The following is a 51,833-nucleotide window of genomic DNA, read 5'->3' as shown; positions in this document are numbered from 1 at the left end:
ATGGGGTTGATAGGACTGGTGTTCACCTCTTCCCATCTCGAACAGAGAAGTTAAGCCCAGTTCCGTTGATGATACTGCAATCATATGCGGGAAAGTAAATAAACCCCAAAAATATTAAATGAAAAGAGCTACCTTAATGGGTAGCTCTTTTGCATTATACACAAATCAAAAAACAAAGCACCAAACCTCCATTATTAATACTTATCGAATATTTAAAATATCTTTGTACAAAAGAATTATTTAATATTCTTTTGCAGTCTAATATTAAATAAGCAAATTTCTACTTTATGTAGAATGAATTAACCAAGTATCCTGATGGAAAACTTCTTTTTAGAAATTCATAAATATAGGTACTTGCCAAAACGAAGTCAAAATATGAGTCGTATTATGCCGTATTATGTTTGTGAAAACAAGTACGCTAAGTGTAAGATGATTATGTTTGCTGTTTTATTCCTATCATTAATTACTTCTTTTAGTTTGCCTGCCGCCGAATATCATGCCAATGAAGGCGTTTTAGATTTAAGAAAACATAATTTCAAAAATGATAATGCTGATTTAAAAGGTCCTTGGGCTTTTTATTGGAATCAATTATTAAATCCAAGTGAAATTACCTCAAAAAAGACCCCAAATTATTATTCAGATTTAACCAAAGTATGGAATAAACATGAGGAATTAGATATTCCTTATAAGGCTTTTGGTGTTGCTACTTATACATTAGATTTAATTATTGACCATAAAAAAAATCCGTCACTGGCTTTTTTCCTTCCTGCTACTTACTGCACTTTTAATTTTTGGGTGAATGATGAGCTATTTGCCAAAAATGGTGTCGTTTCAAAGAATAAAGATGAGTATAAACCTCAATGGTTACCTATTCTTCGAGATTATAATGCTAATTCTGATACTTTAAAGCTAGTACTTCAGATTGCAAATTTTGAACATTACAAAGGTGGAATTTCTCAAATGATTGTTTTGGGTGACGACGAAGTCATGAAGGAACAAAGAGAAAGAGAAATTGCTTCGGATTTATTACTAACTGGAGTATTGTTTATGGGAAGTTTGTTCTTCTTCGGACTTTACTTTATGGGACAACGTGACCGAGAAATTCTGTATTTCGCACTCTTCTGTCTATTTTTTATCTATAGAATAATAGGAGTTGATAAGCAATACTATTTGCATCATCTTTTCCCAAATTTGAATTGGTATCTTACCATTTACATTGAATACTTTGCTATATTTTTCTGCATTTTTATCTTCACTTTGTTTTTGAAAGATTTATATCCTGATGAAACTCGTGATTGGTTTATTAAGTTTGTGAGTATTTCAAGTCTATTTTATATTGGGCTTTTAGTCTTTACCCCGATTTCTTTTTTCACACTTGCCTCTCAATTATTCTTGATTGTCGTCTTACTCTTTATTGTTTATAGTTTTTATGTCGCAATTCGAGCTTTGATGAACAAAAGAGTAGGGTCGAAATACGCTTTTTTGAGTTTTTTGTCATTAGGTATTGCTATCGGTTTGCCAATCCTGAGCTACCTAAAAGTATTAGATGCTTCTCCTTTTTACTTTATTTTTGGTTTTTTGGGTTTTATATTTTTTCAAAACCTGATTTTATCTTACCGATTTGCTTCTTCTTTGCGAAGAGCAAAAGAACAAGCCGAACAGGGTGGAAGAGCGAAATCTGAATTTTTGGCAAATATGAGTCATGAAATTCGTACTCCATTGAATGGTGTGATTGGTTTTGTAGATTTATTAATGAAAACCAAACTAGACAATACGCAAAAACAGTATATGTCAACTGTTTTTCAATCTGCCAATTCACTTTTAGATATTATTAATGATATTTTAGATTTCTCGAAAATTGAAGCTGGAAAATTAGAACTGTCGATTGAACAATACGATTTGTACAAACTTGGAGAACAAGTAATGGATATTGTTACTTATCAGGCAAATGAAAAAGGACTTGAGATTTTATTAAATATACAATCTGATATTCCTCGATTTATTTGGGTTGATTCTGTTCGTTTGCGTCAGGTTTTAGTAAATCTTTTAGGAAATGCTGTAAAGTTTACAAATTCAGGAGAGATTGAGTTGAAAATTTTCATTCTTAAAACAGATCTTGATAAAAATGTAAGATTCAGATTTCAAGTGAGAGATACTGGAGTTGGGATAGACCCAAGTAATCAGCAAAAAATATTTACTGCATTCTCGCAAGAAGATGCTTCTACGACTAGAAAATTTGGCGGTACAGGCTTGGGATTAACTATTTCTAATAAACTTTTGGGCTTGATGGGCAGTCAACTACAAGTAGAAAGTGAAATGGGAGAAGGAAGTACTTTTTTCTTTGATATTACTTTGAAAACCTTGGAAGGTGAAGCCGTAGAATGGAATAATGATTTAGATAAAGTTGAGAATATTTTAATTGTTGATGACAATGCCAATAATCGTGTGATTTTGAAGGAAATGTTGGCATTAAAATCTATTCATTCTGAGCAAGTAAGTAATGGGAAAGCTGCCATTGATTTGCTTCGTTCAGGAAAACGTTATGATGCCATTTTGCTAGATTATAAAATGCCTGAAATGAATGGTATTGAAACGGCAAGAAGTATTAGAGAAGACTTGAAATTATCTGTCGATACACAGCCTATCATGCTTTTATATAGTTCTTCGGATGATTATGAAATTACAAAAGCTTGTGAAGAATTGGGGATTAAACAACGTTTAGTAAAGCCAATTAAAATTCAGCAATTATATACTGCTCTTCATGAATTAATCAATAAAATAGAACCTGTTGAAAATGTTTATGTTGAAGAAAAACCTCTTGTATTAAAAGCAGAATGCAAATTTGGTAAGATTAAAATTCTTATTGCTGAGGATAACCCAATCAACATGATGTTGGCAAGAACAATTTTTAGTAAGCTATTTCCTGAGGCAAAGGTTATTGAAGCTGAGAATGGAAAAATAGCCGTAGAAAAATTTAAAGAGAATAATCCAGACATTATCTTTATGGACGTTCAAATGCCTGAAATTGGTGGCTATGATGCTACCAAAATTATCAGAGCACTTGAAAAAGAAGGAAAGAGAGTACCGATTATAGCTTTGACGGCAGAAACAATTGTTGGTGAAAAAGAGAGATGTATGGAAGCTGGAATGGATGATTATGTAACGAAGCCTGTTTTGAAAGCAACTATTGAAAAAACAGTGATAAAATGGCTGTTGAAAGATTAGAAAGATTCTAAATAATTAAGTCCTGATTGTTGGAATAAAAGACGTTTTTCCATAATTTTGGAAAAATAACACATTTAGCCTTTGATTCATCAATATGAAATACTTTTTCCTCCCCTTTTTAATAATTCCCTCCCTTATATTTGGTCAAAAAACGACAGTAGATTCTAACAAAGTTAAACAACTTGATGAAGTAGAAATCAAAGCCTATAGGCAGGATGAAAATAATCTAGGAGATGTTCATAATAGCTATATTTTTTCTGGGAAAAAATATGAAGTAATTGCTGTAAGTAACCTTAATGCGAATATTTCAGAGAAAACTGGCAGACAAATTTTTGCTAAAGTAGCGGGAGCTTTTGTGTATGATATGGATGGCTCTGGAAACCAAATGAATATTTCTACTCGTGGACTCGACCCACACCGTAGCTGGGAATATAATGTTCGCCAAAACGGAATTATGACAAATAGTGATATTTATGGCTATCCAGCCAGTCATTATAGTCCTCCGATGGAATCTATTCAAAAAATTGAATTGGTGCGTGGTACTGCATCTCTGCAATATGGAGCGCAGTTTGGTGGCATGATTAATTATATCACAAAACAAGCTGATTCAACAAAGAAAATCTCTTTTGAAAGTATTAGTTCAATGGGTTCGTATGGACTTTTTAGTACTTACAATGCCATTGGTGGAAAGATTGGAAAACTGAAATATTATGGATATTTCCAGAAAAGAGTTTCGGATGGTTATCGAAAAAATGCTAAATCAGATGCTGAGGCTCAGTTTTTAACCTTAGAATATGATTTTTCTTCTACATTGAAAGCGAAAGCTGAAATCGGAAGAAGTACTTACGTTTACCAAATTCCTGGACCATTGACGGACGAAATGTTTAACCAAAATCCAAGGCAGTCAACTAGAAGTAGAAATTACTTTAGTCCAGATATTATCGTTCCGTCGCTTTCTTTTGATTGGAAAATTAATGAAAGTACACAGTTAAATTGGATAAATTCTGCTGTTTTAGGGACAAGAAGTAGTGTACAAATTGTAGCTTTAGCAACTGTGCCAGATGTGATTGACCCAGCAACAGACCAATACAAAAATCGTCAGGTGGATATTGATAATTTTAATAGTTACTCTTCTGAATTACGTTTGACGAAGCATTATTCCATCGGAAACTTTAAAAATACTTTAGTTGGTGGCATTCGATACATCAATAATGATTTGCATCGCCAACAATTGGGAAAAGGAACAACAGGTACAGATTATGAATTAACTTTAGTTGACCCAGCTTGGGGAAGAGATTTACATTATAAAACACAAAATGTAGCTGTTTTTGTAGAAAATATCTTTTATGTTACACCACAATTTAATATTTCGCCAGCCTTTCGTATAGAAAATGGCGTTACCAAAATGTCGGGTTATATTAAGTATTTAGCTTCCGAAAAAGTGCTGAACGAGATTAAACACTCTTTCCCACTTTTTGGTGTGAATACTCAATATAAGTTGAACAATCATTTGAAAATTTATGGAGGTTGGTCGCAGGCATATCGTCCCGTAATTTTCTCGGATATTATTCCGCCAACGGCTTTGGATGTTACTGACCAAAACCTTAAGGATGCGTCTGGACACAATATTGAAGTTGGTATCAGAGGAAATCATAAACAAAAGTTGAATTTTGATATTACGTATTTCCAGATTGAGTACAATAACCGAATTGGAAGTTTGATTTTACCAGATGCCAACGGAAATAATTTTGTCTATAAAACCAATGTAGGAAGTAGTGTCACGAAAGGCTTAGAAGTATTTGTGGAAGCCAAACCGATTAAAACGAAAAACACTGAACTTTCTATTTTTACTGCAACTTCGTATTTTGATGCCAGTTATGTGAAAGGTTCGGTTACTTTGAATGGAGAAAACAAAAGTATTGTAGGCAATCGTTTAGAAACTGTACCGAAATGGATTAGCAGAAATGGAGTAACGCTTACACACAAAACATTGAGTGCTACTTTGCAGTATAGTTATGTGGCAGATAGTTATTCAGATGCCCTAAATACAGAAAAACCAAGTGTTGATGGTGCTAAAGGTTTGGTACCAGCATACAGCATTTTTGATTTTAATGCTTCCTTGAAAATTGCTCAGAATTATACATTTAAATTGGGAGTGAATAATTTTACTAATACACAATACTTTACCAAACGTCCAACGGGTTATCCTGGTGTTGGTGTTTGGAGTTCTGATGGAAGAAGTATTGTGGCTACTTTACAGTTTAAAATTTAAGTAAGTAGCATGAGTTTCCAACTCGTTTAAATAAACAACGAGTTGGAAACTCGTTCTACTTATCTGAATTTTCCACGTTCATATTGTACTGGCCATTGTACATCTTTTTGTCCTAATTCGGCGGCAGCTCTTAAAGGGAAATATGGGTCACGGAGTAATTCTCTTGCTAAAAAGATTAAATCGGCTTGTCCAGTTACAAGAATCGACTCTATTTGTGCTGAAGAAGTCAATAATCCCACAGCACCCGTTAAAATTCCTGTTTCTTTTTTGATATTTTGAGCAAATGATACTTGATAAGACGGAGCAATTGGAATTTTGGCAGTATGAATATTTCCACCCGTCGAACTATCAATCAAATCAACTCCAATACTTTTTAGAATATGAGCTAATTTGATAGAATCAGCTTCATTCCAACCGCCTTCTGCCCATTCTGTGGCTGAAATTCTGACAAATAATGGTAATGCTTCTGGCCAAACGGTTTTTACTTCTTCAATAATTTCTAATAAAAAACGAATTCTGTTTTCAAAAGAGCCACCGTATTCATCAGTTCGTTGATTACTTAAAGGAGACAAAAACTGATGAACCAAATAACCATGTGCTGCGTGAATTTCTACGACAGAAAAACCCGCTTCCAAGCTTCTTTCCGCAGCAAGTTTAAAATCATTAATAATCGTTTTAATTTCTGAATGGCTTAGAGCTTTTGGCAAAGCATAAGTATCATTAAATGGAATTTCGCTCGGAGCTACTACTTGCCAACCACCATCTGCTTCGCTTACTAATTTGCCTCCTTTCCACTGTGAAGAAACACTGGCTTTTCTGCCTGCGTGGGCTAATTGAATTCCAGCTTCTGCTCCGTTGGCTTTGATAAAATTGGTGATTTTTTGTAAGCCTTCAATGTGTTCATCTTTCCATAAACCTAAATCATCAGGTGAAATTCTACCTTCTGGAGAAATTGCGGCTGCTTCGGTAATGACTAATGCTGCTCCGCCAACGGCTCTGCTTCCTAAATGTACAAAATGCCAATCGTTAGCAAAACCATCAATGGATGAATATTGACACATCGGAGAAACAACAATACGATTCTTTAAAACAAGGTCTTTGATTTTTATCGGACTAAATAATTGTGACATATTAAGAGTTATGAATTGTGAGTGATGAATCTAAAATATCAATGGAACGATTTAGCGTGTTGTGAATGAATACTTTGTCTTATTTCTTACACGGAAATATCCATTTTTAAATTATAATGTAGAATTATCCATCATAGTTCAATTTTGAACGTTTGTATATTTGATGAGTAAAATCAAAATGGAGTTATAAAATCCAGATTTTTTGCTTATACTTATTTTAATATTCTATCAATTAACTAAACTTACAAAAAACACATGGGACGATTTTCAGGAAAAGTGGCTTTAATAACAGGAAGTAGTAAAGGTATTGGTCGTGCAATAGCTGTTCGTTTTGCCCAAGAAGGAGCAAACGTAGTAATAAACAGTAGAAATAATGATGAACACGTTGCCGAAACTATCAGACAAGTAGAAGAAACAGGAGCGAAGGTTCATTTTATTAAAAGTGATATTTCGAAAGTTGAAGTTGTGTACGCAATGGTCAAAGAAAGCGTAGAAGTATTTGGTAAATTAGATATTCTGGTGAATAATGCTGGCGTAGAAATTAATGCTCCTTTCTGGGAAGTAACGGAAAAAGATTATGATACAGTGATGAATATTAATTTGAAAGGAATGTTTTTCTTGACTCAGGCTTTTGTACGCTACATGATGGAAAATAAGGTTGTCGGAGTAATTGTGAATAATAGTTCTGTACATGAAGAACTACCTTTCCCGAATTTTACAGCATATTGTGCAAGTAAAGGTGCTATGCAAATGGTGATGCGAAATTTAGCGGTAGAATTGGGACCAATGAATATAAGGATTAATAATGTGGCACCGGGGGCAATCAAAACGCCAATCAATGCTGATTTATTAAGTAAACCTGAATTGTTAGGAACACTTCAAAATAACATTTCGCTTCGTCGTTTAGGTGAGCCTGAAGATGTAGCGGGTGTTGTAGCTTTTTTAGCTTCGGATGATGCAAAATATGTAACGGGTTCAACTTATTATGTAGATGGCGGATTGACTTTTCATTATACTGAGCAATAAAGATTCTTTATCTAATCTTACAGAGATTTAATCTCTTGATGCTTTAAACATCATAAAAAGAGCTACTTTTGCCATAACGTAATTAACATACACAGATAAATTAAATAGGATTGATACAAATGATTCGAGAGAAAATAGCTATAATATTAGAACAAGCTAAATCAAACAAGCTTGAGCATAAAACAATTTGGTGGATTATATTTAGCTCTTTCCTATTTATTTGGACGATACAAGAAAACCCACCAACCAATAAAAATGATTTGCATTATGGTTTGTGGAGTGTGATGTTGATGCAAGCAAAAGATTTGACAAATAACGAATTTTTGCAAAACATACCTTATGGTTATAACAGAGCCTTACGGCTGACAGTACCCGTTATTATCAAAATATTTTCGATTACTAGTCAGAAACAACTTTACATTATTCAGTTATTAGTGAGTTTTGTTTTTCAGTTACTTTTGGTAAAATTGGTTTATAGAATCAATAAAGGACATATTATCAATACTGTTTTGTTTTGCTTGGCATGTACTTATTGTTATTTTAGCAATACTGCTACGGGAGATTTATTTGGTCATGCGGATACTTTTGGCTTCTTTTTTATCCTACTTGCCATTTATACCAACAATCCATTTGTAGTATTTGTGAGTATGCTGGCTGCTATTTTTACGAATGAGCGTACTTTAATTATTGCTGTTCCTCCTGTGTGGTTTTGGTGGATTTTAAGTGAATCACCAAAGAAGAAAATGATGGTATTTGGAGCGATGCCACTTGCAGTACTTGGTTACTTTGTTGGTAAATATTATATGCTGAGTTTCCCAAATTTCAAGATGAGTCTTCCAAATGACTTTAGTCTTTTGTACTTAATCAGCCAGCATTCATTTTTCAGCATGTATGTTTTTTCGTTTAAAGGCTTGTGGGTTTTTGTTTTTTATCTTGTTTATCAATTTAAAAAATTGCCTTTATACTTGTTGCTAAGCTTATTTTTTTCGACAGCAGCCTTTGTCGTTGCTGACCAAACAAGAGGGATTTCATTTCTTTTTCCGCTATTTATATTGGTTTTGAGTCAGCTCAATAAAGTTGAAACTACGGAAACCATCAAGAAATTATCCATTTACTGTTTGATAGCGTCGATTGTTATTCCGAATATTGTATTTTATGGAGATCATCAATTAAGACCTTCTTTGCTCTACATTGCACTTGAGAAATTAGTGTTTACTCCTGTAGAAGCAATTGTGTCAAGTCTTATTCATCATTAATATTTCACGCTTTTCTTCCGAGGCTGGTCTTCTGACCAGCCTTGATAGAAAACTCAAATCGTTTGCAACCACATCGGCTGAGTTTTTAGTATTTCTTGATGAATAATACAGTTTTCGTCATGAGCGCCTAATAAATAGCCAGTACTCATCAAGAACTCATTCACAATTTCTCCGCCGGTGAACTTGAAAGTCTTTTTAAATAATTTTATCCACTCTTCTTTGGTTTTAGGATGATGAAAATTCAACCATTGTTTAAATGAACCATATTCTTTTTGAAGGACTAAAATAGTTTTGGCATTTTCTATAGCTGCATTTACTTTTAAACGATTGCGGATAATTCCTGCATCCGCCAAAAGTCTTTCTCTATCCGCTTCGGTATAAGCGGCGACAATTTCTATATTAAAATTATCATAAGCTTTTCTGAAAGATACTTCTTTCTTCAAAACTGTTTCCCAGCTTAAACCTGCCTGATTGATCTCAAGAACGAGCCTACAAAACAATTCGTTATCGTCGTCTATAGGAAAACCATACAGTTTGTCGTGATAGGCTTTATGCAAAGCTCTTCTTTCATCCGACATATATGTTATTGCGGTACAATATGACATGACAGTTTGTTTGGTGATAGTGTTTGAATGATTAGCAATATTAAATGATAATGGAAAATAACTTTCTTAAAAAACTGACACAACATTGGGCTTTTCGAAAGAGATAAAGTGTTATTGTTCCATTTTGAAACAATCTTGAAATTTTATTCAATATAAAATAAAATCATTTTTATCTAATCAAAAATAAAGACTATTGGGTTATTTCCTATCTTTCAAATTTCGTCAAATACTTTTAATTTTTTTTATCTGTTTATGTTTCTAAGAAAAATTGGATAATTTTAGCTTATTATTGAAGTATTTATAAGGTATTTATGATTAAAGTAGATAGAATTCCAAATAATGAAGCTGAATTAGCTCAGTTGTGGATCCGTTTTAGAAGTGGAGACGGAGAAGCCTTTGACAGAATTGCAGCTTTACGTTACCGAGAATTATACAACTATGCTACTCGTTTTACAAAAGATACTGAATTAGTAAAAGATTGCATCCAAGACCTCTTTCTTGAATTATGGTCTAGAAGAGAAAATCTGGTAGAAAACCCCTATGTTACTGTTTATTTGATAAAGTCGCTTCGAAATAATTTATTCAGAAAGTTAAAAATCCAAAAACGTTTAGGCGATTCCGTTGATATACAGGATGATGCTTATGCTTTTACGGATGGATTAACCGTTGAAAGTGAATGGATTGCTGAAGAGTTTTTACACGAAAGTGAGCAAACAATCCGTCAAGCAATTGCACAATTGCCTAAACGTCAGCAAGAAGTAATTTTCTTGAAATATTATGAAGGCTTATCAAATGAAGAAATTGCTTCAATTATGGATATTGAAAAGCAAACCGTTGCTAATTTCCTTTATCGTTCTTTAACACAATTAAAGAAACATTTACCTTCTATCATCAAATTGCTTCCAATGCCTCTTTTTAAATTACTTTGCCAGTTACAATAATTTTTTTTGAAAATAATTCATAGAAAAGGAGTATTGACAAATCATAACGTACTGTTTCAGTATATAAGGATTGTAAAATACAATTTTATCTATGCAAGATTATACTAATTACACTATAAAAGACTTCATTTTAGATGATTCTTTTTGCCGTTGGGTACTCAGAAATGCTTCTGAAGATGCAGTTTTTTGGGAAAACTGGATTCATGAGCATCCTCAACATGCTGAGGTTGTCGCAGATGCTTGTGACTTAATTAAAAAAGTACGTGATGCACAAGATAATTTATCTGAAAATGAATTGCGGGAAGAATTAAAGCGCTTGACAAAAAGCAGAAAAGAAATGGATGCGAGTCAAGTTGCTGTTAAAACAACACCAAAATTGTCATTGGCTTGGTTATGGAAAGTGGCGGCAATACTTGTTGTAAGTATTGCTGGACTTGTTTTTTATCTATCAAAAAATACCTCTTTACCTTTTGGAAATTATTCAGCGTATCAACAGCGTGTTGAAAGTAAGAAAGATTTATTTCAAGAAGTACTCAATGATGATAAAACACCTAAAGTCGTGACACTTCCAGATGGAAGTAAAATAATTTTAAAAATGGGTAGCCGTGTGAGTTTCCTTAAAGTTTTTTCAGAGAAACATCGTGATGTTTATTTGAGTGGAGAGGCTTTTTTTGATGTTGTGAAAGACCCAACAAAACCTTTTGTTGTTTATGCAAATGAACTCGCTACCAAGGTTCTAGGTACAAGTTTTACGATTAGTTCTTACGAAAAAGATAAAGAAGTAAAGGTAATTGTTAAAACGGGACGAGTATCGGTATTTTCATTGAATAAAGAACAAGAACCAGCCGAACAATTACTGACAGAAGAAGCACAATTGATACTTACGCCTAATCAGCAAGTGGTATTTAATCGTGATGAAAACCGCTTGAAGCGTTCTCTAGTAGCTATTCCTGAACCAATAAAACCGATTTCATCTGTTCATAAATCCTTAATTTTCGACCGTACACCTATTAGTCAAGTATTTGATTCACTCGAAGAAATTTATGGTATTTCGATGACTTACGACAATGAATTATTACTAAAATGCCAGCTTACAGCGGAGCTAGAAAAAGGAACACTCTTTGAAAAGTTAGACCTAATCTGTAAAGCTATTGAAGCCCGATATGAGCTAATTGACGGTCAGGTAGTAGTTTATGGAAAAAGATGTAATTAGTAAAGAACTCAATTAAAACAACCAAAACTTAATTAACTATGAAATAAAACAATCTACGATTATCAACCCCAAAAAAGCCGAAGATGCTCCAACATCTCCGGCTTGTATTTCCCCAATTTATTGCTGACAACAACTCCCAACTTTATAAAAGTTGGGCTGAGGGGATTTTTTGCTAAAATTTTAACAAAAGACCATTCAATTTATGAAAATTTTCACAGAATCAATCAAGATTTTTCTAAAAATCATGCGCTTTTCCTTTTACCAGGTTTTATTGATAGTTATGTGCAGTACGCTAGCGATTGCACATGAAAACCGTGGACAAGAATTTCTCAATCAAAAGATTACCTTGAAATTAGAAAATAAAGTACTGGAATCTGCCCTTCGTCAAATCAAGAAGGCTACTTCTGTAAGCTTTATTTACAGTCCACAGATGATTGGGGTTGATAGAACAATCTCAATTAATGTTCAAAATGAATCATTGAAAGAGGTTTTATCAAAATTATTGACACCGCTAGAAATTTCTTATGAAGTTTCGGGTTCAACGATTTTACTTAGGCATATACCCAAATCAAGTTTAATGTCATCTCATACGCTTAATTTTTTATCTATTACTTCACAGCTTGAAAAAACAGTAACAGGAACAATTGTCGATGAGAAAAACCAGCCAATGCCAGGCGTAAATATTGCTATTAAGGGAACGACAAGAGGAGTAACCTCGCAACCTAATGGCAAGTATTCAATCCAAGTTCCTAATGGAAATAATACTCTGATTTTTTCATTTGTGGGTTATCTGACACAAGAAATCACCATCAATAATAGAGCGCAAATTGATGTAGCGATGAATCTTGACATGAAAGCCTTGGATGAGGTTATAGTAGTAGGTTATGGCGAACAAAAGAAAGAAAGTGTAGTGGGTGCCATCACTACAGTAAAAGTAAATGATTTGAAATCTGCGGCGCCACGTTCGTTGAATAATGTTTTAGCAGGTAAAGTAGCAGGTGTAATTGCTGTTCAAAGAAGTGGTGAGCCGGGTTATGATGATGCTCAGTTTTGGATTCGAGGAATCAGTACATTTGGAGCAGGAGCTTCTCCGCTTGTACTTGTTGACGGTGTTGAAAGACCCATCAATAATATCGAGCCAGAAGAAATTGAAACTTTTTCAGTATTAAAAGATGCTTCTGCAACGGCAGTATATGGAATTAGAGGTGCAAACGGTGTAATATTAGTTACTACGAGGCGTGGCTCAAACGATAAACCTACTATTAATTTCAAATATGAAACAGGTGTAAACTCTGCAACGAGTAAACCAAAATTTGTGGATGCACCAACTTATCTTGAATTATACAACGAAGCTCAATTGGCTTCAAACCCTAATTATGTAACGCCTTATACGCCAGCTGTCATTGAAAAATATAGGTCAGGAGCAGACCCATATTTATATCCAAATGTTGATTGGTTGGGTTTAATGCTTAAACCTAATTCAAAAACAAGGAGAGCAAATTTAAACATTAATGGAGGTTCGGCTTCTGCGAAATACTTTATTTCTGCTACTTATTACGATGAGTCTGGTATCTGGAATGGCGATAACTTGAATACTTATAATACCAATGCAGGTTTGAAAAGATATAATTTCAGAGCAAATACCGATGTTAAATTAAGCAAAAACACCGAATTGAAATTAGGTCTTGGCGGTATTTTGATTACTTCTAATTATCCCGGTGGTGGAAGTTCAGCAAGTATTTGGAACGACATTATGTTCAACACTCCCGTTGGTTATTCGCCAACTTATCCACTGGCAGATAGTAAGTCAGGCTTTGTTTATGGTGGTGTAAACGGAATTGCAAATCCATATACTTCTTTAACAGGAAAAGGCTTTGCTACAGAATGGCGAAATAATATTCAGTCTGATATTACAATCAATCATGATTTATCAAACTTGGTTAAAGGCTTGAAAGTTTCAGCAAAGTTTGCATTTGATGGTTATAATTTCCATAATATTCAAAGAACCAGAGCTAATGTTGATACTTATATCGCTACTGGAAGAGCCGCTGATAGTACATTGATTCTCAATAAATTCGTAACAGGGAATGCAGATTTAGGCTTTGCTAAATCATCAGGAGGTAATAGAAGAATTTATATGCAAGCAAATCTTAACTATGATAAAACGATTGGCAATCATTCAATTAGTGGACTTGTTTTGTATAACCAACAAGATTATCAAAGTGCAGATGCTAACGATGCCATCAGTGCTTTACCTTCAAGGCTACAAGGTTTGGTGGGACGTATCTCATATAGTTATAAATCAAAATATTTCTTTGAATACAATGCTGGTTATAATGGTTCTGAAAACTTTGAGAAAGGAAAACGCTTTGGCTACTTTCCTGCTTATGCAGTCGGTTGGATTATCTCGCAAGAACCTTTCTTCCGTAATAATTTATGGCTACAATATTTGAAAGTAAGAGGTTCTTATGGCAATAAAGGAAATGACCAAATCGGTGGACGTAGGTTTGCTTATTTGACGACAGTAGGAGGAGGAAATGGAGGATATAATTTCGGGATTGATGCTAATAACAGCTTTGGAGGAAGAGGTGAAGACCAATGGGGTGCTGACCTTACTTGGGAAAAAGAAGTAGAAACAAACATTGGATTAGAAGTACGCTTTTTAAGAGGATTCTATTTACAAGCTGATGTTTTCAAAAGACATCGTACTGGAATTTTTATGCAAAGAAATTCACTTCCAGCCATTATGGGGCTTCAGAATAATCCTTGGGGAAATATCGGAGAGTTTGAAAACAAAGGGGTTGATGGGAGTTTAGAGTATAATAAAAAAGTTGGAAATGTAAGCCTTACTTTAAGAGGAAATGTAACATACACTAAGAACAAATTATTGAATGATGATGCTCCAGATTGGAAATACACTTATCAAAATAGAAGAGGAAAACGTTATCAACAACCTTTTGGATTAATTGCTGAAGGACTGTTTACAAGTCAAGAAGAGATTAAAAACTCACCAACTCAAACATTTGGTGCTGTGCGTGTTGGAGATATTAAATACAAGGATTTTAACGGAGATGGTGTCGTAGATTCATTTGATGAAGTGGCTATTGGTAACCCTTCTACTCCGGGTACAATATATGGTTTTGGTTTTACGGTTGGCTATAAAGGTTTTGATGTTTCTGCTTTCTTCCAAGGAGCACAAACGATGGACTTTATGCTTGGTGGAACGGGATGGTTCCCTTTTGTTGAGGGTGGAATTCGTGGAAATGTAAACGTCAATGCTACAAACCGTTGGACGCCCGAAAACCCAAGCCAAGATGTAATTTTTCCAAGACTTTCCTTTGGTCCTAATAATAACAATTATCGCTCTTCAACGTGGTGGCAACGAGATGCTAGTTATCTACGTTTGAAATCGGCAGAAATCGGTTATACACTTCCTAAAAAATTCACTAAAAAGTTAAATGTGAACACTTTTAGAGTGTATGCTTCAGGATTTAACTTACATACGTGGAGTGGCTTTACTTTCTGGGATCCAGAATTGGGTGATGGAAGAGGTTCTGTATATCCTATTCAAAAGAACTTTAATGTAGGAGTAAATATCAATTTGTAGAACTAGTTAAATAGTAAAAATAAAAGAAATACTATCTGTTGAAATTTTAAGAAAACAGATAATTCCTTCTAATAAGAATAAGATTATGAAAAGACTATCTATATTATCTTTTGCTGTATTGAGTGTTTTTTGTTTCTCTTGCAGTGACTATCTGGACAAACAACCAGATGATATGTTGACGATTAATGATGTTTTTACAAAAAGACTAGAAACAGAGAAATACTTGGCAAGTATTTATAGCTTTTTGCCTGACGAAGCAGGGCCTTATGATAACCTATCGCCCATTTCTGATGAAGCGGATTTTGTTTGGACAGGCATTGGAGCAAATAATATCAATACAGGAAACTGGTCGCCAACCTCTATTCCCTATAATCCATATACCAATTATTATAAAGCTATTCGGTCGGCATCAGTATATATCAATCAAGTAGATAAATGCCTTGAATGCGAAACGGTAACACCCGGAATTAATATAAGAACCAAAGCGGAGGCTCGTGCTTTAAGAGCATACTATTATTTCTTATTGATTCGCCAGTATGGTCCAGTAGTCATTTTACCTCAAATTATTCCTGTTGATGCTTCCAATACTGATACGCAACTACCAAGAAATTCTTATGAAGAATGTGTGAAGTATATTACTACTGAATTGGATTTAGCAGCGAAAGAACTTCCTACTGTTCAAACCAATGTTAGAGAGTATGGGCGAATGGACCAACGAGTAGTAATGGCGATAAAAGCAAGAGTCTTGTTGTATGCTGCAAGTCCGTTATTTAATGGTAATAACCAAGATTTCGAAGATTTTAAGAATGCCAAAGATGGTAAAAAGTTAATTACCAATACCTACGATGCCAACAAATGGAAATTAGCAGCAGAAGCCGCCAAAGCTGTAATTGATATGATGCCAACTGGTTTGTATAAAAAAATGGATGCGAATGGGCAATTAAATCCTCTGACTTCCTATCGTGATTTATTTGTTGACCGTTGGAATAGCGAAGTAATTTGGGCTAGACCAAGTACTCGTACCAATGAGTTTACACAACATGCAGCACCTCGCCAAATGAAAGGTTGGAATGGTTTAGGAATTACCCAACAAATGGTTGATGCCTATCACATGGACAATGGAAAGCTTATCGTCGAAGCTGGTTCTGGTTATGTTGAGTCTGGTTTTTCTACGGCTAATACAAAATATACTAAAGTAGGCGATTGGAATATGTATCTCAACCGAGAGCCACGTTTTTATGTATCTGTATTGTATAATCATGACGAATGGCCTTTTAGTGGGAGTTCTTCATACACGCCAATTCAATTGTATGCAACAGGACTTTCTGGAAGAAATGGCTCGCATGATCATACCGAAACGGGTTATCTTTTAACCAAATTTGTCAGTGCCGATAGCGATGTTCCCAATGGTCGTTATACGCAACAAGCATGGATATTTTTCAGATTGGGCGAAATGTACTTAAACTATGCCGAAGCCTTGAATGAGTATAGTGCTGGAAATGCAGATATAGCAAAGTATGTAAATCTAATTCGTGAAAGAGCTGGACTTCCTGAATTGCCTACTGGTCTATCTCAAGCTGAAATGCGAAAAAGAATTCAACATGAAAGAAGAATAGAATTAGCTTTTGAAGGACATAGAGTATTTGATGTTCGTAGATGGAGAATTGCTGATGATACTCAAGGCGGACCTATGTATGGAATGAATGTTAACAAAGGAACAAATTTTAATGATGCTGATTTCTACCAAAGAGTGGTATTTGAAACTCGGGTTTTCCAGAAAAAACATTACTTCTGGCCAATTCAACAATCAGAAATTGATAGAAATAGGCAAATGCTACAAAACCCAGGCTGGTAAAAATATTAACCTAAATAACTATGAATAAAACAAGATGAGTAGGTGCAAAAGCACAATTTGTTTTGTAATGAATGATTGATTTAGCCCAAACGATTTATAATTGTTTGGGCTTTTGTATTAGATCTGTCACCAATTTTCTTTGCTATTTAGTGACGAAGTAATCACAAGCTAATTTTGAAATATCTGCAATTATTTTCTCATTGCTTTCTGTATTTTCTTTAGAATTGGTTACAAATACACTGATGGCAAAATGTTTGCCATTGGGTAAAACAACGATTCCAATGTCATTTACGGCTGAAGTAATACCTTCTTCATTTGTATCAGAAGTTCCTGTTTTATGAGCAACTACAGAGCCTTTAGGTACTTGTGATTGGATTCTCTTTTTTCCCGTTGGCGAATTTGTCATTACTTCCCACAGAAAATCAAAATTGGCTTTGGAAGTAATTTTTTTACTGTAAAATATTTTTAACAATTCCGTAGCCGCCATCGGTTTAGTCCAATTTCCAAACTGAACATCCCACGCTTTGTGCATGTCTTCTTCACTGGCTACGATTGCTACTTCTTTAATGCCTATTTTGTGGATATAATCGTTTACTGTTTTGGGGCCACCAATCAATCTTAATAAAATATCACAACCATTATTATCACTTTCACCAACAGTATATCGGATGATTTCGGCAATGCTTAATGAAACATTCGCATTTGGATATTTTTCTCTAATCGGACTCCAAGTATTAGGAAGTAAATCACTCGGTTTAATAAAAATCTTTTGATTGAGTTTGAACTTACCTTTATCCACTTGGTTTAACACTGCCAAAGCAATATGAAACTTAAAAACACTTTGTAAAGGATATTGCAATTCATTATTCACTGTAATACTTTCTTTACTTTCAAGTCCATAAATTGCCACACCGACGGTAGCTTTTTTAGTGTTAATGATTTGTTCAATATTTGCTTTTAAAACATTTTTCTGAGAGAAAACCGAAGAAGTAATCAGCGTAAAAAGTAAGGATACTGCAAAAATTAGTTTGTTCATGATTGTTGATTGAAAAGGTTTAAATGGTAAAATTGGTTATTTTTCTTCTGAAATTACATGAAGAAAAATGATATAAGATATTTATGGATTTAAAATAGCTGTTTGTCCATTTAATAATTTCCATCCATTAGTACGCTTTACGATTACTCCTGTTTCTATAAGATGAATGTTGGTTACTTTGCCTGATGTGTCTGTCATTGTAGCAATCAGTTTCCCTGTATAACTGGCAAGCTGATTGTTAAGAGGAAAAATTTGTAATGATTTGAATGAATTATCAATACTTTTAAATTGTGGAGCATTCTGTTTTAAAACGGATACAACACTATCATAAGTAATGGCATTTGAATAGCCCGGAGGAACCCAAAAGAAATCAGCAGAATTGTCTAAATAGTCCAATTCTGCTAATAATCCTTTTTGCCTGATGTCATTATAATAATTATCAAGCATTTGTTTTGCTTCCTGTTTAATCAGCTTCTTTTCGTTGTTGCTCAAGGTATTTGCTTGTTTACAAGAAGAGGTTAGCCCAAACATGAAAAATATCAATGCTGTTTTTTTCATATTCATTCTGTGTTTTCATTGGAAATATACTTTAGAACAAAAGTATTTATGGCTTAACCTTCATTGATAATGAGTGACTGAGGAAGCATTGCTAAAAATGACAATGATTTGGAATAATCCAAGCTTTGATACTCCAAGCCCAAAAGTCTTATATTTTTGTAATAAGTAGAATGTTGCAGATAATAGTTTTTTTCAGACTGGATAAGCCAAGCTTTTTCTCCTAATTTCTCTGCTAAAAACCATTTTTCAATCAATCTTGATGTCCTACCGTTTCCGTCATTAAAAGGGTGAATTTTTACGAATACTAAATGTAAAAAAGAAGCATAATAAAATACTTCTTGAACACTTAAATCGACAGATAAAAGAAATGCTAAATCTGTATAAAATTTATTCATTTCGCTCTCTACAATAAAGGGAGATGCGGCAACATATTCTATTCTACCATCATTGGTAGTAACATACATATTGCTTGTTCTTGCCTTTCCTTGTTTGTTGGTTGGCAATAAGTGCTTCGTTAAAATTTTATGGACTTCTTCAATATTCTCTTGATTGCAAGAATTAGATTTAGCAAACTGATAGGCATTGTATAAATCATCAATTTTTTGGGTATAATCAGGTAAAAACTCAATGCCAAATCGTTTGTGTTTTATATAAGAATCTAATTCAATTGACTCTCCTTCTATTTTTGAAGAAAATACAGCTGATACTGAAGTGTAAAAACTAAAATTGTCAATAGTCAACTCGCTTTCTTTCAGTAATTTGTAAGTATTTAGTGTGTTGTTATCTACTAACTTACAGTATTCAGTAAGTAGTTCGTCATTTAATATTTCCAACTTTTTATTCATCAATAAAATGTGTTTATCAATACCGCTAATATAAACTTCCTTTATTGATTTTTAGAAAAAATAATTTTAGAGAAATAAAAGCTTTAATAATCTATGTGTTTAACCTAAGAACTCAGCCTTTATTTTTTCAATTTTTGAAGCAACTTCTGCTGCGTATTCACTGTTAGTAATTCCTTCACCTTCTACAAAATTCTTGTTATAACTTGGTAAAGAAAAAGTATCCAGTACTTTTCCACCACTAAAAGGCATTCTGTTTTTAGCAATCTCCATGACACTTGCGCCACCTCTTGGACCAGGCGAAGTAGATAACAAAAACATCGGTTTATTGCCAAATACTGGGCGACCTTGAATCATAGAAACCCAATCGAAGATATTTTTGAAAGCAGTAGTATATGCTCCATTGTTTTCTGCAAATGAAATCAATAAAAAATCACAGCTATCTATTTTTTGAGCAAAATCAGTTGCCAATGAGGGAATGCCATCTTTGGCTAATTTATCTACACTAAACAAAGGCATTTCATAATCATTCAAATCCAAAATTTCGATGTCGTGTTCATTGAAAAAAGAAGCAACGTGTGTAACTAATTTTTTATTAATGGAAGCGCTACTATTACTTCCTGCGAATGCAAGTATTTTCATTGTAAGGTTGTTGTGTTAAAAATTGTTTAATTATAAGTAATATGTTATTTGAACCATTTTCTATTAGGGGGAATAACTAAAACAGCTGGTATGATTTTATTCATATCAGCTGTTTTAATTATGTCTCACACTATTATCCATGAAAGTGATTTTTATGAATTATCATCATGTTCTAGTATTTGATTACTGATTTTTTGGGCAATCAGTTCTGCATCCGATTCCAAGACTACATCAACCTCTACAAAATCAGAATTTTGATCAAGAGATTGTTTGATGAAGTCATTTAATTTTTGATGGCTATCGGATAGTGTTGCCAGAAAAGTTATATGAATCTTTTCATTACTTGTGTCCATCTCCCTTAAAATACCTGACCAGCGATATACCTTATTTTTTATTGCATCACTACTGTGGAGATTAAATGAAATGGGTTGATAGCAATGCCAAATTTCGTTTTTCCAGGATTTGTCAAATAAAAAGCTATCGTTTTTTGTACTCACTTCATGTGAAGTAAGTCGATTGGTTATCCTATATTTATCGAAATAAGATTTATATTTTTTCCTCCAAACATCTTCATCACTTAATGTATGTTCGCTCGTTTTATCTAAATATTTTTCTACTAAATCATGAAATAAATCGCTAATAGCTGTATCAATTTCAATATCAATAGCATGTCTAACTTCTGTAAGTATTAGTGCACTATCGTCTTGAGGTAGAATAGATTTTGTGATAATAGATAAATTTTCAGAAGGACGAAACAAACTTGTCAATTGGCTCGAAACTTCTTTTATTGAGCTCTCAAAATTTTTCGCAATTTTAGCAATAAACTTACCATTGGCATTTGGGAACATTGCTGTTATACGACCGTATCGTTGACTGACAGATGCCTTTAAAAATAATTCATCGGGCGAATATACCACTACGCCCAAATTTACGAACTCGCCAGTAAACTGGTCATGGACGTATCTAAGTATTTGGTATTGGTATTTTTTCATGTTAGTAATACTTTTGTAAGTTGTTCTGCAAATGTTTTTCTATGTTCTGTAATTACTTTTAAATATTCTTTTATCTCTTGTATTTGTTCCGAATACCATTCATTAGGGATGAATTTTGAAACTCTTTTCCAAAAATAGTCGTCAATCTCTAGAAAACGTTCAGTAAACTCATTAAAATCTATATTACTATTTCTAAGATATGGATAAAAATGATGCTTTTCATACATCTCTCTTTCTGCTTCACCGAGAACCCAAGGTGTTTTATTACGTAGAAATGGTAATAACATTATGAATGAAAATGCTAGTTCATGGTCATATATCATAAAATTATTCCCGTTTGTGAGAACATTTGGTTTTCCTGCCCCTCTATCAGCGTTAGAAATAAACATATCAAAGGCAAAGATTTGTTTTGCTTCTTCGAGAAGCTGACTTGACAATAATGATTTTCCATTTGGGAGTTCCATATAGCCTTCTACATAAACTGAACCATAGTTGATTCCAATGCTATTTCTGGCATTTTGATAGCCGTTTCGTCCAGCGATGGAATCAACAAATTCCTGATTAATATTCACTAAAACTGGTTCCGAAACATTCAACCCTAATTCTTTGCCAATCCAAACACCTAAAATCTCATAGCATGCAGATGAGGGACTCATTCTAGGGGCTTTCATAAATTTAACAACATATTGATTTCTTGCACCTGAATCTATATCAACACCTCTGATAAGCATTGGCTGGGTAGTACCACTAGTCAATACATGAGACCCTGATAAGGCCATAATGTTCGGTAATGAATAATTTGTGTCAGTAATTTTTAACATTTTTGATAATCAATATATTTATGTGCGTAACTATTTAAAGATAATTAATTCCTTAAGCAATATACAAATAAAGCTTTGGGAAGGTATTATTATTTATTAGACTTATTGGTTTACTTTCTACATATTTCTAACATACTAAATATCCACTTTCATCCATTCTGCCCATTGTAATGATGTTGGCAAAGCAATGTTTGAAAACTCTATGTGGATTACTCTTCTTTTCTGATTATTGGTTGTTCTACTCGAACTATGTAAAAGTAAGGGTTTCATTATCATTAATCCGCCTTGTTTAACATTACAAGTTGTTTCACTTTCTTTCGACCAATCAATGTGTTCTGGTCTGTAAATTTTTTTGGTGTGAGATTTAGGTATTACTCTTAATGCACCATTGTTTCCGTTTGTATCATCCAAATGAATTCTTATCGTTACGATATTCTCCAAGATTTCTATGGGTGGCTGAACGGCAAATTGATTTTGCTTTACTGTCCAAGGACCAAAATTTTCCATTTCTAATTTCTTATCTACCGAAATCGTTAAATCTTGATGATAAGGAACATACCAATTGGAAGTTTCGGGCTTATCGAAATAAATACTTTTCACCACAAAGAAATCCTGACCAAAAAGTTGGCTGATTAACTGTGTTAGATTTTTATTAAAGATAAGTGAATGTGTAGCAGGAACTTCTTTTAAAAACTGTCTAATAGCAAATAAATCTGCCGATTTCCTAAATGTCGCTTTAGAATTATCTATATTAACAATCAATTCTAATATCTGTGTTACTTCATCTTCGGTGTAAATGTTCTCAACTATGGTAAATCCTTGTTCTGAAAGTTGTTCTTGATGAGGCTGAAAGATGTTGTCCATTTTAATAAATAGTATCTAAATTTAAAATACTTCTTGTATGAATTATAAAGGAAAAATAGGCTTAACAAAATTTGTAAAGTACTTTTTCTATGTTTTCAAAGCTATAAATTTAATCGCCATTCTTATTATTTATGCCATTTATATCATCTATATTACACCAGAGAGCTTAGGCATTATCTCAATTACTATATTAATATTAATGTCTGGGGGGGCATTTTTAATCATTTACATCGCTGAACAACTCTTTCTATTGATAGCAAGTTATTTTGAAGATTCAAGAAAATGATAGTGGAATTAGTGTCTTTCAGACTAATTCAAAATAAACAATGTACTTATTCCTCATTCATTAAACCCCTTCCCATCAAGAATTTGTGGAATACATTTTTCTACTCTTGCTTCTCGTGTTTTGGTTTGTTTGGGTTGAGAAAAATGTAATAAGTAGGCTCTTTGTCGACCCGGAGTTAAGGCTTCGAAGGCGGTTTTTAAGGCTGATGATTCATTTAATTTCTGTTGGAATTCTTCTGGAATGATAAATTCTGTTGGCTTTTTAAACGTTACTTTCAATCCTGCTTTTTCTACTTCAATGGCTTCGTAAATATAGGCTTTCAAAATGGCTTTGTTTTCAATTATGTCTCGGACATTCGTAAAGCGAATCAAACGTGCTGATTGTGTATTTTCCCCAGGTTTCATTAAAATGCCATCGCTGTCATGCAATAAAGCTCCTTTGAAAAAACTAATGGCACAATATTCGTTAAATGCAGCGATTAAAACGGTATTGACTTTCTGAAAAGTGTAACAAGGAACTCCCCACTTTAATTCTTCCGTCAAATCACATTCAAGAACAATTTTTCTTAATTGCTCCAATTCAGCTTGCCACTTATTGACTTTACATTCGGGTGTATTTCCAAGTGGACAACGCCCACAACCTTCTGTAAAATATACATCAACCTCAGGATTCATGCTATTGCTTATTAGTTAAAGAAATGATTTTAGGAAGCTGTTTTCAATCATTCAAGCCTTTTCCATCCAGAATTTGTGGAATACATTTTTCTACTCTTGCTTCTCGTGTTTTGGCTTGTTTGGGTTGAGCGAAATGTAATAAGTATGCTCTTTGTCGTCCGGGAGTGAGGGCTTCAAAGGCTGTTTTTAAGCTTGAAGATTCATCCAATTTCTGTTGGAACTCTTCTGGAATATTGTATTCGGTCGTCTTTTTTAGCTCTACTTTCAGCCCTGCTTTTTCTACTTCGATGGCTTCATAAATATAAGCTTTCAAAATAGCTTTATTATCCACAATTTCCCGAAGATTGGTAAAGCGAATTTGTCTGGCAGCCTGCACATTTTCAGTTTGTTGAATCAATAATCCGTTGGCATTATCTAATAAAGCCCCTTTCATAAACAATAAGGCACAATATTCTTTAAAATCATGGATTAAAACGATGTTACTTTTTTGAAAAGTATAACAAGGAACACCCCATTTCAACTCTTCAGTTAGTTCACATTCAAGAACAATTTTTCTTAATTGTTCCAGTTCTTCTTGCCACTTTTCGGCTTTTGTAAAATAAAAATCAACTTTAGGATTCATGTTTATTTCATGTCAAATAGTTCGTCGTTTAAAATTAATTTTTGTTTTCGTATTTGTAGCGATTTAGACATTATTTCATTTAGTTAAACCTATAAGGATTTACATAATTATCTAATAATGAAAATTTTAAACTCAAATCCTTATAGGTTTATATTCTCAATTGATTTATTCCTGATACTTATTGATAGATTATTTCATTTTGGAACAAAAATTAAATGGCTAAAAATAATAGAATCGCCATTACATTCCCCTAAAAAACGGGTAGATTTTGTTAATCCTATATTACCTTTTGGTCCAATACGATACATATTACAATCATTTTGATTTGGGTCGGTAATTTGATAATCTCTAGCAAATAAAAAATTACCATTGGCATCTGTTTTAAAGCTCAAGGAATCTAATAGTTTAGTTGGCATAAAGACCATCGATTGGACTTTGTCAAAATACAATGAAACATTAGGAATAGGATTCCCAAGCGAATCAACGGTTCTTCCCTTAAAATAAAATGTCTGAACTTTAGGGACAAAACCATCAATACAAGAAGTAGCATACACAGCCAACAATAACGTGAAGACAATAGAGAACTTTTTCATTTTTTGAGTGTGTTTTTGGATGAGGTTAAGCTTTTGATTGGGTATTCCTGATTGTTTTTAGTTTACTTGTGGCTTGAACTTTTACTATTTCTTTTCAAAAGTAGTATTTTAGGTACATTAACGCTTTGCTTCATACTTAAACTAATTGAGATTATTATTCGCAAATTTTATCTACATCAATGTATTTTTTATCATTCATAAACATCATATTTCCTTTATTGCTTATTTCAATTTGCTTGATTTTAATATTTGACTTAAAATTTTTGGGTATTGTTGCCAAGACATAGGTATAAATAAATAGCGTATCTTTTTCTGCTTTTAAATAAATCGGAAAATATCCATCGTAAGTTATGTCTGTTGTTGTCAATGGTTCGTGAGGAACTATTGGTTTTTTATTTTTAGAAATTTTAACAGTTCTACTGTTACCGTTTAAACCCCAATAAACAGATTTTACATATAACTTTTCATTGTTGACTTGGTAAAAACAATTCGTATTGGTAGATTCTATACAAGAGAAATGAGTAAATAAGATGAAAGTTAGAATTGTTTTTTTCATTGTAGTTATCGAAGGACGAATTATTATTTTGAGATGAGCTGTTTACTTTTACAAAGTATATCTTCGCTTTATATTTGTACTATTTAGGCTTAAGTAATAAAATATTATTAGTGATTTATCGTCAATAATCATTTCTCAAACACTAATGACTGGGGAAACATTAATAAAAAAGGGATAGATTTATCATAATCCAAGGCCTCGTAAAATAAGCCTAACCTTGCTAAGTTTTTATAATAATCATTCACTTTTTGGTTGTAATATTTCTCAGACTTGATATACCATGCTCTTTGTCCTAACTTTTCTGCCAAAAACCATTTTTCTAACAAGCGAGAGATTCTGCCATTGCCGTCTGAAAATAGATGAATATTTACAAATGCCAAATGAATAAAGGAAGCATAATAAAATACTTCCTCAAAAGTCATCTCTTGCTTTATCAATTCCTCTATTTCGGTCCACAAAGTATCATACAATTCATTGACCATCGAGGCAGGTGCTGCTTCATATTGTATTCTGCCTGTTTTATGTTCCATTACAAGCATTTGCGTTTTCCTAATCTTTCCTTGCTGATTTTTAGGTAGTAAATTAGTCGAAATTAATTGATGTGCCTTAATGAAATTAGGTTGATTAAGGCTATTTTCATTAGCAAAAAGATAAGCTTGATACAAATCATTAGGCTTTTGAGTAAGCTCAGGCAAGTACTCAATGTTTAACATTTTGTGTTTTACATAGCTATCCACTTCCAATATTTCACCTTCTATTTTAGATGATGACATTACAGAAACAGAAGTATAAAAAGTAAAACTATGCGGTGCTAAATCTATCTGTTCAATCGCTCTAAATTCGGCTTGAATGTCCATATCCAGCATAGATTTCCAAATGCTAAAATACTCCGACTTTATTAGCTGATGATTCATCTTTGTTAATGGTTTTGTTGAATTTGAAGCTATGTTTTACTTTGTTGCACAACTGGTTCAAGCCTGTGGCTTGGACTTTTTTCTATTTCTTTTCAAAAGAAATGTTTTAGGTACATTAACGCTTTGGTTAATACTTGCACCAGTTGGGGGAAAGAAATGGTACAAACCTTTAATTTTATTGGCTACTATCATCTAGTGTTTTAATAGCATTTTCAATAGATTTTATAATCTGAAACTCTATAATATTTCCACTTATTTTTCCCTTGCGTTTATCTTTCTCTATGTTCATTAGTTTTACAATATCTTTTAGCCAAACAATTTCTTCCTTAAGCTCTTTGTTGTAGTCTTCAAATCTATACCTTTTCTCAAATAGGCGGCTTAGTTTATCTTTTTCTTTATTGTGTATTTCCAGAAAGACTTTCATGAATTTATTAGTATCCATGAATTTTAATATGGGTGTATTAAAATATAAATTCTCTTTACTGTTTGAAATGATTAAAGTTTCAACAAAATCATCAACAGAACGTCGTAAAATTTCTAATAACTGAGTGGCAATTTCAGGATAGCTTTCTTGTTCTGAAATAATTACTTGCTCAGAAATATAATCCAAAAATTGTTGCATTTCTTGAATTTTTGTGCCTTGGTAGCCTAAATTTTTATATCCTGTCGAAGGGAAATCTTCATTCTTATCTTTTCTTAAGTAGTTGGACTTTTTAAGTATTTCTACATTGTGTTTAGCTATTTCTAAAATAGTTTGTACGTCGTAAGCTATAAGCTTCATACTGGAAAAATTTATAAATAATCCAGTAACGTGAATGAGTTCATATTGGTCTACAATTTGAAAGTGTTCAAATTTTTCATACATTCTTTTAAATGTTTCCTCAAAATCTACATCACTCATTTCAACATACCTCCAAAGCCTCATCCAGTCTGGACTATTCTCTTCTGTAAAGTAATAGCTATTATAAATAGATTCCTTCAAGTGATTTTTATCAGTTGTCCCATTTTTAAAGAAATCTATCCAAAGATTGTATTCTATTGGTGTTGCAAACCTATCAAATAAAGGTTTGTATTTATTTCTTATTGCATCTATTCTTTTTTCTTCTTCACTTTGTTGTTCTTTACTTAGAAAAAAAGGTCTAAAAACTTCTTTTATATTTTCTTCAATTAAATCTCCCTTTTTTATTTCAAATGAAAGCGAAAAAAACAAACTGATAATTTTGTTGACTAAATCTACTTTTTTACTGGGAATTTTTGGCAAAAAGCCATAAAACCTTTCAAAATCAAGTATTGCTAATCGGAGATGTCTTAAATTGTTATAGTTAGCTGTAATGAAAATATCTTTGATTAAAGGAGTTTTATCCTCTAATAATATTTTTGCATCTGAATTAGGAAGTTGCTCTATGAAAAAACTAAGTGCAGAATCAAAATCTGACACTATATCAAAACTTCTACCAATAAGCTTCTCTTTAATCTTCAAATATGCCTTTGCATCGTCTTTATGTTTATCATGCTTGATGATTTCTTCTTCGTTTGCTATAATAATAACTTTTAATTCATTGTTTTCAACGAATTGGTTTATATAACCTAAGATATTATATATCTCTATTGAACACCTTTCAAGGTCATCAAAAATTAAGGTCTTTTTATCAATATTTTTAATATAGTCAGGGATATTAATATCAGGAATTCCAGAAGAAATACTTCCATCATCTTTCTTATCTCCATCAAAATCTACTTTAATAGTCGTTTTAATTAATCCTTTTAATACTTTACTTGCAATTTTCATCCCTTTTGATGCAAGAAAAGGGTGAATTTGTTCAAATAAAATCTCTTCTATCTCAGTATATGAAGTAACTCCGTATAGGCTAACATATAAAAAGCTATTTTCAGCTTTACTTTTAATATATTCATGAATAAACCATGATTTTCCAGAACCCCAATTGCCTCTTAATAATACAGCATATTTGGGAGGTTTCGCCAAATCTAAATAATAATCTAAATAGTCTATAATATGATTATTTTTATTCATAATTTTTTATTGTTTGGAATCTTTGAAGAGAGTAAATGTTTAATTTTTTCCCACACCATCATCGTGTAAGTATTTATGCCTTTAAGAAACATAAGAAATATAGATAGTGAATGACTAAAACTTGCAACTCCCAATTTCCCAATCCAATCAAACAATCAAAATTCATTCTTAAAATCTTTGTGCTTTTTTATTAAACGTTACTGTGTCTAACTGCATTGCTACTATTAGCTCCTGCGCTTATGGTACGATCAACTGCATTGCTACTATTAGCTCCTGCGCTTATGGTACGATCAACTGCATTGATACTATTGCCTCCCGCACTGACGGGATAAGCAACTGCATTTATACTATTGCCTCCTGCACTGATGGGATAAGCAACTGCATTGATACTATTAGCTCCTGCACTGACGGGATAAGCGACTGCATTTATACTATTAGCTCCTGCACTGACGGGATAGGTGACTGCATTTATACTATTGGTTCCTGCACTGACGGGATGAGCAACTGCATTGATACTATTAGCTCCTACACTGACGGGATAAGTAATCGCATAGACGGGAGAAGCAATCGCACTAACGGGATAAGGCATCGCATGGACGGAATAAGTAATCGCACGGATGATATAAGTAATCGCAAGAACGGAATAAGCTATCGCATTGTCGGGATAGCTTATCGCATTGGTAATTTTGGGCTTTGTTTAGAAACTATATTTAAGGCGGAGGGAGATATTTCTGCCTAAATCGTCGGTAAAGTATCTAAATCTGTTAAGATATTCTCGGTAGGCTACATTAAAGATATTGCTAACGCTGAGTCCGACGTTTACTTTTTTAATGCTAATGCCTGCATCTGCTTTCCAAATACTATATGCGGGCGGAGGTGCTAGAAAATCGCTATTTGCTTCTACACGAGTTTGTTTTGCTACTAATGAATTGCTGATACTGATAAATGCACCACGCTTTTTGAAGTCGTATTTTAAAGTACTTTCTAGTCGGTCGCTAGGAATGTTCACCATGTATTGATTATTCAGCACATCTTTTGCCCTAACCATTGAGTATTTCTCTGTAATCGCTATTTTTTCGGTAATTTTATAGCTTGCAGAGAGGTCAAGCCCAGCAAATCTGGCATTAACCTGAGTATAATCAAAAGCAGGGAATGCTCCACGTACAGTAAGCACGGTTTGCAAAACACCATTCTCTGAACGAGGTTTCAGATAGATAAAATCATCAATAAAATTTAGATAAGGACTAACTTCAAGATTGAATTTATCGCTAGTATAGTTTGCCGTAAAGTTTAGATTATGGGCTACTTCTGGTTGGAGATTGATATTTCCTTTCTCATAAGCTGCCGCTCCGTGGTGAATCCCGTCTGAAAACAATTCATTCATATTAGGCGCACGCCAAGCCAACGCTGCATTGAATTTAAAGTCGAAATGTTCGTTTAAAGTATAAGTCGTTCCCGCTGTAGCCGAGAAATTATTGAAGTCAAACGAATTATTATAGGCTTGATTATTAAAGGTAAGTCCGTAAGCCTGTGCATTTCTGAAATCATAGCGTAATCCTGTTTCAAATTCCCAACGGTTTTTCAAATAACGCTCAATGATAAACAAACCACCCGTACTTACTTGGTAATTAGGAATTAGTACGGTGTTGACCAAAGGCTTTTTGAGTTCGTAAGAAGAAGAAAGGTTTTCTTGATACATCCCGCTGATACCAATAGAGCCTGCAATTTTGTTGAAAAGCGGTTTATGTTCCAACATTAACTCGCTTGTATAAGTAGTTAATTTAAAATTAAGGGTATTAAGGTTACGATTTCCTCTAGGAACGTCATACTCTAAACGCCAATCATATTGACGGGCCAGCGTAAGCGTGAATTTCCCCAAGTTATCCACAATCGCAAAACTTTTAAGCTTCAATAAATGATGGGCAAGGTCTTGATTAGGGCGATTAATAGTATAACTAGGTTCGGTTGGGGTATAAGCTTCGTTAGGTTGGGGGTTATTGATAGCGTTTTGTAAGTCTGTTGTGTTACCAATATGCGAACCAGCGAAAATACCCAGTTGTGTATCAAAATAACTAAAGAACATTTCTGTACCATAATGTACTTTATTGTAACCAAGCGCTACCGAAAAGTTTCTTTCTTGTACGCCAGTGTTCGCCATGTAATAATTAGCGGTCTTTAAGTCTCCACCACGTTTATAAGTACCTTGTACTCGCCAAGAAAAACCTTTGATGGCAGACAAACCACCTTCTGCAATGCCAGAAACCACGCCCATTCTTCCGTTAAGGAATCCAGCAGTATTGATTTCTCCATGAATATTCACAGAATCGGGGAGAGGAGCGGGCTCAACCATGATTACTCCCGCAATAGCATCAGAACCATAACGCACACCTGCTGCACCTTTAATAACAGTCAGCTTTTTAGCGACAAATGGGTCAATCTCAGGAGCGTGTTCGCTTCCCCATTGTTGTCCTTCCTGACGAATACCATTATTAAGAATCAATACACGGTTAGAGTGCATTCCATGAATAATAGGTTTTGAAATAGAACTTCCCGTTTGTAAAGTTGTTACGCCAGTAATGCCTTTCAAGGATTCGCCAAGATTTTGTCCACGAGTTTGGTCAAGTGCTTCACCTTCTAAAATACCTTTTGCTTGGGTAACATTCTCTATTTTTTTGCCACTTACTACTACTTCTTGCAAATGTTCGTCTTTGTCTTCCAAAGAAAAATCTTCTTCATGTTCATTACTCAGGTTCACAGGGATTTCAACCTTCTGAAAACCGACAGCTTGACAAATCAATATGTATTTTCCTTGACAAAGATTCTTGAAAGCGTATTTCCCTTTGGCATCAGCAAAAGTAGAAATGTTTGTGCCTTTGATATAAATAACTGCACCCGGTACAACTTGATGAATATCCTTTTCGTGAACAACACCTTTAAGAGAACAATTGCAATTTGAAGATTGTGCATTGGCTGAAAACCAAGTAAATACTAATAACGTAAATATGTGATAAATGCTTTTCATGAATGATGATGAAGATTGAGGACGCAATTTACTGATAATTTGTAAATGGATTTCAATAATTGCAACATTATTGCATTAAAAAGAAAGAGTGTTTTTAATAATAGGAAAATGAATGTTAAATAACATCTTGTTAAACATTCAACAAAAGGCTTATTTTGTTTATATTATTTTTTAATAAGTTAAACAAAATGTTTGAATTGCTAAAAACCTCTTTAAATAGCCTACAAAGCATTTTTTAATATTATTTAAACCTTTTTGTTAATGTTTTTATCAATAAATATTGAAAATAAATAAATTTAATTGATAAAACATTTGCTTTTTTGTTTAACTAATATATATATTTGTTAAACAAAATCAACAAATAGAAACTATGACAGCCCTAGAATTCACATATCATATCGGAAAAGTATCTAAATCACTTAAACCATTTGCCATGAAGCTCACTAGAGACTATGAAGAAGCGAATGATTTACTTCAAGATACTTTGTTGAAAGCATTTACAAACAGAGATAAATACACAGAAGGAACTAACCTAAAAGCATGGTTATATACTATCATGAAAAATACTTTCATCACCAATTATCAGAGAATGGTGAGAAAAAATACTTTCATTGATACTTCAGATAACTTACATTATATCAATTCAATGGAAAGTAGCACGGATAATTTAGCCATCAGTGCATTTGCCATGAATGATATTAATCGTGCAGTTTCAGCTTTAGAAGATGCTTACAAAACACCTTTTATGATGTATTTCAGGGGTTTTAAATATCATGAAATTGCAGAGAAACTAGATATACCCATTGGTACAGTGAAGAATAGAATTCACATTGCTCGTAAAGAGTTGAAAGACAAATTACACATGTATGCGAATTAGTTTTTAGTTGATTGCTTGAGTTACGCTTCATCATTGCAAAAAAGAACTCTAATCAACTAAATCAATATTGTGTTTTCGATAGATTATGAAGACGCAATTGATTAGTTTTTTGGTTAACAGAAGAATGTCACAAAAGGTCGAGCAATTGTTCGACTTTTTTGTTAGCCACATTTCATCTTAAAAAAAGCTCAATTCAAAACCAATCAAACAAATCAGGATTATCTTTGTTAGAGTTAGAAGTTAAGATAGTATTTGAGTTTTTATAATACACAATAATATTGTGGCGTAAGCATTTAATGAAATTCCACTGTTTGAGCGGAGCGAGTTTGGAATTTCTTGATTTTCTTTTGCGGTCCGCCGCTGCGGTTACTTTTCTTTCATCAAGGAAAGAAAAGTAAGGTCTAAGACAAGTAGAAGTAGCCTTTCTGTATAATTGTTTTAACATGTTCTAAATAAGGAAACGTATAAATAAATATCCTTCGGGGAAATTTTTCAATGAAAGTAATAGTAATAGGTTCAGGCTTTTCGGGATTATCAGTAGCAACAAGCTTAGCAGACAAAGGATACGAAGTAACTATTTTAGAGAAAAATAGTGTAGCAGGAGGTAGAGCAAGGGTTTTTCAAGCAAAGGGTTTTACTTTTGATATGGGACCAAGCTGGTACTGGATGCCAGATGTTTTTGATAATTACTTTGCCAAGTTTAATAAAAAGACTTCCGATTATTATGATTTAGTGCGCCTTGATCCTTCATATTCAGTCATCCTAGAAGGCAATGAAACCATTAATTTACCAGCAAGTATTAACAAATTAGGTGATTTGTTTGAAAGTATGGAAGTAGGAAGCAAGGAAAAGTTTCAGGAATTCTTGCGTCAGGCAGAGTATAAATATGATGTTGGAATTAATCAATTTGTTTGGAAGCCATCAACAAGTATTACAGAATTTTTAAGTTTGAAATTGCTTTATGATGTGGTTCGTTTAGATGTTTTTCAATCTTTTGCTTCACATATTAGGAAGTTTTTCAAAGATGAAAAAATCCTAAAAATGATGGAGTTCCCAATTTTGTTTTTAGGAGCTACTCCAGAGAATACTCCAGCCATGTATAGTTTAATGAACTATGCAGAAATGAAATTAGGAACTTGGTATCCGATGGGTGGCATGTTTAAAATTGTGGAAGGTATGGTGAAATTGGCGGAGGAAAAAGGCGTAAAAATACTCTTGAATCAAGATGTACAAAAGATAGAAGTAATAGATGGTTCAGCAAAAAAAGTAATTACGAATCAAGGTGAATTTATGGCTGATGTAATTGTAGCAAGTGCAGATTATCATCATGTTGAAGATAAATTATTGGGAGAAGAGTACCGTAATTATGATGAAGAATATTGGAAGAAAAGAGTAATGGCGCCTTCTTCCTTGTTATTCTATCTAGGAATTAACAAACGCATTCCTAAATTATTACATCATAATTTGTTCTTTGATGAAGATTTCAAAGTGCATGCACATGAAATTTATACAGCACCACAATGGCCATCAAAACCATTGTTTTATGCTTCAGCACCCACAAAAACGGATGAAAGCATTGCGCCAGAAGGTTGTGAAAATGTGTTTTTACTAATTCCAGTTGCCCCAGATTTGGAGGATTCGGAAGAAATTCGTGAGAAGTATTATCATATCATCATGGAACGCCTAGAAAAATACTGTGGTGTTTCTATTCGTGATGCAGTAGTTTTTAAAAGAAGTTATGCTCACAGCGATTTCAAAGCTGACTATAATGCTTTCAGAGGGAATGCTTATGGTTTAGCCAATACCTTGATGCAAACAGCTCTTTTGAAGCCAAGTTTGAAAAGTAAAAAAGTAAAAAATCTATTTTATACAGGCCAATTAACCGTTCCTGGTCCTGGCGTACCGCCATCATTGATTTCAGGATTGGTCGTTGCCGAAGAAGTAAACAAAGCCTTTAGTATTTAAACCGCAATTATAATTGATAGTAATGAACCACATGGATTTATTTACAAAGACAACACTAGAATGCAGTAAGCTGATTACTGAACATTATAGTACGTCTTTTACTTTAGGGATTAAAACGCTAGATAAACGTTTTCATCTGCCGATTTATGCCATTTATGGTTTTGTTCGTTACGCTGATGAAATTGTAGATACCTTTCATGGCTTTGATAAAAAGACCTTATTAAGTCGTTTTAAGGCAGAAACTTATTTAGCCATCGAAGAAGGAATTAGTTTAAATCCAGTTTTGCATGCCTTTCAATTAATGGTGAATCAATATAAAATTGATCATGAATTGATTGAAGCCTTCTTGCATTCGATGGAAATGGATTTATATTTTGCAGATTATAATCAAGACGGTTACGAACAATATATTTACGGTTCGGCAGAAGTAGTAGGATTAATGTGCCTAAGAATTTTCTGTGAAGGCGATGCTGAAATGTACGATAGATTGAAAGACGATGCACGACGTTTAGGTTCTGCCTTTCAGAAAGTAAATTTCTTGAGAGATATTAAATCTGATTTTCAAGAAAGAGGTCGTACTTATTTCCCCAATGTTGATTTCAAAAACTTTACTTTAGAAGATAAAAAGAGTATTGAAGAAGATATTCAGGCAGATTTTGATGCTGCCCTTCGGGGAATTATCGCTTTGCCGCAAGGTGCTAAAGCAGGAGTATATTTGGCTTATAGATATTATTTGAGACTTTTCGATAAAATAAAAATTTGTCCAGCCTCCAAAATTCAGAATGAAAGAATCAGAGTACCCGATTTCCAGAAGATATTATTATTAGCCAGTACTTATTTCCAAGTAAGGCTCAACACGCTTTAACTAGTAGATATTACTAATAACTACGCCACTTGTTCGTTAAGGATGAGTGGCTTTTTTGTAACATTAATTTTTGTTTGTTAATCTTATAATATTTGTAAATTTGAAATCATTAATAGTAAAAGCTATTCTGTAGTTTATCTATTAGCACTCTTATGAAAAAAATAAAAGGTTTTTGTTTAGTCTTCTTATTGACAAATCTAATTTTCCTTGAAGCGTTTGCACAACGCCAAGTAATTTTTGATATGCCCAATAAAGCCTTGGCAATTGGAAGAGAAATAGAAATCTTTGAAGATAAAACTGCTTCATTAACGTTTGAAGAAGTAAGTAATCGTCCTGATATTGGTGCATATTTTAGAAGAAGTTTACAGATAAATCCTAATTTTGGTGTTACTTCTTCGGTGATTTGGGCAAGAATAACCTTGCAAAATAAAACCTCACAGAATTTATACCTTGAAATTGCCGAGGCTACCATTGATAGTATAGCTTTTTATAAAATTGATGCAGAAAAAAAAGTATCTTATTTGAAGTCAGGAACTTATGTGCCAATTCGACAAAGAGATGTTGAAACAAATTTTTATTTATTAGACCTCAATTTAGCACCTCAAGAAACCAGTACTTATTATATTCGTTTTCAAAGCTCATTGCCTTTGTTATTTCCACTCAGAGTTGCTCCTTTAAAAGTATATTTTGAAGATAATCATCCTAAAGACATCATGCAGGGTATTTATATCGGTATTATGCTTGTGATGGCGATTTTTAATTTCTTTATTTTTTTTACTGTCCGCACAAAAGTGTACTTATATTATGTGATTTACGTATTGTCGTTCGCTAGTTTTTTTGCCTATAACAAAGGTTTTATCAATGAGTTTATTTGGCCAAATGCTGTTTGGATTAATCGGTTTGGTCCTATTTCTATTTCGTTGGGTATATCTTTTGGTTTATTGTTTGCTAATAGTTTTTTGAATGTAGAAAGGTACTTGCCTATTTCTAATAAAATAGCGAAAGTATTAATCAGTTTGGTATTAGTTTTTGTGACTAGTTATTGGCTTGGTTTGGGTAGAACAAGTATTATTTTACTGAATGCTGTTGCTTTTGTCATTGTAGTTTATGTGTTGGTCATTGCTACTTATATCTGGATGAAAGGTTCTGAAGAAGCTTTATTCTTTTTAGGTGCTTGGTCGATTATGTTAGTCAGTGCCTTGATTTTTATCATGCAACTTTCGAATATTTTACCGAGCGATTATTTTACCAGAAATGCACTACAGGTGGGTTCAGCTTTAGAAGTTGTCATGCTTTCTTTTGCATTGGCACATAGAATTAATAAAGACAGGAAAGAAAAAGAAAAATATCAAGCAGAAGTAATTCATCAATTGCAAGCCAATGACCAAATGCGTAATCGCATTGCTCGTGATTTACATGATGATATTGGTTCAACATTAAGTAGTATTGGTATTTTGAGCCAAGTTGTTGAAACACAGATTGATAAAAAAGATTCTTCTTTGAAAAAACTTGTAGTGAGAATCAGTGAAAGTTCACAAAATGTACAACGCTCATTAAGTGATATTGTTTGGACGACCAAACAGACGGAAGAAAGTTTAGATAGTGTAATTGTTAAAATGAAAGAGTTTACTGCCGAAATGCTAGAACCTAAAAATATTGATTATACTTTCAGTGTTTCAGACATAAGTTGTATCCAATTTTCACCTTTGAAACAGTATAATATTTATCTCATTTTCAAAGAAGCAGTGAATAATAGTGTAAAATATGCGCAAGCAAGTAATATTGAAATTGCTATTTTTTTTACAGAAGAATACTTTACAATTATCGTGAAAGATAATGGAATTGGGTTTGATGAGGGCAATGTTAAACAAGGAAATGGCTTAAATAATATGCAAGAAAGAGCATTGGCTATGAATGGGAAGATCCAAATTCTGACAAAACCACAGAAAGGGACTTTGATTGAACTAAAAGTGCCGCTCAATTCAAAATAGGATTTAATGAGCGTTTCTTTTTTGATAAATTGTATTATTGCTATTTTTTCTTTTATAATTTATATTAAATCCTTCAAATTAATATTTCCAAATCTAGTTCTAGCCATTGATTTACAATCATTTAACTCTTTTATGACAAATCTGGTGCTTCAATTTATTTCTTTGTTATTTTTTCAAGCTAATAGCATTTTTCTAAGATAATATCATTACCTTTGCACCCTTAAATGTAAATTTGGAAATCAGATAGTTTGAAGAGTATAATTCTTACAATTTCATTTTCAAATTAATTCATCGCACGGGCGAGCCCGTTTCAAATTTTCAAATTGAAATCATGCAAAGTATTCGTAACATTGCCATCATTGCTCACGTTGACCACGGTAAAACTACCCTTGTTGATAAAATCATCCATGCTTCAAAGTTATTTCGTGATAACCAAGAGTTTGGAGATTTAATTCTTGACAACAACGATTTGGAGCGTGAACGTGGTATCACTATCGTTTCTAAAAACGTATCTGTTCGCTACAAAGGCGTAAAAATTAATATTATTGATACTCCGGGTCACTCTGACTTTGGAGGTGAAGTAGAAAGAGTATTGAAATTGGCTGATGGTGTTTGCCTTTTGGTGGATGCTTTTGAAGGACCAATGCCTCAAACTCGTTTTGTATTAGGTAAAGCTATCGACTTAGGTTTAAAACCTATCGTAATCATCAATAAAGTAGATAAAGAAAACTGTCGCCCTGACGAAGTACACGAGCAAGTATTTGACTTGATGTTCAACTTAGGTGCTACTGAAGACCAATTAGATTTCCCTACTTTATATGGTTCATCTAAACAAGGTTGGATGAGTACTGACTGGAAACGTAAAACTGAAGATATTACTGAATTATTAGATGTAATCATCGATACGATTCCTCCAGCACCAGAAAACGAAGGTATCCCACAAATGCAGATTACATCTTTAGATTATTCTTCATTCGTTGGTCGTATCGCTATTGGTCGTGTTCACCGTGGAACTTTCAAAGAAGGTATGCAAGTAGCTTTGATGAAGGCAGATGGTTCTGTAAAAAGAATGAAAATCAAAGAACTTCAAGTATTTGAAGGACTTGGAAGAGTAAAAGTATCGGAAGTAAGTGCTGGTGAAATCTGTGCAATGATGGGTATCGAAGATTTTGAAATCGGTGATACTGTTACTGACTACGAAACTCCTGAAGCATTACCAAGAATCTCGATTGATGAGCCAACAATGAATATGTTGTTTACCATCAATAACTCTCCATTCTTTGGTAAAGAAGGTAAATTTGTAACGTCTCGTCACTTACGTGATCGTTTATACAAAGAAACTGAGAAAAACTTAGCCTTGAAAGTTGTTGCAACTGACTCTGAAGATAAATTCTTAGTATTTGGTCGTGGTATTCTTCACTTGTCTGTATTAATTGAAACGATGCGTCGTGAAGGTTATGAATTACAAGTAGGTCAACCACAAGTAATTTTCAAAGAAGGTGAAAATGGCGAACGTTTAGAACCAATTGAAACATTAGTAGTTGACGTTCCAGACGAATCTGCTGGTAAAGTAATCGAATTAGCTACACAAGGTAAAGGTGAGTTGTTGATTATGGAACCAAAAGGTGACTTACAACACTTAGAATTCAATATTCCTTCACGTGGTTTGATTGGTATGCGTTCTAAAGTATTGACAGCTACTTTCGGTGAAGCTATCATGGCACACCGTTTCAAAGCTTATGAGCCTTACAAAGGAACAATCCCTGGCCGTATCAACGGTTCATTGATTTCTATGAACTCTGGTGTTGTTACTCCTTATGCTGTAGATAAATTACAAGATAGAGGTGTTTTCTTTATCGACCCTACTGAAGAAGTTTATGCAGGTATGGTAGTTGGAGAACACAACCGTCAGAATGATATTGAAGTAAACCTTCAGAATGCGAAACAATTGACTAACATGCGTGCTTCTGGTACAGACACAAACGTTAAAATTGCTCCGAAAATCCAGTTCTCTTTGGAAGAATCGATGGAATACATCCAAAAGGATGAATACCTAGAAGTAACACCAAAGTCGATTCGTATGCGTAAAATTTACTTGGATCCAAGTATGCGTAAACGTATGGAACAAAAAGCAGACTAATATAAAAAACGAAACCCCTCTGATTCATGTCGGAGGGGTTGTTTATGTTACCACTAATTGCTTTATTATTTGTACTTATATAGACAAGCCACTTTTTTTAAAGGTTGCGTGATAAGTAAAAAAAAAATAAACTTTTTTTGAAGGACAAATCCTCTACTACATTTATTGATATTCATTGCTGATTATAGTCTTCCTTACAAGTATCCTCTTTTTCTTTCCTGACTTTTTTATTCGCTAAGTGAATCTATCCTGATTTATTGATAACTAACTGTATATTAAAATGATATGTAGTTAGTTAAACGACTCATATTAATTTCTAGGGAAGCTATTATGCTTTTAATAAAGAGAGAAAACTTTTCTTATCAAGAAGACAGCACAGATTAATTAATACGAGAAAAATAAAATAAAAAAATAAGGTTAACCTTATACAAACGAAAAAAGCATTCCGAATTGAATTCAGAATGCTTTTTTCATTTTATCTAATTTTAAATCCTAATTATTTTTTCTTCGGTTTGTCAGGAAGAATACGGATATCATCAGGATTTTTAGGGTCAATATAGAATCTATATTTTGCTACTGGACCAACAGGCTTACAATCACCAGGATTCAAGCGTTGAACTTCGTATTCATAGATTGATGGATTCTTCGGTAATGGAAGATCATCAGGCCATTTTACTTTAGGATTCTCTGTTACGTTTTCGTAGTTAACATAGTTGCTAGCAGGCTTGGTAGATTTTTTACGAGGTACCAATTTCTTAGGTACAGTAGCTACAGCAGGTTTTACTACTTTACGACGAGGTTTTGCTTTCATTGTGCTTGGTGCAGTTGTTCCACCAAATACTTTAAACATATACTGGTCAGTAGTAGGTTTACTTGAAGCTATCATTGCCACTGGTTTAGCTTTGTAACCAAAACTAGCTGCATCAGCTTCTGAGAAAACTTTATTTTGAACTACCGACTGTACTGAATAGTAATAGAAATTACACTCATCTCCGTTTACTAATGCAACATTATCAGGTAATGTTAAGCTAGTATTTTTGGTAGTTTGCTGATAGATTGGAGTATCAGAGCCATCAGCTTTATAAAGTTTGAATAAGTATTCTTCTTGGTCTGGATTCGGAGAATTACTTTTCCATTTGAACACAGGTTTCTCTGAAGATTTATAATCGTACATTTTACCATTTTCACCCAATAAAGTTGGTGCATAAGCAACAATTGGAGCTGGAGGAGGAGGTAATAATGTATAAACAGTTTTGCCATTGTCTTCTCCGAAAGTATGAGATAAAGCAAGCCCAAAGTTATAACCACCATGAGTACTTACATCTTCCTTCGTTAAAGTTTTGGTAGATCCTTGAGAAACGTCTTCACCTACAGTAGTAAATGGTGTTTCTGTAATGAAGCCTTGTGCATTAAGACCTAACGCCCAAGTTTTGGCAATTTTGTAGGTTACATCAAGAGCAATACTTGCTCCAAGCTTATTTTTTGAAGCAGAAGAGTTCATTCTGAAAATTAATGATTGTGCACCAAAATTTCCATCTTGTAAATAAGCGCCAAAACGTGGAGCCGAAGTATTGAATAAACCACCACGAGCATCAACGTTGACATTGAATTTTTTACCGATAGGAATATCTAAAGATGGACCAATCAATAAATAAAAGTCTTCCATGCTTGATATTTTATCATATAATAGATTATCTCTTGTAACTCCAGCAGGAATCTTTCCAGATAAAGTTAAAGCATCAAAGTTTTTATAGATTCTTCCATCAGGACCATTATAGTCATCACCTACCTGAAAGAATTGATAACCTCCAGTGATACCGATACCAATTATACCCCATTGACGAGTAACAGAAAGCGAGTTAAACGCACCCGGTTTCAAGAACATCGTTATATCTTTTCCATTTACAGTATTCCCTACAGGAATCGTAATACCTACTCTATCTGTAATTTTCCAATAGCGCTTACCTTGTACTGCTTTTAAAACATTGCTGTTTTTGTAAAAAGCAGAATCAAGATAATATCCATCTGCAACCGTTTTTACAACTTGACCATTTGAATAAGTCGTTGTTGTAATTCCATTGTCTGTGATTGTACTTACAATCGTTGGTTTGGTACTTGAGGTTTTAGAGTCTTGAGCAAATGATGGACTGCTCAATGCTAGACAAGTAAGTAAACCCAAACTGATTTGAGTTGACTTGTTTTGCAAAAGACTTCTTTTTGAAAAAATCTGTTTCATAACTTGTTTGATTTAAGTATAAATGATGGGGTACTGAAATAGATTTATTAGATATAATCAATATAAAATTTATAAGTAAAAGTACCTCTTTTTAAGCAAATAATTAGTGATATTCTCTGAAAAAAGCACTTATTTTGAAAAAAAGCATACCGAATTTTATTTTAACTGTTTTAGATACTAATAAATCTTAAATTTGTACATTATTTAAATTTACTCGGATTATACGTCATCACTATTTTCTCTCTAAAACTAAAAAATCACATTATTTTTTTTGTAATTAAATGAGTTTTAAAAGTGTGGAAACGGTGTTTGTTTATATCCTTTTGTAACTAAAAAAAAAGCTTAAAAAACCATGCCAGTAAATAACGAAATCAAAAGAATTACTACACATATCTTACAAGAAATGAAAAATAGGGGCGAAAAAATCTCTTGCTTAACTGCTTACGACTATTCGATGGCTCGTATTGTAGATGCTGCAGGGGTTGATTTAATCCTCGTGGGTGATTCGGCTTCTAATGTAATGGCTGGTCATGAAACTACTTTGCCTATTACACTCGACCAAATGATTTATCATGCTAATTCGGTAGTGAAAGCAGTGAAAAGAGCTCTCGTTGTAGTTGATATTCCTTTTGGTTCTTATCAAGGGAATTCTACAGAAGCACTTCGATCTGCCATCAGAATTATGAAAGAATCGGGTGGTCATGCTGTGAAAATGGAAGGTGGTTCTGAAATTAAAGAGTCAATAATCAGAGTGTTAAGTGCAGGAATTCCAGTGATGGGTCATTTAGGCTTAACTCCCCAATCAATATATAAATTTGGTACTTATAGTGTAAGAGCAAAAGAAGATGTTGAAGCCAATAAATTAATTGAAGATGCACAAATGTTGGATGAAATTGGTGCTTTTGGTGTTGTACTTGAAAAAATACCTTCTAGTCTGACTAAAAAAGTATCTGAAAGTATTTCGATTCCAACGGTTGGGATTGGTGCAGGACCTGATGCTGATGGACAAATTTTGGTCATTCATGATATGCTAGGTATTAATAAGGAGTTTAAACCAAGATTTTTGAGAAGATATGCTGATTTAGACGGTATTATGAATGAGGCAATTTCTCAATATATTCAAGATGTGAAATCACTTGATTTCCCGAATGAAAAAGAAAGTTATTAATTAATAAAAATCGAGTTGTAACAGTATTAGCTCGTAAAATAAACATAAAAATGAAAGACTTTCACGTAGTTTATGAAGACAATCATATTATAATTGTCAATAAAAGGGCTGGAATTTTAGTGCAGGGGGATTCTACTGGTGATAGAACATTAACAGATGCGGTTAAAGAATATATCAAAAAAGAATATAACAAACCGGGAGATGTATTTTTACATCCAGTTCATCGTCTTGACAGACCTGTAAGTGGTTTAGTGATTTTTGCTAGAACCTCTAAAGGCTTGGAGAGAATGATGGAATTGTTCAGAAAAAGGGATATTCAAAAAACCTATTGGGCAATTGTAAGACGCAAACCTAAAGATGCTAAAGGGAAATTAGTGCATTGGATTGTGAAAGATGAGGCTAAAAACGTGGTAACAGCTCATGAAGTAGAAGTAAAGGGCTCGCAAAAAGCGGAACTTAACTATAAAGTTTTGGGGGAAATCAACAAACACTTTTTAATTGAAGTTGAACCCATTACTGGCAGACCTCACCAGATTCGAGTTCAACTTGCTTCAATGGGTTGTCCAATTCGTGGAGACTTAAAATATGGTTTTGACCGCCCTAATGCTGATGCAAGTATTAATTTACATGCAAGAAGAGTCTATTTTATTCATCCAATTAAGAAAGAGCCTATTATTTGTAAGGCTGCAGTTCCAGCAAATGCTTTCTGGGAAGAGTTCTTAGAACTTGATCCAGATGATTTCAAACAAAAGAATCTGGATTTTCTTCATGAATAAGTGGATGATGAGAAACATCATTTGAAATTTGTTCGAAGAGGTCGCTCATTGAATGCTTAACACCTTGAAGTATCCCCGATACAATGCTAAGAGGAAGAATTAATGGCAAAAATATAAGCCATTGTAAAATCATGAATTGATTAAATTTTTTCATTGTATTATTTATATTATTGATAGTGGTTGGTTATTGCTAATTGTGTTGTAAAAATATTAATTATTCTTAATATATCAACATTTTTTACTTTGAAAATATTACAATAAAATAATATTTTTTCTGTCAATATATCAAAAAGGCTCATGATTATTCAAAATCATGAGCCTTTTGTCTTTAAACTTTTGAAAAGTAAGTTGTTAACTTTATCAATAAAAATAGCCCTAGCTAAAACTAGGGCTATTTTTATTTCACTAAATCCATCAATGTGTTGGCTTCTAAAACGGCTAGATTGGCATCTCTCCATTTTTCCATAACATTTCTTAATGAACAACTTTCCTCATCTCCACAGTCATCACATTTTCCGTAGAAATGCAATGAAACACATAAAGTTGGTGAAATTGGACCATCGATGATACGAATGATTTTAGCAAAACTTACTTGGTCTGGTGGAATTCTCAAATAATAGCCTCCGCCTTTTCCTTTTTGGCTTTGTAAAAGCCCATGATTGCGTAATTCAAGGAGGATTGCTTCTAAAAATTTCTTAGGAATATTTTCTGATTCAGCAATATTTGAAATAAGTAATGGACCTTTTTCATACTCACGAGCTAGTACTTTTAAGGCTTTCAAAGCATATTTAGCTTTTTTAGAAATCATAATGATGAAGTTTTAATTTTTTGCTTCGTCCATAAAATACTTGTAATGAAACATTTTATGCCTGCACTTTTTAGTGAAAAGCTAATATTATATCTACTAAGTTCAGGAATTCCATTCGATTGATAGACAAAAGTACATAAATTATCATAATTTATAATACGATTGATAATTCATAGAAACCAAATAATTTTGAGGGGCTCTCGAAAAATATAAATAATATCACAAAATAGTTATATGCTTTGTGTGTTTTTCGGAAAATGAGGCTGATTGCTTTTATTTTCAAGCATTCATTAAAATTTTTCACAATACTTTTTCTGAGAAAATCCACAGTTTTTATTCGATAGTGTGAATTTTGAGTCAAATTGGGGATTTTTTTGTACAGATTTCTGCAATAGATGTGTAGCAGCTTTTTGAAATTTCTGTAGATAGAACAAAACCCACAAACTAGAAGTCTGTGGGTTTGTGTATCACACTACCTTTATTTTACTAAGTTTTTATTGAAATGTTGGAAATGGATCTGTGAATTTCCCTCTCTTTTCCATCAACATGATTTCATCTTCTGTACAAATACAGGTTTCTAATTCTTCAATGATGGTTTCTTTGTCTAAATCTTGACCGATAATTACCAATTCGTTTACTCTATCGCCAAATCGCTCATCCCAACGTTGCATGATGATTTCTTGATTTTCTTTCCAAGCTGGATACCATATTCTTTCCCAAGATGGTACTCCTGCCCACCAAGTACCTGCTGAATCTGCTCGTACAGAACCACCAGCTTGCCCCCAATTGAGTGCATCTTTTGGTCGTGAAGCAATCCAGAATAAACCTTTTGAACGGATAATTCCTCCATGCCAATAATTATTAATATAATTCCAGAATCTTTCTGGATGAAAAGGACGGGCATCTCTGAAAACAAAGGAGCTAATGCCATACTCTTCGGTTTCGGGTGTATGCTTTGCTTTATTTAATTCTTCGATCCATCCGCTTGAAGTAGAAGCTTCTTCAAAGTCAAACATGCCAGTATTCAGGATTTCACTTGGATTTATTTTTCCAAATGACGATTGAAGTACTTTCGCATTAGGATTCAATTTTTGAATAATTGCTTTTAATTCCCCAAGTTTCTGTGGGTCAAGTAAATCGGTTTTGTTCAGTACGATTACGTTGGCAAATTCAATTTGGTCTGTCAGAAGATTCACGATTGCTCTAGCATCACTTGGGTCTTCATCATTCATTCCACGTGTCCAAATGGTATCAATCGAACCAAAGTCTTTCGCAAAATTGAAACAATCAACTACGGTTACCATTGTGTCAAGTCTTGAGAATTTGGATAAATCAATACCATTTGCTTCATCTACATAACTAAATGTTTGCGCAATGGGCAGAGGTTCGGAAATACCTGTCGATTCAATCAAAAGATAATCAAAGCGATTTTCTTTGGCTAAACGTTCTACCTCTTGCATCAAATCTTCACGAAGTGTACAACAAATGCAGCCGTTAGACATTTCAACCAACTTTTCTTCGGTTCTTGATAAAGTATTTTCTTGTTTTACCAACTGGGCATCTACATTGATTTCACTCATATCATTTACAATGACGGCAACCTTCAGGTTTTCTTTATTGTGTAAGATATGATTGAGTAAAGATGTTTTTCCAGCGCCTAAAAAACCGCTTAGGACTGTAACTGGGAGTTTTTTATGTGACATTTCTTGCAATTTCTAAGGTTGACTAAATGAGTGATAATTAAAGCAATTGACGAAAAATAGCCTACTAGATTCAAGTACTTGAAATCTTCTTCGAACAAAATGCAGCAGGCAAAAAGTGTGAAGAAGCTCCAAAAGGCAATAGTTATTTTGGAAGAAGTAGCTTCTTTAGTCGTGAAATAAACAGCGATGAAACAGATTGTTAGGAATAAGTAATCCCAATAATGGATTCCTTCATGAGATGAAATTTCCATTTTGGTTTCATAAAATGTTTTAACGAACATCACAATGGGTGTAGCTAAACAATGCACAAGGCAGATTCCTGAACCTGCTATGCCCAAGTAATCGTAAAGATATTTTGAGATTGAATTTTTCATATTTGCAACATTGTTGCAAATATAGAAGGAAGATTTTTTATTTTCGCAACAATAGTGCAAAAATATTCAGAACAAATATTATCTTTGCAACAGTATTGCAATTATATAAAAATCAACAGATATGAAATTGACAAAAAGATTACTCTTGACGCCAATGATAGCAATGGTTTTGCTTTCGGCTTGCAAAAAAGATGAACCTATCCCACAAGAAGACAATGAAAACTTAACTACGGTAAGTTTAAAATTTACGGAGAATGGCGTTACTAAAACATTTTCGTTCAAAGACCTTGATGGAACTGGAGGAAATGCGCCAACGATTGATAAGATTTCATTAGAAGTAAATAAGACTTACACTTTAGCAGTAGCGATTTTAGATGAAACAAAATCGCCAGTTGAAAATATTACAGAAGAAATTGAAGAGCAAAAAGATGAACATTTGTTTGAGTACATTTCTAATCCTACTTCATTATTGACATTTTCTGGAAAAGATAAAGATTCAAGAGGCTATGATGTTGGTTTGGCTGCAACAGTGAAAACGTCAGCCGCTGGCACAGGAAAATTGCAAGTTGTACTTCATCACCAACCACCAGTAAATGGTACTCCAGTTAAAAATGGTTCATTTACAGTTGGTAGCACAGATTTTGACGGAACGTTTGACGTGGAGATTAAGTAGATTTTAGAAGCAAGAAATAAGACTAAAGTATAATAGCTCTCTTTTATCTTGTCTCTTGCTTCTTGTCTCTGACTTGACAAAACCTCTTTAAAATTTCAACAAATCTCCTTTCTCAATTCCTTTCCTTTTGCAGTATCCTGCATTTACTTCTAACACATATTTTGCATTTTCGTAGGATGGAATCGCTTCTTCTGAAAATGGAATTCTGTTGGCTTGTATCGTTACGATTTTCTTTTGCTCATCTAAAAACATGATGTCTAGCGGAATAAAAGTATTTTTCATCCAAAAACTTTGTGGTTCATTGTTGGGCATGATGAATAACATGCCACAAGAATCGGGCATCGAACGACGAAACATTAATCCTTGTTCGGTTTCTTTGTCATTATCTGCAATTTCTATTGTTAACTTTTCTTTAATTCTCACAAATTCCAATTCTCCTTCTTTAGTAAAAACTGGTTCAGCAATATCTGTATTTGGACTGGTAATTGCTGTTTCAGTTTCGGCAGAAGGCGTATTGAAATAGCTAATTAAGCTTGAAGAGAAGAATCCACCCAAAAGTAGTACAAGTACTAAAAAGATAATAATTGCTTTTTTCATCGTATATAATTCTGGAAAGTATGTTGTTGAGTAATATTAGATTAATTAATGATTTTAGGATTAGAAAATTTGATTGAAATTTAAGTAATTTTACTTGTTATATATCCAATTTCAACGAAAACGCTTGCCCAATCATTTTATTTTAAAAGCATAAAAATTCTATTTTAACAATACAATTAAACAGATTGGCAGACTAATTTTAACATTAAAACTGTTTATACTTTAACTAACGTTGAAAAAAGCCTCTTTATAGACAAAAGTATTTTTATACTTCAGCCCAAAAGGCATTTCATCTACTTTAAAATGGACATATCCGAAATCATTAAATACTTATCTGATTCTAAAGAAATCATTGGTGCGGGTCTTTTTGCGATTACCTTTGTAGTATATGCCGAAAACGGATTGTTTTTTGCTTTTTTCCTTCCGGGTGATTATCTGCTTTTTTTAACGGGTGTTTTTGTAGGAACAGGCTTCTTGAAATATGCTATCGGAACAGTTTTATTGTACCTTTTTGTGGCGGCTGTTTTGGGCTCATTGACTGGCTTTCTGTTTGGGCGGTTTTTTGGGAGTAACCTCGAAAATAAACCAGATACTTGGTATTTCAAGCAAAAACATTTGGATTCTACTCGTGATTTTTTTGAAAAGTACGGTAGCCAAGCCTTAATAATTTGTCGATTTTTACCATACATTCGTACTTTTGCGCCAATTTTGGCAGGAATTAGTAGAATGAATTATCCCAAATACCTTTTTTATAATGTAGTTGGCGGAGCCGTTTGGGTGGGTTCTTTAGTAGGTGGCGGTTATTATTTTGGCGTAGAATTCCCTTGGATTATCAATTACGTTCATTACGTCATCTTTTTCTTTTTAGCAATTACTACTTTTACAGTGGTAAAAGGGTATCTGAATTTTCGGAATAAATAAAATCTCAGAACGAGATTCTCAATGACAATGCTTACAGATTTTGGTTATATCTTACTTTTTATCATTTCAGCGATAGTTTTTGTTGCTGTCATTTTGTTTCTCGCAAAACTCATTCGCCCCAATCGTCCGAATGAAGAAAAACTCACTACTTATGAATCTGGCGAAGAACCAGACGGAAACGCCAATGTCCGTTTTAACATTCGTTTTTATGTAATCGCCTTGATTTTTATCCTTTTTGATGTAGAACTTATCTTTTTATTTCCTTGGGCAACTGTTTTCGGGAATAAGCGACTAATTGCTGAAACAGATGGTTTGTGGGGTTGGTTTTCGTTGGTTGAAATGTTTGTATTTGTGGGCGTATTACTCATTGGTTTGGCTTATGCGTGGATAAAAGGACATTTAGATTGGGTGCGCCCTGAAGTAAAAACTACTGAATACGAATCAAAGATTCCAACATCACTTTACGATAAAATCAATCAAAAGTATAGCCAGTAAAACCATTAATATCTTGGAGAATCGTAGAAAAGCCTTCTTTTTTACCATTTATTGTCCTTTTCTAAATGTTGATGGCATGGCGATTTTCCCGTTTGTATTGGTCAAATCAAAAAATCCTCCTGGAGTATTGCTGAATCATGAGCGTATTCATCTTGCTCAACAAATTGAATTATTCATTTTGCCTTTCTATTGTTGGTACTTGTTGGCATATTGTTGGAACAGATTTAAAGGACAAAATCATCATCAAGCTTACCGAAATATTATTTTTGAAAAGGAGGCTTATGAAAATGACGAAAATCTACAATATTTAACAAATCGTAAAAATTGGGATTTTTTAAAGTATCGATAAATTACCATAAATTTTGCGGACAAAGTACTCGTCGGCGATTGTTCAACATTACGCCAATCACTACTTCATGTGAACCTCTGGAACGTTCTTTCAATCCCGATAAAGTAAAGTCGTAAGAGTAACCTAAATTAATTAAGGAGCTGATATTTACGCCTAACAACCCTACAAAAGCATCTTTATGTCTGTAAGAAGTTCCGAACCAAAATCTATCTCGGAAAACAGCTTTCACATTTACATCAAAACTTAAAGGAGCTTGTGCGACTCTTTTGATAAGCGTAGAAGGGATAATCGTCCAAGCGTCACTAATTTCTTGTCTGAAACCTGCTGTTAAAAAGTAATGAGGAATGGCATTTCCAATCCAACTTTGAGTATTGTTGTCTTTATTTTTATAATTAAAGCTGTTGAAAATAAATTGATTCGCTGAAATTCCAACAAAAAAAGTTTTGGAGTATAACCAAGTGCCTACATTCAGGTTGGGCTGAATGGCTGTCAGTTTAGAGCCTGCAACAATTACTTGATCTGGGTTGTCTTTTACTTGTACTTTACTAAAATCAACACCATACTGTGAGATTCCACCCGAAAACCCAACAGCTAATTTAATTTTATTGGTTACTGGAACATGTAAAGCGTAACTCAGATTCAAACTATTCTGAGTATTTGCGCCTGTTTTATCAGCAACCAAGATAAAGCCAATGCCATGATGGGCTGGTACTTTGGCAGAACCGTTGAAATTATTTGAAAGTGCCATTGGGCGACGAATAGATTTACTAAAATTGGGTCTTGCTCCAGTACTTGTAATATCTGTTTTGCCAATTGCTAAATGTGCCGAAACATAGTAAGTAAGTGGAGCGCCTTCAAAATCTGTCCATTGATTTCTGTAACCTGTTTTAATATCTGTATAGTCTTCAATCCCAGAAACGGCTGGGTTGATTAAATAACTGTTCATCATGTATTGACTATACTGTGGTTTGGTTTGGGCAACTGCCAAAAAATGAGCAGTAATTATCAAAAAGACAAGTATAATTTTTTGCATAAGAGCGATGAAGTTCACATTTTAAAATAAAGATAAGAATTAAAGAAGTTTTTTTTGTAATATTCTAACAACAGTCCAACCTTTTTAAAGGATTTGATGTCTCTTAGAGTACTTGTAGATAATTTATGGGGTAAATTGGCTTAAGCAGAAGGCTGATTGAGAATAGAATAGGGGAAAGAGCTTAGTTTATTGTCGTTCAGTTAAATAATTAATAATCAAAGATATAAGTAAAATAATTTGATTGTTTTGAAACCTTATTCCTTTTTATCACGTAAATGAAAATGAACGACGATTAGATTTTTCATGAAGTATATTCTAAATACATTTCATGAAAATTAAAGATAATTAAATAGCTTATGGAGAATATCGAAAGCCTTTAGGAAATTTCTAAAGGCTTTTTTGTTGAATTTTTTATAGGAAAAGAACAAAGTCTAAAAGTTCTACGTTAAACTTGTAATTCAAACAAGACTGTCTGGATTTTACATATCAAACGCATAAGGCAATAATGCAAATACATCAACTACCTTTAGAGACCGTAAATCAATTTTCGTCTCTTTTCTTAGACTTCATCAATCAAAACACAAAAACGAAAGATTTTTACGAGAATTATCCATCCATTCAAGGTTTTGAAAAACAAATTGCGCTAAAACAGTTTGATGTTACTAAACGCAAAGTTTTAGTAGAAACGTTAAAACAGCAGTATTCAGGTATAAGTAATCACCCAGATTTTGATATTCTTTTATCAGAAAATACTTTCACGGTTACAACTGGACACCAACTTAATATTTTTACAGGACCACTTTATGTGATTTATAAATTGGTTACGGTGATTAACTTGGCAAAATCATTAAAAAAAGCCTTTCCTGAGTACAACTTTGTGCCAGTTTATTGGATGGCAACTGAAGACCATGATTTTGCAGAAATCAATCATTTTTCTTTATTCGGAAAAAAACTAGCTTGGGAAACGGCTCAAAAAGGGGCAGTTGGAAGAATGAATCCTAAGGAATTGGAAAGTTTGATAACAGAAATGGCTGAATGTCCTGCTGTTTTCAAAGATGCTTATCTGAACAGCGAAACACTTGCAAATGCTGCCCGATGTTACGCCAACGAATTGTTCGGAAACCAAGGTTTAGTCTGTATTGATGCCGATGATAGAAACCTAAAAAAACTTTTTGCACCCATTATTAAAAACGATTTACTGCATCACACCGCTTTTGATGTTGTCTCAAAAACTTCTGAAAATCTCGAATCTTTGGGTTATAAAACCCAAATTTCCCC

45 protein-coding genes and 1 rRNA gene (1 of these 46 only partly in view) are annotated in these 51,833 nt (G+C 33.4%); 22 read left to right on the top strand and 24 right to left on the bottom strand.

Annotated features, from left to right (window positions below):
* Window position 1: 1 nt before the first annotated feature.
* The 3 genes from rrf (at window position 2) to VB798_RS12205 (ending at window position 5,497) form a co-directional block, all read left to right on the top strand.
* Window positions 2-111: ribosomal RNA gene (rrf, locus tag VB798_RS12215) — 5S ribosomal RNA — on the top strand.
* A 264-nt stretch (window positions 112-375) separates the two neighbouring features.
* Window positions 376-3,225, top strand: a complete 2,850-nt coding sequence (locus VB798_RS12210; RefSeq protein WP_323258747.1) for a response regulator — start codon at window positions 376-378, stop codon at window positions 3,223-3,225.
* A 94-nt stretch (window positions 3,226-3,319) separates the two neighbouring features.
* A complete protein-coding gene (locus VB798_RS12205) occupies window positions 3,320-5,497 on the top strand; it encodes a TonB-dependent receptor family protein (RefSeq protein WP_323258746.1) in 2,178 nt (725 codons plus the stop codon).
* Between the two features lie 59 nt (window positions 5,498-5,556).
* On the opposite strand, the gene namA is transcribed toward VB798_RS12205, so the two are convergent.
* Window positions 5,557-6,627 carry an NADPH dehydrogenase NamA gene (gene namA, locus VB798_RS12200; RefSeq protein ID WP_323258745.1) on the bottom strand — a complete coding sequence of 357 codons (1,071 nt, stop codon included), beginning with the start codon at window positions 6,625-6,627 and terminating at the stop codon, window positions 5,557-5,559.
* Window positions 6,628-6,882: 255 nt separating this feature from the next.
* On the opposite strand from namA, the gene VB798_RS12195 reads away from it, so the two are divergent.
* Window positions 6,883-7,653 carry an SDR family NAD(P)-dependent oxidoreductase gene (locus VB798_RS12195; RefSeq protein WP_323258744.1) on the top strand — a complete coding sequence of 257 codons (771 nt, stop codon included), beginning with the start codon at window positions 6,883-6,885 and terminating at the stop codon, window positions 7,651-7,653.
* A gap of 119 nt (window positions 7,654-7,772) precedes the next feature.
* The gene (locus tag VB798_RS12190) at window positions 7,773-8,909 is read left to right on the top strand and encodes a hypothetical protein (RefSeq protein WP_323258743.1); all 1,137 of its coding nucleotides are present in this window, start codon (window positions 7,773-7,775) and stop codon (window positions 8,907-8,909) included.
* Between the two features lie 53 nt (window positions 8,910-8,962).
* On the opposite strand, the gene VB798_RS12185 is transcribed toward VB798_RS12190, so the two are convergent.
* Window positions 8,963-9,514, bottom strand: a complete 552-nt coding sequence (locus VB798_RS12185) for a DNA-3-methyladenine glycosylase I (protein ID WP_323258742.1) — start codon at window positions 9,512-9,514, stop codon at window positions 8,963-8,965.
* A 311-nt stretch (window positions 9,515-9,825) separates the two neighbouring features.
* On the opposite strand from VB798_RS12185, the gene VB798_RS12180 reads away from it, so the two are divergent.
* From VB798_RS12180 to VB798_RS12165, 4 genes are all read left to right on the top strand, one after another.
* A complete protein-coding gene (locus tag VB798_RS12180; protein ID WP_323258741.1) occupies window positions 9,826-10,455 on the top strand; it encodes an RNA polymerase sigma factor in 630 nt (209 codons plus the stop codon).
* A gap of 91 nt (window positions 10,456-10,546) precedes the next feature.
* Complete coding sequence (locus VB798_RS12175) at window positions 10,547-11,668, top strand: FecR family protein (protein ID WP_323258740.1); 1,122 nt, start codon at window positions 10,547-10,549, stop codon at window positions 11,666-11,668.
* Between the two features lie 280 nt (window positions 11,669-11,948).
* Window positions 11,949-15,275, top strand: coding sequence for a TonB-dependent receptor (locus VB798_RS12170; RefSeq protein ID WP_323258739.1), 3,327 nt, complete (start codon window positions 11,949-11,951; stop codon window positions 15,273-15,275).
* Window positions 15,276-15,360: 85 nt separating this feature from the next.
* Complete coding sequence (locus VB798_RS12165; RefSeq protein ID WP_323258738.1) at window positions 15,361-17,130, top strand: RagB/SusD family nutrient uptake outer membrane protein; 1,770 nt, start codon at window positions 15,361-15,363, stop codon at window positions 17,128-17,130.
* Window positions 17,131-17,272: 142 nt separating this feature from the next.
* Here the strand turns inward: VB798_RS12165 and bla are convergent, their stop codons facing one another.
* The 7 genes from bla to VB798_RS12130 form a co-directional block, all read right to left on the bottom strand.
* Entirely contained in the window at window positions 17,273-18,166 is an 894-nt protein-coding gene (gene bla / locus VB798_RS12160) for a class A beta-lactamase, subclass A2 (protein WP_323258737.1), read from the bottom strand.
* 81 nt (window positions 18,167-18,247) lie between these two features.
* Entirely contained in the window at window positions 18,248-18,724 is a 477-nt protein-coding gene (locus tag VB798_RS12155) for a nuclear transport factor 2 family protein (RefSeq protein ID WP_323258736.1), read from the bottom strand.
* Window positions 18,725-18,777: 53 nt separating this feature from the next.
* Window positions 18,778-19,569 (bottom strand): Fic family protein, encoded by a 792-nt coding sequence (locus tag VB798_RS12150; protein WP_323258735.1) that lies wholly within the window; start codon window positions 19,567-19,569, stop codon window positions 18,778-18,780.
* A gap of 99 nt (window positions 19,570-19,668) precedes the next feature.
* Complete coding sequence (locus tag VB798_RS12145) at window positions 19,669-20,208, bottom strand: NADPH-dependent FMN reductase (RefSeq protein ID WP_323258734.1); 540 nt, start codon at window positions 20,206-20,208, stop codon at window positions 19,669-19,671.
* Window positions 20,209-20,360: 152 nt separating this feature from the next.
* Window positions 20,361-21,200, bottom strand: coding sequence for a DUF3037 domain-containing protein (locus tag VB798_RS12140; protein ID WP_323258733.1), 840 nt, complete (start codon window positions 21,198-21,200; stop codon window positions 20,361-20,363).
* Window positions 21,197-22,021 (bottom strand): HipA family kinase, encoded by an 825-nt coding sequence (locus VB798_RS12135; RefSeq protein WP_323258732.1) that lies wholly within the window; start codon window positions 22,019-22,021, stop codon window positions 21,197-21,199. The genes VB798_RS12140 and VB798_RS12135 overlap by 4 nt, the downstream gene beginning before the upstream one ends.
* A gap of 135 nt (window positions 22,022-22,156) precedes the next feature.
* Complete coding sequence (locus VB798_RS12130) at window positions 22,157-22,885, bottom strand: phytanoyl-CoA dioxygenase family protein (protein WP_323258731.1); 729 nt, start codon at window positions 22,883-22,885, stop codon at window positions 22,157-22,159.
* 37 nt (window positions 22,886-22,922) lie between these two features.
* On the opposite strand from VB798_RS12130, the gene VB798_RS12125 reads away from it, so the two are divergent.
* Window positions 22,923-23,171 carry a hypothetical protein gene (locus tag VB798_RS12125; RefSeq protein WP_323258730.1) on the top strand — a complete coding sequence of 83 codons (249 nt, stop codon included), beginning with the start codon at window positions 22,923-22,925 and terminating at the stop codon, window positions 23,169-23,171.
* A 53-nt stretch (window positions 23,172-23,224) separates the two neighbouring features.
* Here the strand turns inward: VB798_RS12125 and VB798_RS12120 are convergent, their stop codons facing one another.
* From VB798_RS12120 to VB798_RS12085, 8 genes are all read right to left on the bottom strand, one after another.
* The gene (locus VB798_RS12120) at window positions 23,225-23,845 is read right to left on the bottom strand and encodes a YdeI/OmpD-associated family protein (RefSeq protein WP_323258729.1); all 621 of its coding nucleotides are present in this window, start codon (window positions 23,843-23,845) and stop codon (window positions 23,225-23,227) included.
* Between the two features lie 43 nt (window positions 23,846-23,888).
* Entirely contained in the window at window positions 23,889-24,467 is a 579-nt protein-coding gene (locus VB798_RS12115) for a YdeI/OmpD-associated family protein (RefSeq protein ID WP_323258728.1), read from the bottom strand.
* 194 nt (window positions 24,468-24,661) lie between these two features.
* On the bottom strand, window positions 24,662-25,060 hold the full coding sequence (locus VB798_RS12110; protein WP_323258727.1) for a hypothetical protein: 399 nt from the start codon (window positions 25,058-25,060) through the stop codon (window positions 24,662-24,664).
* Window positions 25,061-25,214: 154 nt separating this feature from the next.
* Complete coding sequence (locus tag VB798_RS12105) at window positions 25,215-25,616, bottom strand: hypothetical protein (RefSeq protein WP_323258726.1); 402 nt, start codon at window positions 25,614-25,616, stop codon at window positions 25,215-25,217.
* Window positions 25,617-25,744: 128 nt separating this feature from the next.
* Entirely contained in the window at window positions 25,745-26,530 is a 786-nt protein-coding gene (locus VB798_RS12100) for a Fic family protein (RefSeq protein WP_323258725.1), read from the bottom strand.
* Between the two features lie 175 nt (window positions 26,531-26,705).
* Window positions 26,706-28,562 carry a P-loop NTPase fold protein gene (locus tag VB798_RS12095; RefSeq protein ID WP_323258724.1) on the bottom strand — a complete coding sequence of 619 codons (1,857 nt, stop codon included), beginning with the start codon at window positions 28,560-28,562 and terminating at the stop codon, window positions 26,706-26,708.
* Window positions 28,563-28,752: 190 nt separating this feature from the next.
* On the bottom strand, window positions 28,753-29,151 hold the full coding sequence (locus VB798_RS12090; RefSeq protein ID WP_323258723.1) for a hypothetical protein: 399 nt from the start codon (window positions 29,149-29,151) through the stop codon (window positions 28,753-28,755).
* Window positions 29,152-29,259: 108 nt separating this feature from the next.
* Complete coding sequence (locus tag VB798_RS12085) at window positions 29,260-31,584, bottom strand: TonB-dependent receptor (protein ID WP_323258722.1); 2,325 nt, start codon at window positions 31,582-31,584, stop codon at window positions 29,260-29,262.
* A 370-nt stretch (window positions 31,585-31,954) separates the two neighbouring features.
* On the opposite strand from VB798_RS12085, the gene VB798_RS12080 reads away from it, so the two are divergent.
* Window positions 31,955-32,461 carry an RNA polymerase sigma factor gene (locus tag VB798_RS12080; protein WP_323258721.1) on the top strand — a complete coding sequence of 169 codons (507 nt, stop codon included), beginning with the start codon at window positions 31,955-31,957 and terminating at the stop codon, window positions 32,459-32,461.
* A 193-nt stretch (window positions 32,462-32,654) separates the two neighbouring features.
* Here the strand turns inward: VB798_RS12080 and VB798_RS12075 are convergent, their stop codons facing one another.
* Window positions 32,655-32,906 (bottom strand): hypothetical protein, encoded by a 252-nt coding sequence (locus VB798_RS12075; protein ID WP_323258720.1) that lies wholly within the window; start codon window positions 32,904-32,906, stop codon window positions 32,655-32,657.
* Between the two features lie 50 nt (window positions 32,907-32,956).
* On the opposite strand from VB798_RS12075, the gene VB798_RS12070 reads away from it, so the two are divergent.
* The 4 genes from VB798_RS12070 to typA all read left to right on the top strand — a co-directional run bounded on the left by VB798_RS12070 (window position 32,957) and on the right by typA (window position 39,422).
* Complete coding sequence (locus tag VB798_RS12070; RefSeq protein ID WP_323258719.1) at window positions 32,957-34,426, top strand: phytoene desaturase family protein; 1,470 nt, start codon at window positions 32,957-32,959, stop codon at window positions 34,424-34,426.
* Window positions 34,427-34,448: 22 nt separating this feature from the next.
* Window positions 34,449-35,291: a phytoene/squalene synthase family protein gene (locus VB798_RS12065; protein WP_323258752.1), complete on the top strand. Its 843-nt coding sequence runs from the start codon at window positions 34,449-34,451 to the stop codon at window positions 35,289-35,291.
* A 152-nt stretch (window positions 35,292-35,443) separates the two neighbouring features.
* Entirely contained in the window at window positions 35,444-37,282 is a 1,839-nt protein-coding gene (locus tag VB798_RS12060; protein ID WP_323258718.1) for a sensor histidine kinase, read from the top strand.
* 331 nt (window positions 37,283-37,613) lie between these two features.
* Complete coding sequence (typA, locus tag VB798_RS12055; protein WP_309924164.1) at window positions 37,614-39,422, top strand: translational GTPase TypA; 1,809 nt, start codon at window positions 37,614-37,616, stop codon at window positions 39,420-39,422.
* 496 nt (window positions 39,423-39,918) lie between these two features.
* Here the strand turns inward: typA and VB798_RS12050 are convergent, their stop codons facing one another.
* The gene (locus VB798_RS12050) at window positions 39,919-41,658 is read right to left on the bottom strand and encodes a hypothetical protein (RefSeq protein WP_323258717.1); all 1,740 of its coding nucleotides are present in this window, start codon (window positions 41,656-41,658) and stop codon (window positions 39,919-39,921) included.
* Window positions 41,659-42,010: 352 nt separating this feature from the next.
* Between VB798_RS12050 and panB the strand changes: the two genes are divergently transcribed.
* Together panB and VB798_RS12040 are read left to right on the top strand one after the other, a co-directional pair.
* The gene (gene panB, locus VB798_RS12045) at window positions 42,011-42,826 is read left to right on the top strand and encodes a 3-methyl-2-oxobutanoate hydroxymethyltransferase (RefSeq protein WP_323258716.1); all 816 of its coding nucleotides are present in this window, start codon (window positions 42,011-42,013) and stop codon (window positions 42,824-42,826) included.
* A gap of 50 nt (window positions 42,827-42,876) precedes the next feature.
* On the top strand, window positions 42,877-43,602 hold the full coding sequence (locus tag VB798_RS12040) for an RluA family pseudouridine synthase (RefSeq protein ID WP_407654152.1): 726 nt from the start codon (window positions 42,877-42,879) through the stop codon (window positions 43,600-43,602).
* Window positions 43,603-43,999: 397 nt separating this feature from the next.
* On the opposite strand, the gene VB798_RS12035 is transcribed toward VB798_RS12040, so the two are convergent.
* From VB798_RS12035 to VB798_RS24370, 3 genes are all read right to left on the bottom strand, one after another.
* Window positions 44,000-44,410: an RrF2 family transcriptional regulator gene (locus tag VB798_RS12035; protein WP_323258715.1), complete on the bottom strand. Its 411-nt coding sequence runs from the start codon at window positions 44,408-44,410 to the stop codon at window positions 44,000-44,002.
* A 494-nt stretch (window positions 44,411-44,904) separates the two neighbouring features.
* Window positions 44,905-46,113 carry a GTP-binding protein gene (locus VB798_RS12030; RefSeq protein ID WP_323258714.1) on the bottom strand — a complete coding sequence of 403 codons (1,209 nt, stop codon included), beginning with the start codon at window positions 46,111-46,113 and terminating at the stop codon, window positions 44,905-44,907.
* On the bottom strand, window positions 46,080-46,487 hold the full coding sequence (locus tag VB798_RS24370; protein WP_407654151.1) for a MerC domain-containing protein: 408 nt from the start codon (window positions 46,485-46,487) through the stop codon (window positions 46,080-46,082). The genes VB798_RS12030 and VB798_RS24370 overlap by 34 nt, the downstream gene beginning before the upstream one ends.
* Window positions 46,488-46,608: 121 nt before the next feature.
* Here VB798_RS24370 and VB798_RS12025 point away from each other — a divergent pair, with 121 nt between their 5' ends.
* A complete protein-coding gene (locus tag VB798_RS12025) occupies window positions 46,609-47,160 on the top strand; it encodes a hypothetical protein (protein WP_323258713.1) in 552 nt (183 codons plus the stop codon).
* 87 nt (window positions 47,161-47,247) lie between these two features.
* Here VB798_RS12025 and VB798_RS12020 read toward each other — a convergent pair whose 3' ends face one another.
* Window positions 47,248-47,757 (bottom strand): DUF192 domain-containing protein, encoded by a 510-nt coding sequence (locus VB798_RS12020; protein ID WP_323258712.1) that lies wholly within the window; start codon window positions 47,755-47,757, stop codon window positions 47,248-47,250.
* Window positions 47,758-48,060: 303 nt separating this feature from the next.
* Between VB798_RS12020 and VB798_RS12015 the strand changes: the two genes are divergently transcribed.
* Genes VB798_RS12015 through VB798_RS12005 form a run of 3 tightly spaced genes read left to right on the top strand, consistent with a single transcriptional unit; the run spans window position 48,061 to window position 49,522 of the window.
* Window positions 48,061-48,678: a DedA family protein gene (locus VB798_RS12015; RefSeq protein WP_323258711.1), complete on the top strand. Its 618-nt coding sequence runs from the start codon at window positions 48,061-48,063 to the stop codon at window positions 48,676-48,678.
* A gap of 27 nt (window positions 48,679-48,705) precedes the next feature.
* Entirely contained in the window at window positions 48,706-49,173 is a 468-nt protein-coding gene (locus tag VB798_RS12010) for an NADH-quinone oxidoreductase subunit A (protein ID WP_323258750.1), read from the top strand.
* Window positions 49,174-49,186: 13 nt separating this feature from the next.
* Complete coding sequence (locus tag VB798_RS12005; RefSeq protein WP_323258710.1) at window positions 49,187-49,522, top strand: hypothetical protein; 336 nt, start codon at window positions 49,187-49,189, stop codon at window positions 49,520-49,522.
* A 1-nt stretch (window position 49,523) separates the two neighbouring features.
* Here the strand turns inward: VB798_RS12005 and VB798_RS12000 are convergent, their stop codons facing one another.
* Window positions 49,524-50,555 (bottom strand): PorP/SprF family type IX secretion system membrane protein, encoded by a 1,032-nt coding sequence (locus VB798_RS12000; protein WP_323258709.1) that lies wholly within the window; start codon window positions 50,553-50,555, stop codon window positions 49,524-49,526.
* Window positions 50,556-51,060: 505 nt separating this feature from the next.
* On the opposite strand from VB798_RS12000, the gene bshC reads away from it, so the two are divergent.
* Window positions 51,061-51,833: the 5' portion of a bacillithiol biosynthesis cysteine-adding enzyme BshC gene (gene bshC, locus VB798_RS11995; RefSeq protein ID WP_323258708.1), read on the top strand. 775 nt of this gene lie beyond the right edge of the window; only the first 773 of its 1,548 coding nucleotides appear in the window; its start codon is at window positions 51,061-51,063; its stop codon lies off the right edge, out of view.

Source organism: Arcicella lustrica, from assembly GCF_034930985.1.
GTDB lineage: Bacteria > Bacteroidota > Bacteroidia > Cytophagales > Spirosomataceae > Arcicella > Arcicella lustrica.
Note: the sequence above shows the minus strand (reverse complement) of the source record. Positions and strands in the feature narration are given on the sequence as shown.

Bases quoted from the DNA above. Each gene is read 5' to 3' on its own strand.
- VB798_RS12210 (WP_323258747.1), top strand. From the start codon at position 376: ATGAGTCGTATTATGCCGTATTATGTTTGTGAAAACAAGTACGCTAAG.
- VB798_RS12205 (WP_323258746.1), top strand. From the start codon at position 3,320: ATGAAATACTTTTTCCTCCCCTTTTTAATAATTCCCTCCCTTATATTT.
- namA (WP_323258745.1), bottom strand. From the start codon at position 6,627: ATGTCACAATTATTTAGTCCGATAAAAATCAAAGACCTTGTTTTAAAG.
- VB798_RS12195 (WP_323258744.1), top strand. From the start codon at position 6,883: ATGGGACGATTTTCAGGAAAAGTGGCTTTAATAACAGGAAGTAGTAAA.
- VB798_RS12190 (WP_323258743.1), top strand. From the start codon at position 7,773: ATGATTCGAGAGAAAATAGCTATAATATTAGAACAAGCTAAATCAAAC.
- VB798_RS12185 (WP_323258742.1), bottom strand. From the start codon at position 9,514: ATGTCATATTGTACCGCAATAACATATATGTCGGATGAAAGAAGAGCT.
- VB798_RS12180 (WP_323258741.1), top strand. From the start codon at position 9,826: ATGATTAAAGTAGATAGAATTCCAAATAATGAAGCTGAATTAGCTCAG.
- VB798_RS12175 (WP_323258740.1), top strand. From the start codon at position 10,547: ATGCAAGATTATACTAATTACACTATAAAAGACTTCATTTTAGATGAT.
- VB798_RS12170 (WP_323258739.1), top strand. From the start codon at position 11,949: ATGTGCAGTACGCTAGCGATTGCACATGAAAACCGTGGACAAGAATTT.
- VB798_RS12165 (WP_323258738.1), top strand. From the start codon at position 15,361: ATGAAAAGACTATCTATATTATCTTTTGCTGTATTGAGTGTTTTTTGT.
- bla (WP_323258737.1), bottom strand. From the start codon at position 18,166: ATGAACAAACTAATTTTTGCAGTATCCTTACTTTTTACGCTGATTACT.
- VB798_RS12155 (WP_323258736.1), bottom strand. From the start codon at position 18,724: ATGAAAAAAACAGCATTGATATTTTTCATGTTTGGGCTAACCTCTTCT.
- VB798_RS12150 (WP_323258735.1), bottom strand. From the start codon at position 19,569: ATGAATAAAAAGTTGGAAATATTAAATGACGAACTACTTACTGAATAC.
- VB798_RS12145 (WP_323258734.1), bottom strand. From the start codon at position 20,208: ATGAAAATACTTGCATTCGCAGGAAGTAATAGTAGCGCTTCCATTAAT.
- VB798_RS12140 (WP_323258733.1), bottom strand. From the start codon at position 21,200: ATGAAAAAATACCAATACCAAATACTTAGATACGTCCATGACCAGTTT.
- VB798_RS12135 (WP_323258732.1), bottom strand. From the start codon at position 22,021: ATGTTAAAAATTACTGACACAAATTATTCATTACCGAACATTATGGCC.
- VB798_RS12130 (WP_323258731.1), bottom strand. From the start codon at position 22,885: ATGGACAACATCTTTCAGCCTCATCAAGAACAACTTTCAGAACAAGGA.
- VB798_RS12125 (WP_323258730.1), top strand. From the start codon at position 22,923: ATGAATTATAAAGGAAAAATAGGCTTAACAAAATTTGTAAAGTACTTT.
- VB798_RS12120 (WP_323258729.1), bottom strand. From the start codon at position 23,845: ATGAATCCTGAGGTTGATGTATATTTTACAGAAGGTTGTGGGCGTTGT.
- VB798_RS12115 (WP_323258728.1), bottom strand. From the start codon at position 24,467: ATGAATCCTAAAGTTGATTTTTATTTTACAAAAGCCGAAAAGTGGCAA.
- VB798_RS12110 (WP_323258727.1), bottom strand. From the start codon at position 25,060: ATGAAAAAGTTCTCTATTGTCTTCACGTTATTGTTGGCTGTGTATGCT.
- VB798_RS12105 (WP_323258726.1), bottom strand. From the start codon at position 25,616: ATGAAAAAAACAATTCTAACTTTCATCTTATTTACTCATTTCTCTTGT.
- VB798_RS12100 (WP_323258725.1), bottom strand. From the start codon at position 26,530: ATGAATCATCAGCTAATAAAGTCGGAGTATTTTAGCATTTGGAAATCT.
- VB798_RS12095 (WP_323258724.1), bottom strand. From the start codon at position 28,562: ATGAATAAAAATAATCATATTATAGACTATTTAGATTATTATTTAGAT.
- VB798_RS12090 (WP_323258723.1), bottom strand. From the start codon at position 29,151: ATGCCTTATCCCGTTAGTGCGATTGCTTCTCCCGTCTATGCGATTACT.
- VB798_RS12085 (WP_323258722.1), bottom strand. From the start codon at position 31,584: ATGAAAAGCATTTATCACATATTTACGTTATTAGTATTTACTTGGTTT.
- VB798_RS12080 (WP_323258721.1), top strand. From the start codon at position 31,955: ATGACAGCCCTAGAATTCACATATCATATCGGAAAAGTATCTAAATCA.
- VB798_RS12075 (WP_323258720.1), bottom strand. From the start codon at position 32,906: ATGTTAAAACAATTATACAGAAAGGCTACTTCTACTTGTCTTAGACCT.
- VB798_RS12070 (WP_323258719.1), top strand. From the start codon at position 32,957: ATGAAAGTAATAGTAATAGGTTCAGGCTTTTCGGGATTATCAGTAGCA.
- VB798_RS12065 (WP_323258752.1), top strand. From the start codon at position 34,449: ATGAACCACATGGATTTATTTACAAAGACAACACTAGAATGCAGTAAG.
- VB798_RS12060 (WP_323258718.1), top strand. From the start codon at position 35,444: ATGAAAAAAATAAAAGGTTTTTGTTTAGTCTTCTTATTGACAAATCTA.
- typA (WP_309924164.1), top strand. From the start codon at position 37,614: ATGCAAAGTATTCGTAACATTGCCATCATTGCTCACGTTGACCACGGT.
- VB798_RS12050 (WP_323258717.1), bottom strand. From the start codon at position 41,658: ATGAAACAGATTTTTTCAAAAAGAAGTCTTTTGCAAAACAAGTCAACT.
- panB (WP_323258716.1), top strand. From the start codon at position 42,011: ATGCCAGTAAATAACGAAATCAAAAGAATTACTACACATATCTTACAA.
- VB798_RS12040 (WP_407654152.1), top strand. From the start codon at position 42,877: ATGAAAGACTTTCACGTAGTTTATGAAGACAATCATATTATAATTGTC.
- VB798_RS12035 (WP_323258715.1), bottom strand. From the start codon at position 44,410: ATGATTTCTAAAAAAGCTAAATATGCTTTGAAAGCCTTAAAAGTACTA.
- VB798_RS12030 (WP_323258714.1), bottom strand. From the start codon at position 46,113: ATGTCACATAAAAAACTCCCAGTTACAGTCCTAAGCGGTTTTTTAGGC.
- VB798_RS24370 (WP_407654151.1), bottom strand. From the start codon at position 46,487: ATGAAAAATTCAATCTCAAAATATCTTTACGATTACTTGGGCATAGCA.
- VB798_RS12025 (WP_323258713.1), top strand. From the start codon at position 46,609: ATGAAATTGACAAAAAGATTACTCTTGACGCCAATGATAGCAATGGTT.
- VB798_RS12020 (WP_323258712.1), bottom strand. From the start codon at position 47,757: ATGAAAAAAGCAATTATTATCTTTTTAGTACTTGTACTACTTTTGGGT.
- VB798_RS12015 (WP_323258711.1), top strand. From the start codon at position 48,061: ATGGACATATCCGAAATCATTAAATACTTATCTGATTCTAAAGAAATC.
- VB798_RS12010 (WP_323258750.1), top strand. From the start codon at position 48,706: ATGCTTACAGATTTTGGTTATATCTTACTTTTTATCATTTCAGCGATA.
- VB798_RS12000 (WP_323258709.1), bottom strand. From the start codon at position 50,555: ATGCAAAAAATTATACTTGTCTTTTTGATAATTACTGCTCATTTTTTG.